This is a genomic window from Streptomyces sp. NPDC048664 (assembly GCF_040650555.1).
In the GTDB taxonomy this organism is placed as follows: domain Bacteria; phylum Actinomycetota; class Actinomycetes; order Streptomycetales; family Streptomycetaceae; genus Streptomyces.
In genome coordinates, this window is the sequence record NZ_JBEZHK010000044.1 from 1 (window position 1) to 55,171 (window position 55,171).

A 55,171-nucleotide genomic window follows, 5' to 3' on the forward strand; every position below is an offset into this window, starting at 1 on the left:
CGTCATCGACTGCACCGACACCGGCGCGTCCCCACCCACCGCCACCGACCCCACCTGGATCCGCCGGCTCCTACGGCGCTCGGCGAGCCTGGTCGCAGCGGACGGCATGCCGAGAGAGACGGCGGTCATCGCCTCACCGCTGCTTTCCGGTGGACATGGTCTCGCGGGCGGCCCGCAGGGACTCCTTCAGGGAGCCCATGGTGGCGAGGACGGCGGTGGGCTCGTAGCCGCAGTGGGCCATGCAGTTGGCGCAGCGCGGGTCCTTGCCCCGACCGTACTGGTCCCAGTCGGTGTCCTCCAGCAGCTCCCGGTAGGTGGCCACGTAGCCGTCGCTCATCAGATAGCAGGGGCGCTGCCAGCCGAAGAGCGAGTAGCTCGGGATCGCCCAGGCGGTGCAGGGGAAGTCGACCTTGCCCTCCAGGAAGTCCAGGAACAGCGGGCTCTGGTTGAGCCGCCAGCGCCTGCGGTTGCCGCCCGAGAACGCCTTCTTGAACAGTTCGCGGGTCTGCTGCACGCCGAGGAAGTGCTCCTGGTCGGGGGCCTTCTCGTAGGCGTAGGCGGGCGAGAGCATCATCTCGTCCACCTGGAGGTCGTCGTTGAGGTAGTTCAGCACCTCCACGATCGTCTGCGGGGTGTCGGTGTTGAAGAAGGTCGAGTTGGTGGTGACCCTGAAGCCGCGCCGCTTGGCCTCCCTGATGGCCTCCACCGCCTCGTCGAACGTGCCCTCCTTGGCCACGGAGGCGTCGTGCCGTTCGCGCAGCCCGTCGATGTGCACGGCCCACGCGAAGTACGGCGACGGTGTGAACCTGTCCATCTTCTTGCGCATCAGCAGCGCGTTGGTGCACAGGAACACGAACTTCTTCCGTGCGACCAGCTGCCGCACGATCTCGTCGATCTGCGGGTGCATGAGCGGCTCGCCACCCGCGATGGACACCATCGGCGCCCCGGACTCCAGGACCGCTCCCACCGCCTGCGCGACGGGCATGCGCTGCTTGAGCACGCCCGCCGGATGCTGGATCTTGCCGCAGCCCTCGCACTTGAGGTTGCAGGCGAAGAGGGGTTCCAGCTCGACCAGCAGCGCGAACTTGTCCCGCTTCCTGAGCTTCTGTTCAAACAGGTACGTAGCAACCTTGATGGACTGACGCAACGGCATGGCCATCTGGCTCACCTCCGAGGGAGCAGCAAGGAACGGTGCCATTCGAAGAAAGCTGGGAGGACGGCACGAAGGACGCGGAAAGCCGATATTCCACCGCGCAGGGTGCCGATCCGGACGAGTTCATGTTCTGGAGCGTCCACGACCACCCGTACGGCCGCAACCGGGCGGGGACCGACGCTCATGGCGCTGTGCAGTGTGGCGGCGGACTCCATGTCGACCGCGATGGCGCCCGTGGCCAGCAGCTGCGACCGCTCCTGGCCCCGCACGACGTGGTCCGAGCCGGTGATGGGCCCGGTGTGGACGGTGCGCCCGGGCAGGGCGCGTGTGAGCTCCTTGACCAGCAGCTCGGTCCCCACGCAGGGGGTGCTGCCGTGCGGGTCCCGGGCCTCCTCGGCGACCACCAGGTCCCCGGGGTGCATGCCGGGGGCCAGGCCCGCGCAGAAGCCGGTGGCGAGGACGGCCGCCCCGGCCAGGGCCGGGTCGGCGAGCGATCGGGTGACCGACCGTTCGGCCGCACGGGGGCCCATACCCGTACGGAGCAGGGTGACGGGCCCGTCGGCGCCGCCGCGGTCGCCGGTGCGCAGGGCGAGGTGCTCGATGCCGAGTGCGCAGGCGATCAGCAGCGGGGCCGCCGTGGGCCTGTCGTTCATCGACCCACCCCGGTCCCGGGACGCGGCTCGCCGTTGACGTAGCGGCCGAGCGCGGTGAGCGGGAAGACCTGGCGGTACAGGTGGTAGTTGATGGAGAAGTCCCAGGGGAAGCCGGTTCCGGTGAAGTACGGCTCGTCCCAGGAGCCGTCCTCGTTCTGGGTCCGGGCCAGGAAGTCCACGCCGCGTTCCGCGGCCTTGCCCTGCTGCTCGCCGGCGGCCAGCAGGGCGAGCAGCGCCCAGGCCGTCTGGGAGGCGGTGGAGGCGCCCCGGCCGCTCCATCCCTCGGGCTGCCGGTAGGAGCGCAGGTCCTCGCCCCAGCCGCCGTCGTCGTTCTGCACGCTCGCGAGCCAGGAGACGGCACGGCGGATCGCCGGGTGCGCGGCGGGCAGCCCGGCCGCGATCAGGGCGGGCACCACCGAGCCGGTGCCGTACACGTAGTTGACGCCCCAGCGCCCGAACCACGAGCCGTCCGGCTCCTGTTCGGCCAGCAGCCACGCGATGCCCCGCCGGGTGCGCGGGTCGTGGGCGAGGCCCTCGTAGGCGAGCATCTCCACCACGTGGGCGGTGACATCGGCGGAGGGCGGGTCGATCACCTCGCCGAAGTCGCAGAACGGCAGCCGGTTGGGGAACGCGCTGGTGTTGTCGACGTCGAAGGCACCCCAGGCGCCGTTCCTGGACTGCATGCCGAGGGTCCAGCGCACCCCGCGCCCGATCGCCTCCTCCATCCGCCGCGGGTCGTGGTGGCGGACGCGGCGCAGCGCGAGGACGACCTCGGCGGTGTCGTCGATGTCGGGGTAGTTGTCGTTGTGGAACTCGAACGCCCAGCCGCCCGGCTGGAGCCCGGGGCGTTTGACCGACCAGTCGCCGGGCCGGACGATCTGCTCGGCGAGCATCCAGTCGGCGGCCTTGACCAGCCCGGGGTGGTCGGCGGGCAGGCCCGCGTCGGCGAGCGCGATGACGGCGAGGCAGGTGTCCCACACCGGGGACTGGCAGGCCTCGATCATCCGGGACCCGTCCTCGCGCCACACGGCGAAGCGGTCCAGTGAGGCGATGCCCGCGCGCATCACGGGGTGCTCCAGGTCGTAGCCCAGCAGATGCAGGGCGATGACCGAGTACACGGCGGGCGGCTGGATGCCGCCCCAGCAGCCGTCGTTCTCCTGCCGCTCGATGATCCAGCGGGCGGCGCTGTTCAGGGCGGCCCGGCGCAGCCGGCGCGGGGCGACGGCGCGGAGCCGGTGCAGCACCTTGTCGAGCCGCTGGAAGACTCCGTCCCAGCTCGCCACCGGGGCGAGGTCCCGGGCCGGGGCGGGGTCCCGCGGGTCGGTGTGCAGTTCGTCCAGCGGGAAGGGCGCGGGCCGCACCGGGCGCTTCGCGGAGACGATCGTGAGCGGCACGATGGTCTGGCGGGCCCAGCAGCCGAAGTCGTAGATGTTCAGCGGCACCCAGGTGGGCAGGTAGATGATCTCCGGGGGGAGTTCGGGCAGGTCCTCCCACTTCCACCAGCCGAACAGGGCGAGCCAGATGCGGGTGAAGACCCGGGCACGTGCGATGCCGCCGCGCTCGCGGACCCATGCGGAGGCCCGGGCCATGTGGGGCGCGTCGGGGGCGTCGCCGGCCAGGCGCAGGGCCACGTACGCCTCGATGGTCGCGGAGAGTTCGCCGGGGCCGCCGTGGAAGGTGGCCCAGGTGCCGTCCTCGCGCTGCCGCGCCCGGATGGACAGGGCGGCGGCCTGGGTGGTGCGTTCGTCGCGGATGCCCAGGAACTGGCGCAGCAGCAGGTCCTCGGCGTCCATGGTGACGTTCGTCTCCAGGTCGCCCTTCCACCAGCCCTCGGGGTCCTGGCGCGCGAGGAGGAAGTCGGTGGCGCGTCGCATGGCGCGCGCGGCGGTGTCGTGCGGTCCGGCCGCGGCGGCCGTCCGCGGGAGCGGCGTGTCGGTTTCTTCGGTTTCGCTGGCCGAGGCGGCACGGGGCGGCAGGGCTCCGGTACTTCCGTCGGTCGTCGCTGTCATGGCTTCCCCTTCGTGCAGTCTTACGCGTCGTGCTGCTGTGGGTCCGCCGTCGGCCGGTGCTCGTGCGTGCTGGGTGCTCACGAGCACCGGCCGGCGACTACGCGAGGTGGGTTCGACCGATAGGGCTCATCTCTTCCGTACGACGACGAAGTCGGCGAGTGCGGTGAACTGCGCCCGTACCTTCTGGGGCATCGCGACCGACTGCAGTGCCTCGATGGCGATGGTGTGCTGGCGGCGCGCCTCCTGGGCGGTCCACTCGCGGCCGCCCGCCTCCTCGATGAGCGCGGCGCGCGCGGCGAACTCCTCCTCGGAGAAGTTCTCGAAGTCGCTGCTCTTGGCGTCCTCGGCGAGCAGTCGGCCCAGCCGCTCGGAGGCCGGTCCGCCGGCGGCCAGCGCGGCCACCACGGGCAGGGACTTCTTGCGCTGGCGCAGATCGCTCCAGGTCTGCTTCCCGGTGGCCTCCGGGTCGCCCCAGATGCCGAGCAGGTCGTCCACGGCCTGGAAGGCGAGGCCGAGGTGGTAGCCGTACTTCTCCAGGGTGTCGGCCGCCCGGTCGTCGGCGCCGCCGAGGACGGCTCCGATGGAGGAGGCGCAGGCGAGCAGGGCGCCCGTCTTGTTGCCCTCCATCTCCAGGCACTCGGCGACGCTGACGCGGTCGCGGTGCTCGTAGGAGATGTCCTGGGCCTGGCCGTCGATGAGGGCGCGGGTGGCGGTGGTCAGCCGGCGGGTGGCACGGCCGGCCTCCACAGTGCCCAGTTCCAGCAGGACCTCGCCGGCGAGGGCGAACAGGGCGTCGCCGACCAGGATGGCCTGGGCGGGTCCGTGCACCTTCCACACGGTGTCGCGGTGGCGGCGCTGCTCGTCGCCGTCCATCAGGTCGTCGTGCAGCAGGGAGAAGTTGTGCACCAGCTCCACCGCGACGGCGCCGGGCACGCCCACCTCGGGGTCGCGGCCCGCGGCCTGCGCGGAGAGCAGGGCGAGCGCCGGACGCACGGCCTTGCCGCCGTCGCCGTCGGCGGGGTTGCCCTCGGCGTCGATCCAGCCGAAGTGGTAGGCGGCGACGGTGTCCATGGGCGGCGCCAGACGGTCCACCGCCTCCCGCAGCACCGGGGTCGCGAGCGTCCGGCCGCGCTCCAGGAGCGCGGCCACGTCCACCGCGGTCTCTGAAGCGGCCGTCTCGGCCGGGGGCACAGTGGGCACTGTCTCTCCTCTTGTTGCGATGCCTGGGGTTCCGGGGACGCGGGGGTGCGCCGCGTGCGCGTCGACACTCATGCCGCCTCCTCGAAAAGGCCGGCCAGATGCGCGCCGGACCGGCCCAGGCCGCCGAGCGCGGCGCCCGCCGCCCCCACCCCGCTGCGGACCGCGCTCTCCATGGTCGCGGGCCACCCGGTGGCGGTCCACGCTCCGGCCAGGTAGAGGCCGGGAGCCCTGGTGCGGGCGCCGGGCCGCAGCCGTCCGACGCCGGGGGCGGGGGCGAAGGTGGCCGTGCGCTCCCGGGTCACGAAGAAGTCCTCGACCCGCGCGCCGCGGGCGGCGGGCAGCAGCCGCTCCAGCTCGGGAAGGTAGCGCTCGCGCAGGGCCTGGACCGGCTCGTCGATCTCGTCGTGGGCCGCGGACTGGGACAGTGCGAGGTACTGGCCCTCGCGCAGCCCCGAGGCCTCGGTGCGGTCGAAGACCCACTGCACCGGGGAGCCCAGCGCGGCGAAGAACGGCCGGCTGAGCACCGGGCGGTCGTAGACGACGTGCACGTTGAGGATCGGCGCGGTGTCGATGGCGAGCAGCCGCTCGGGGGCGTCGAGCGCGTCGGGCGGCAGCAGGTCGTGGGCCTCGCGCTGCGGTACGGCGAGGACGACCGCGTCGGTCTCGATGCGCTCGCCGGGGACCTGCACGCTCCAGCCCCCGTTCTCGTGCGCGGACAGGGAGGTGACGCGGGTACGGAGTTCGGTGCGCACGCCGGCGGAGTCGAGGGCCTTGCGGGCCATCCCGTCGTGCAGTTCGCCCAGCGGGACGCGGGCCCAGCCGATGTCGGCCGCTCCCGGGTCGGACAGCAGGCCGGTCTTGAACACCATCGCGGCCAGGGAGAGCGAGGCGTCCTGGGCCACCGCGTTGAGGGTGGCGATCCCGACGAGGTCCCACAGTGCCTCGACGGCGCGGGCCGACTGGCCGTGGGCGGTCAGCCAGCTGCCGAAGTCCTGCGTGTCGAGCGCGGGGTCCGCGAGGTCCAGGGCGCGCAGCGCGAGTGCGGCACGACCGACCCTGGCGCGCTCGGCGAGGGAGAGATGGGGGTAGGTGGCGAGGCTGCGCCCCAGGTGCAGGGGGACGGGCAGGGCGTCGCGGCGCAGTCTGCCGAGCCGCCGGCCGGGCGCGCCCTGCGCGTCGAGAACCGGCACGTCGAGACGGTCCTGCAGGGGCGCGAGCGCGGCGGCGTCGACCCGGTCGAGGAACCAGCGGTACGCGGTGCAGCAGCGCAGATACACATGCTGGCCGTTGTCGACGGTCAGCTCCCCGCGCCGGAAGGAGAAGGCGAGGCCGCCCAGGCGCGGGCGTCCCTCCAGCAGGGTGACCCGGACGCCGGCGTCGGCGAGTGCGAGGGCGGCGGTGATGCCCGCCAGTCCGCCGCCGACCACCACGGCGGACGTCCCCGGGGCGGACGGCGCGCCGGGGTGCCGCGCGGAGCCCGCGGCCGGGCTCGCGCGCCCGGTGCCGTCGCTCATCGTGCCGCCTCCCCTGCCGGTCCGTCGTCATGGTGCTTGAACGATGCACGTCGGATCGTCGCAGTCAGGGACGCCGCGCCGCACCGGAAAGTTGCCTGCCGCTGTTCGGCGGCCGGGTCGGCTCCGGCGGCGGGGCGGCCGTGGTGGGGGCGGTCCATCAGACACGCCCCCTGAGGGCCCGGCGGGACACGTTCCGCGCGTCGAGGCCCGACAGCCCGCGCACGGCGACATACGCCTTCTCGTGTCCGGGCAGCGAGACGCGGCCGCGCAGCACGGCCTCGGGCTCGCGCTCGATGCGGTCCAGGAGGCGGCGGTAGATCCCGGCCATGGCGGCGACGCAGGCACCGCTGCGCCGGTCGAGCAGGGGCAGCAGCTGGTAGCCCTCGGCGAACAGGGCGCGGGCCCGGCGCACCTCGAAGTGCACGAGTCCGGGGAAGTCGGAGCCCTCGGGCGCGGTGGGCCCCCGGAAGCCGGCGGAGCAGCCGAACTTGGCGAGGTCGTCGGCGGGCAGGTAGACGCGCCCGCCCTCGGCGTCCTCACGGACGTCGCGCAGGATGTTGGTCAGCTGCAGGGCGAGTCCGAGGGTGTCCGCGTACTCCGGCGCGCGCTCGGCGCCGCGCGCCCCGGGTTCGGTGCCGAACACGCCGAGCGAGAGCCGGCCGATGGCGCCGGCGACACAGCGGCAGTACGTTCTGAGGTCGTCCCAGGTCTCGTAGGTCTCGCCGCGCACGTCCATGAGGACGCCGTCGATGAGCTCGTCCAGGCCGCCCAGCGGGATGGGGAAGTGGCCGGCGGCGTGGGTGAGGGCGACCGCGACCGGGTCGGTGTCGTCCTCGGCCACCTCGCCGGCGCGGATCCTGCCGAGCAGTGCCCGGGTCTCCTGGAGCCGCTCGGCCTTGACCTCGAACGGCAGCGTGCCGTCGCCGATGTCGTCCACCCGCCGGGAGAACGCGTAGAGCGCGGACATCGCGCGGCGCTTGGACGTCGGCAGCAGCCTGATGCCGTACGCGAAGTTACGGGCCTGCTGCCCGGTGACGGCCTCGCAGTAGCTGTAGGCGGCGAGTACCGGTGGGGACACGTGCTGTTCGAGCTCCACGGTCCGGATCACCCCTCTCCTCGCAGGGTCGCGCCCACCTCGCGCAGCAACCGGAGCTTGCCGGGCTTGGGGGGGCCGGGAAGTACGTCGTATGCGGTGGCGGCGAGCGCGTCGATCGCCGTCCTCCCTCCCGCCACGAAGCCCGCGAGCAGCAGTCTGAGCCTGCCGTGGACGCTACCCACCAGGGGGGCGCCTTCATTCAGGAGGTCGCGGGCGCGTTCCGCTTCGTACGCGACCAGGGCGCGCACCGACGCGCCCGTCCGCGTCGCGGCGAGGTCCGCTTCCTGGACGTGGAAGCGTTTCATGTCCTCGGCGGGGAGGTAGATGCGGTCGCGGCCGAGGTCCTCGGCGACGTCCTGGAGGTGCTCGACGATCTGCAGGGCCGTGCAGATCGCGTCGGAGCGGCGGATGCGTGCCGGGGTGGCGGTGCCGGTGACGGCGAGGACCAGCCGGCCGACCGGGTTGGCGGACAGCTCGCAGTAGGCGAGGAGGTCGGCGTAGGTCTCGTAGCGGCTGACGACCTGGTCCTGGCGGTTGGCGGCGATCAGCGCGAGGAACGGCTCCGGGGTGAGGCCGGAGCGCCGCACGGTGGGCTGGAGCCGGCGCAGGAGGGGGTGGCGGGGCGTGGCGTCGAAGACCCGGCGCAGGTCGGCCTCGAAGGCGTCCAGGAGGGCGGTGCGGTCGTCGGCCTCCTGGGGCGACACGCCGAGGAAGCGGGCGTCGGCGCCGCCGGGGGCCAGGTCGCCGTCGCCGATGTCGTCCACGAGGCGGGCGAAGCCGTAGACCGCCATGAGGTCGGCGCGCCAGGCCCTGGGCAGGAAGAACGGGGCCACGGGGAAGTTCTCGGCCGCGGCCTTGTCGAGGGTGCCGCGCTCCGGATCCGCGGTGCGCGCCGTCGCGGCCTGGGTCACCGCTCGCCGCCCCGCGCGGAGACGGCACATGCCTCGCGGAGCTGGAGATCCACCGTAACCATTGCCGTCACATCTCCCGTTCTACACTGCCGACCCAAAACATCCCATTTCGGACACGCCGCCCAGCCGCCGGGGCAGCGCGGCAGGTGTGAGGGTGTAGGGCATTATGGCCCCAGCCGCCGCTGTTCAGTACCGGTACAGCTTACGTTGTACGACGCACCGAAGTGCCTCCGGGTGTCCCGCACACCGCGGCAACACGCCGGTCGGCGCCAAGATTCCCCAAGGCAGGGCGAGTTGCGGTCGGCCCCGCGGCGGCGAAGCCCTGCCGAAACGTTCCGGCAGGGCTTCGGCCACACGGGTTCACTTGCCGGTGAACTTCTCGTACTCCTTGAGGACCTCCTCGGTGGGGCCGTCCATGCGCAGCTCGCCGCGCTCCAGCCACAGCACCCGGTCGCAGGTGTCCCGGATCGACTTGTTGTTGTGGCTCACCAGGAACACCGTCCCCGCCTCCTTGCGCAGCTCGCGGATGCGCTCCTCGGAGCGCTTCTGGAACCTGCGGTCACCGGTGGCCAGGGCCTCGTCGATCATGAGGACGTCGTGGTCCTTGGCGGCCGCGATGGAGAAGCGCAGCCGGGCGGCCATCCCGGAGGAGTAGGTCCGCATGGGCAGCGTGATGAAGTCGCCCTTCTCGTTGATGCCGGAGAAGTCGACGATGTCCTGGTAGCGGGCCTTGATCTGCTCCCGGGACATGCCCATGGCGAGCCCGCCCAGGATGACGTTGCGCTCGCCGGTCAGGTCGTTCATCAGGGCCGCGTTCACCCCGAGGAGGGAGGGCTGGCCGTCGGTGTAGACCTTGCCGCGCTCGGCGGGCAGCAGGCCGGCGATGGCCCGCAGCAGGGTGGACTTGCCGGAGCCGTTCGAGCCGATCAGGCCGATCGCCTCGCCCCGGTAGGCGACGAACGACACACCGCGCACGGCGTGCACCTTGCGCACGCCCCGCTCCTCGCCGCGCTTGACGATCCGGCTCAGGGCGGAGGTCGCGCTGCCCTTGCCGGTCTTCGCGCCGTTGACGCGGTAGACGATGTGCAGCTCGTCCGCGATGACGGTGGGGATCCTCGCCCCGGAGTTCTGCTCAGCCACGGCCGTACCGCTCCTCCGCCTTCCAGAAGTACACGAACCCGCCGGCGAAGACGACGACGGCCCAGAACAGCGCGAGGGCCCAGACGTGCGGCGGCAGGTGGGCCGGTCCGTAGTCCTTGATCAGCGCGAAGCGCATCAGGTCCATGTAGACGGCGGCCGGGTTGACCTGGAGCGCGCGGACCACCCACTCGGGGCGCCCGGCGAGCATGGTGCTCAGGGAGAACATCACGCCGGACGCGTACATCCAGGTGCGCAGGATGAACGGCATCAGCTGGGCGAGGTCCGGGGTCTTGGCGCCCAGGCGCGCCACGATCAGCGCGAGACCGGTGTTGAAGAGGAACTGGAGCACCAGCACCGGGACGATCAGCAGCCAGGACAGGCGCGGGAAGCTCCCGAAGCCCATGGCCACCGCGAACAGCACGACCATGGAGAACAGCAGCTGCTGAAGCTGCTGGAGCGCGAAGGAGACGGGGAGCGAGGCCCGCGGGAAGTGCAGGGCCCGGACCAGTCCCAGGTTGCCGGAGATCGCGCGGACCCCCGCCATGATCGAGCTCTGGGTGAAGGTGAACACGAACACACCGGTCACGAGGAACGGGATGTAGGTGCCGTGCGGCATGCCGCGGTTGGCCTTCAGGATCAGCCCGAAGATCAGGTAGTACACCAGCGCGTTCAGCAGCGGCGTGGCCACCTGCCACAGCTGGCCCAGCTTGGCCTGACTGTACTGGGACGTCAGCTTCGCCTGCGAGAAGGCGACGATGAAGTGGCGCCGCCCCCACAGCTGGCGGACGTAGGAGGCCAGGCCGGGCCGGGCGCCGCTGACCGCGAGCCCGTACCTTGCGGCCAGCTCGCTCGGGGTCAGCCCGTCGTCGGGCGACGGTCGGTCACTCACCGCGACACCGCCGTCATGGGTTGTTTCACTCACTGGTTGGCAAACTCTCCGTGTTCGGTTCGCGCGGCGGGGCCGCGCACGAGGAGGAGCCGGGTCATGGGTCCTCCCCGCTTATCGAGCTTGTCAGATCACCGGGGGACGGCCCAGTCGGGTGAGCCGCCAGACGGTGCGCCACCGCATCGGCCGGCGGGTTCCGCACGAGGTCGTCCACCCCTCGCGGAAGCCTCCGAACCAGGCCCGCAGCGCGGCCCGCGAGGGGCGGCGCAGCAGCGTGAGCAGCATCCAGACGCCCAGGTAGACCGGGACGAGGACGGCGGGCAGGTTGCGGCGGGCCAGCCAGACCCGGTTGCGGGCCACCATCCGGTGGTAGACCGCGTGCCGTGAGGGCGCGGTCGTGGGGTGGTACAGCACCATGTCCGACCGGTAGTCGATCATCCAGCCGGCGTCCAGGGCGCGCCAGGCCAGGTCGGTCTCCTCATGGGCGTAGAAGAACGCGTCCGGCAGGCCGCCGACCTCGGCGAGGACCTTGGTGCGTACGGCGTTGGCGCCGCCGAGGAAGGTGGTGACCCGCGAGGAGCGCATCGGGTCGGACGCGCGCAGCCTCGGCACATGGCGGCGCTGGGTCTGCCCGGTCTCGGGGTCGGCGATGCGGAAGCTGACGATGCCGAGCCGGGGGTCCGCGGTGAACGCCTCGCGGCACAGCTCGGCGGTGTCGGTGCGGGCCAGCAGCCCGTCGTCGTCCAGGAAGAGCAGGACGTCCACGTCGGCGCCGCTCGGCCCGAAGGCCTCGATGCCGATGTTGCGGCCGCCGGGGATGCCGAGGTTCTCCGGCAGCTCGACGGTGCGGACGCCCTCGGGGACGTCCGGGACGGGCGAGCCGTTGCCGACCACGACCGCCTCGACCCGGTCGCCGTCCTGCCGCGCCACCGAGTCCAGGAGCGCGCGCAGCTCGGCGGGGCGGTTGCCCATCGTGATGACGACCGCCCCGACCCGCAGGGCGCCCTCGGCCCCCGCGGTGCCCCCGCCCCCTATGGCGCCGCTCACTTCAGCCTGCTGGAGGCGAGGACGGACACGAGGTGCAGCAGGGTCTGCAGCAGGGCGATCCCGGCCAGCACGGCGACACCGAGCCGGGAGAAGAACAGGTCGCCCCGGACGGTGTCCAGGATCGCCAGGAGCAGGATCAGCAGCGAGGCCTCGATCCCGAGGACGAGCCGGTGGAACTTCAGCGCGGCGGCCGCCCGGCGGGCGAGCGCGAGACCGGAGGAGCGCGGCTGCGCGGCCGACTCCTGCACCGGCGGCAGCCCGCCCTGGTGCCGGGCGACGCCCACGAGGTCGGTCTCGGCCTTGATCAGGACGGCGCCGAGCGCGGCGAGGGTGCCGAGGAACGCCCACAGCCAGTCGATGCGCCCCGAACCCCACAGGTCGGCCGCGCGCAGGCCGAACCCGACCAGGACCGCGGCGTCGCACAGATAGGCGCCCACCCGGTCCAGGTACACACCGCTGAGCGAGAACTGCTGCTTCCAGCGAGCGATCTCGCCGTCGACGCAGTCGAGCAGCAGGTAGAGCTGCACCATCAGCACACCGAGCACGGCGCCCGCCACACCCGGCACCAGCAGGGCCGGGGCGGCGAGGACGCCGAAGACGGTCATCAGGTAGGTCAGCTGGTTGGGCGTGACCCTGGTGTTCACCAGGTAGCGGTCGATCCGCAGCGAGATCTCCCGCATGTACAGGCGTCCCGCCCAGTGCTCACCGCTGCGCCGGTCCTTCACCCCGGCGGGGTGCACGACCGGGCGGAGTTCAGCTACCGATGGCCTTGACATAGTCGGCGTACGCGTCCTTGATCTGTTCAGGGTTCAGGTCGAGGTGTTCGAGGATCGTGTAGCGGCCCGGACGGGTCTCGGGGGCGAACTCGACGGCCCGGACGAACTCGTCCACCGTGAAGCCGATCTCCTCCGCCAGCACCGGCAGTCCGTGCCGGCGCAGCACCTGGGCCATGTACCGCGACTCCTCGCGCGCCCCGCGCAGATGCATCGCGAAGGCCGCGCCGAGGCCGCACTGCTCGCCGTGGGAGGCCGCGCGCTTGGGGAACAGCAGGTCGAAGGCGTGGTTGATCTCGTGGCAGGCGCCCGAGGACGGGCGGGAGTCGCCCGACACGGACATGGCGATACCGCTGAGGACCAGCGCCTCGGCCAGCACCTGGAGGAAGTCGTTGTCGCCGATGCCGCCGGGGTGGCGCAGCACCGCCTCACCGGCCTGCCGGGCCATGGCCGCGGCGAGGCCGTCGATCTTCTCGCCGTTGACGCGGTTGGACAGCTCCCAGTCCGCGATGGCGGAGACGTTGGAGATGGCGTCGCCGATGCCCGAGCGCACGAACCGTACGGGCGCCTCGCGGATGACGTCGAGGTCGATGACGACCGCGATCGGGTTCGGCACACCGTAGGAGCCGCGCCCGGCGTCGTTGTCCAGCGTGGCCACCGGCGAGCACAGGCCGTCGTGCGCGAGGTTGGTCGGCACGGCGACCAGCGGCAGGCCGACCCGCGCCGCGGCGAACTTGGCGCAGTCGATGATCTTGCCGCCGCCCAGGCCCACGAGGGCGTCGTAGCGTCCGGACTTCATCTCGGCGGCAAGCCGGACCGCGTCGTCCAGGGTGCCGCCGCCGACCTCGTACCAGTCGGCGCCGGGCAGGCTCGGACTCAGCCGCTCGCGCAGCCGGGCGCCCGAGCCGTCGCTCACCGCGACGGCCAGGCGGCCCGAGTGCGAGATGCGCTCGTCCGCGAGCACGCCCGCGAGGTCCTCCAGCGCCCCGGCCCGGATGTCGACGACGACCGGCGAGGGGATGAGCCTCGTCAGTAGCGGCATGCGATCTCCCGGCCCTTGGCGAGGTCGTCGTGGTTGTCGATCTCGACCCACGGGACGTCGCCGATCGGCGCCACGTCGATGGTGAAGCCGCGGTTGACGAGCTCCTGGTAGCCGTCCTCGTAGTACAGCTGCGGGTCCCGCTCGAAGGTCGCCCTGAGCGCGTCGGCCAGCTCCTCGGCGGCGTCGCCCTCGATGAGGGTCACGCCGATGTACTCGCCGGTCGCCTCGGCCGGGTCCATCAGCTTGGTGATCCTGCGGACGCCCTCGGCGGGGTCCACGACGACCTTCATCTCCTCGTCGGCGAGGTTCTTCACCGTGTCCAGGGCGAGGATGATCTTCTTGCCGTCGCCGCGGGCGGCCAGCAGCGTCCGCTCGACGGAGACCGGGTGGACCGTGTCGCCGTTGGCGAGGATCACACCGTCCTTGAGCGCGTCACGCCCGCACCACAGGGAGTAGGCGTTGTTCCACTCCTCGGCCTTGTCGTTGTCGATGAGCGTCAGCTTGAGGCCGTACTTCGCCTCCAGGGCGGCCTTGCGCTCGTACACGGCCTCCTTGCGGTAGCCGACGATGATCGCGGCCTCGGTCAGGCCGACCTCGGCGAAGTTGGCCAGGGTCAGGTCCAGGACGGTGGGTCCGTCCGGCTCACCCGCGGGCCCCACCGGCACCAGAGCCTTGGGCAGGGTGTCGGTGTAGGGGCGCAGGCGCCGTCCGGCGCCGGCCGCCAGCACGAGGCCGATCATGCGGGTTCTCCTTCATCGTGTACGGCGGGTGCGCCGCTCTTGTGAGCGGTCACCCAGAAACGGATGCTCTCGACGAGCACCACCAGGGCCACGTACCCGGCGAGGGCCGTGAGCGCGACCTTGAACTGTGTCGCGGCGAGCAGCGCGGCCAGGACGGTGACCAGCAGCGTCCGGCCTTCGTGCCCCGCGATCGCGCGCACCAGCCAGGACGGCGGCGCGCCGGCGTCACCGCGGATGCGGTACACCGTGTCGTAGTGATGGTAGGCGACGGCCGCCACCAGTCCGAAAGCCGCCGGAAGCACCCCGTTCACCCGGGATTCGGCGGCCAGCACCAGGACGGTGCCGTATTCGGCGGCCCGGAACACGGGCGGGACCAGCCAGTCGAGGGCGCCCTTGAGGGGGCGCGCGACCGCTATGACGGATGTCACCGTGTACAGGAGCGCGCACAGGACGGTCTGCCATCCGGCGCCCCACAGCAGGGCCGAGCCCACGACGAGGACGCCGCCCGCGAGGGCGGTGACGGCGGCCGGGGCGCGCAGGGGGCCGCGGACGGCCCGCAGCACCGCTTCGGTCAGGGGGCCGCTGTCGGCGAGGTCGGCCAGGGCCTTGGCCGCGCGATCGGTGCGCCGGGCCTTGCGGGTGAGGGAGCGCAGGACGCGCCCGGCGGTGGTGTAGGTCGCCGCGAAGGCGCAGCCGACGAGCAGGGCGTAGAAGGTGATGCGCGGCGTGGTGGCCGCCGTCAGGACCGCGATCATGGCCCAGCGCTCGCCGATCGGCAGGACGATCATGCGGCGCACCCACACCGTCCAGCCGACGCTGTCGAGTCGGTCGGAGAGGGCGGCGGTGGGGCTGGTGTTGGCGGTCGCGTCGTGGTTGGCCTCGTTGAAGGCGAAGTCCACCACGTGCCGGCAGGTCTGCAGGACCATGGCGCCGAGCGCGAGCGCCCACACGTCGTCGCCGCCGCGGGCCGCGCCGAGCGCGAGCCCCGCGTAGTAGGCGTACTCCTTGGCGCGGTCGAAGGTGGCGTCCAGCCAAGCCCCGAGCGTCGAGTACTGCAGCGAGTAGCGGGCCAGCTGCCCGTCGGTGCAGTCGAGGACGAAGGAGACGATCAGCAGGACGCCCGCCGCGACGTAGCCGGGGCGTGTGCCGGTCGCCGCGCAGCCGGCCGCGATCAGCGCGGTGACCAGCGACGCGGTGGTGACCTGGTTGGGGGTCAGGCCGCGGCGGGCGCACCAGCGGGCGATGTACCGCGAGTACGGGCTGATGAAGTGGGTGGTGAAGAAGCCGTCGCGGGCCTTGACCGCGCTCCGCAGCCGCACGGCCTCGTCGTCCACGGCCGCGACCGCCTGGCGGGCCTCGTTGCGGGCCTGCGGGTCGGCGGGGACGGTGGCGACCAGCGTGCCGAGGTCGGGGCGGTGCACCGGGACGTCGTCGGTGTCGAGCGCCTCGGCCAGGGTGCCGGCGAGCGGGGCGGCCTCCGCGCCGCCGGGGGCGGCGGAGTGCTCGCGGGCCAGGGCCCGGGTCAGTGCCTGCCGGGCGTCCGACCGCACGGCGACGGCGCCGGGTACGGCGGCGGCCGGGAAGCGGGGGTCGGTCAGAGCGAGCCGCAGCGCGTGCTGGTGCCCCACGAAGCCGGCGTCCACGATCGCGACCCGCTGGTCGGCCGGCACGGCGGCGAGGAGCGTCTCGGCGTCACCGGCGCCGGCGGCGACCCGCACGTCGAAGCCGAGGGCCCGCAGATCGCTTTCGAGCGACGATCCGGGGACCGGCTGACCGGTGAGGATGGCGGTCGACAGACGAACTCACTCCCTGTGGCCCGACGCGTACGGACGCCGGTCATGTGTGCGGTGGGACACCCGGGGCGGGGCCGGGCCGGGCGGCATGTCGCAGGAGGGTATCCGATGACCGGAAGCCGGTGTTCACCGGCCGTTCACGGGCCGATCAACCCGTCCGAAGTGCTGCCGCCGCGATCATCATGGGAGATCGGACGGGCCCGCCACAAACCGTGGAGCCGAGGTCACCACATTCACGACATCCCGGCCACGCGCACCGCGACGGACCGCGACGGACCGCACATCCGCGGGAACCTTCCGTGTCCGGACCCGCCGCGGCGGGCGGCAGGCCCACCGGGCCGGAATAGGCTGAGGGGTCTCGCCGTGGCCGGTGGCGGGCGGGTCGCCGAGGCGGGCGGGGGGCCGACACGCCGGAGGTCGCGGGCGGTCGCGGCAGGACATGCGAGAAGTGACGAAGTGCCGGGAGTGCCGGATTCGTGCGGCAGACTTGGGGCTGGACAACCGATGCGAAGGATGGGCATGCCGATCACACCTGCCACCGCGAAGAGCCGTTCCCAGAACGGCAGCGGCGAGGTCATCTTGCTGGAGCTCGTCGACGAGAACGGGACCACGATCGGCACCGCGGAGAAGCTCGCCGCCCATCAGCCGCCGGGGCGGCTGCACCGGGCGTTCTCGGTGTTCCTCTTCGACGAGCGCGGGCGGCTGCTGCTCCAGCAGCGGGCGCTCGGCAAGTACCACTCCCCCGGTGTCTGGTCGAACACCTGCTGCGGGCACCCGTACCCGGGCGAGGCCCCGTTCGCGGCGGCGGCCCGGCGGACGTACGAGGAGCTGGGGATCTCCCCGTCGCTGCTGGCCGAGGCGGGCACGGTCCGCTACAACCACCCCGATCCGGCCTCGGGCCTGGTGGAGCAGGAGTACAACCACCTGTTCGTGGGGCTGGTGCAGGCCCCCCTGCGGCCGGACCCGCAGGAGGTCGGGGCCACGGCCTTCGTGACCGTCGAGGAGCTGACGGAGCGGCACGCGAAGGACACGTTCTCGTCGTGGTTCATGACGGTGCTGGACGCGGCGCGCCCGGCCGCCCGGGAGCTGACCGGCGCCTCCGCGGGCTGGTGACCCGAAGGCCACCGCGCCTCACCCCCCGGACCGCCGCGCGGCACCCCGGCTCACACGAGGCCGGGGTGCTTCAGCGGCAGGGCGGCCCAGACCACCTTGCCGCCGCTGGCCGTGTGCTCGACGTCGCACACCCCGCCCGCCTCCCGGGTGACCTCCCGGACCAGGAGCAGGCCGCGGCCGCCGGTGCGCCCGTGGTCCGCCTCCAACGCGCTGGGGCGGTAGGGGTGCTCGTCCTCCACCGCCAGCCGCACCCACTCCGGGCCGACGGCGACCTCCACGGCGAGCGTCGGCGACAGCAGCGCCGCGTGCCGCACGGCGTTGGTGGCCAGTTCCGACACGATCAGCAGCAGTGCCTGCACGGTGTCGTCCGAGACGGGCACGCCCTGCCGGGCGAGCAGGTCCCGGACGGCGTGCCGCGCCTGCGGCACCGAGGCATCCACGGCGGCGGCGGTGAACCGCCACACGCCCTCGTACGGCAGCGGTTGCGGGGTTCTGAGGCCCTCCGGCCCGGTCCCGCCGCTCTCAGGGCGCGGGCCGGACCCCCGCCCTCGGTCGTCCATCGTCCGGTCGCCACCCTCGCGCTCGATTGTCACCACACGTCGAGTGTTGGTAACGCGCTGGTCCGTACCGCATGACTGAACAGAAGTCAGCCGGTATCGACGGCTTCGGACCGCTCACGCGGAACAACGGACGGATGGTCGACCGGTTCTGACCGACCTCGCGGCGACTTCGGAACTCTTCGGGTTGTACGGGTTCGGCGTCCACCGCCCGGCCGCGCCCCTCCTCCGCCCCCTCCCCCGGTGCCGGGCCCTCCTTGATCGCAGGTCCGCGGGGTGCCGATAGCATCCGGCGCATGGAGCCCCAGCTGCTGCACCGCGTCGAGGACGGGGTCGCCACCGTCGTCATCCACCACCCCGAGAAGCGGAACGCCATGACCGCCGCCATGTGGGAGGCGCTGCCGCCGCTGCTGGACAAGCTGGCGGCCGACCCGTCGGTCCGGGTGCTGGTGCTCAGGGGCGAGGGCGGGACCTTCTGCGCGGGCGCCGACATCTCCTCCCTCGTCGAGTCGCCCGAGGCGGCGCAGCATCTGGCCGTGCTGGCCGAGGAGGCGCTCGCCTCGTTCCCCAAGCCGACCCTCGCGGCGGTCCACGGGCACTGCGTGGGCGGCGGGGTGCAGCTCGCGGCGGCGTGCGATCTGCGGTTCGCCGAGGAGGGCGCGCTGTTCGGGGTGACGCCCGCGAGGCTGGGGATCGTCTATCCGGCCGTCTCCACCCGCCGGCTGGCCTCCCTGGTGGGTCCCGGAGCCACCAAGTACCTGCTGTTCTCGGCCGAGTTGATCGGTGCCGAGCGGGCCCTGCGGACCGGGCTGCTGGAGGAGGTGCTGCCCGCGGGCGAACTCGACCGGCGGGTGGCGGAGTTCACGCGCGTCCTCGCCTCCCGCTCGCGACTCACCCAGGCCGCCGCCAAGGACTTCGCGAACGGCCGCGTCGACCGTGACGCCTACTGGGTCGCGCGCGCACGCGGCAGCCGCGACACCGCGGAGGGCGTCAGCGCCTTCCTGGAGCGCAGGAAGCCGCACTTCACCTGGCCCGAGGCCTGAGATCCCCTTCTCGGCGCGGGCGGGCCCGCACCCTGGTTCCTTGACGTACCAACCAGTCGGTAGCCTGCGGGCATGACCACTCCTCTGCCGGAGCGCGCCGGGCGGCGCTGCCACAACATGATCAACCCGCTGCACTCGACGCACTACTTCTCACCGGATCTGGTACGCGAACTGACGGCCGTGGGGATCGCAGACCAGCGGGCCGCCTACTTCGCGGTGCGGTCCGCCGCGCTGGGGCCGGTGGGCGCGGGGGCGGTGACGGCCACGTTCTACAACTTCTCACCCGAGCTGGTGGCACGCCATGTGCCCGCCGTGTGGGAGGCGGCCACCCCCGACACGGTGCTCGCGGCTCGCCTGCGCGCCGTGGACACGACGCTCAGGCGGCTGCTCGGCGAGGAGACCCTCGCATCCAAGGAGATGGCCGAGGCGGCGGAGCTCGCGCTGCGCGCGTGCGAGGCCTGCACTCCGTACGCGCGCCCCCTGTACGCCGCGCACGCCGCTCTGCCCGTACCCGAGGAGCCGCATCTCGCCTACTGGCACGCGGCGACCCTGCTGCGCGAGCACCGCGGCGACGGCCACCTGGCGGTCCTGCTCGGCGCGGAACTCGACCCGGTGGAGGCCTTGGTGAGCCACAGCGCCACGGGCAAGGGCATGGCCCCCACCTGGGCGCTCTCCACCCGCGGCTGGAGCAGGCAGGACTGGGACGCGGCCACCGGGCGACTGCGTGAGCGCGGACTGGTCGACGCCGAGGGCGAACTGACCGAGACGGGCACCGCGCTGCGCCGGACGATGGAGACCGAGACCGACCGGCTCGACCGCGCCCCGTACGAACACCTGGGCGCCGCGGGCGTCGAGCGGCTCACCGAACTGGCGGGCGGGCTGCTGGCCAAGGCGTTCGCGGCCGGCGCCTTCCCGGAGGGCATGATCGGCAAGGGCTGAGGCGGCGGGACCCCGCCCTGCCCCGGCGGCGGGGACCTCCCCGCCCCGCCCGACACGCCGTCAGGGTGACATGCGCCGCTCCGAGCGGCACGTACGGTGCGCATGCCCCCGCCCTGATCCCCTCCCGCCGGTGCGACCTGCCACAATTGCCGCGCAACCTCAGTGGAGAAGGCGGTACGGGATCGTGACGACACCCCTCGTAGGGTCCATCGAAGGCAGGATCGCCGAGGAGCTCGGCGTACGGGAGCGGCAGGTGAAGGCCGCGGTCGAGCTGCTGGACGGCGGCTCCACGGTGCCCTTCATCGCCCGCTACCGCAAGGAAGCGACCGAGATGCTCGACGACGCGCAGCTGCGCACGCTCGAGGAGCGGCTTCGCTATCTGCGGGAGCTGGAGGAACGCCGCACGGCGATCCTGGAGTCGGTGCGCGAGCAGGGCAAGCTCACCGAGGAGCTCGAGGCCCGGATCCGGGGCGCGGAGACCAAGGCGCGCCTGGAGGACATCTACCTTCCGTTCAAGCCGAAGCGGCGCACGAAGGCGCAGATCGCCCGCGAGGCGGGCCTGGAGCCGCTGGCCGAGGGGCTGCTCGGCGACCCGTCCGTGGAGCCGCTCGCCGCGGCGGCCGCGTTCGTGGACGCGGACAAGGGGGTGGCCGACCCGCAGGCGGCGCTGGACGGCGCGCGGGCGATCCTGGCCGAGCGGTTCTCGGAGGACGCCGACCTGATCGGTGAGCTGCGCGAGCGGATGTGGGGGCGCGGGCGCCTGGCCGCCAAGGTCCGCGAGGGCAAGGAGGAGGCGGGCGCCAAGTTCGCCGACTACTTCGACTTCGCCGAGCCGTTCACCGCGCTGCCCTCCCACCGGGTCCTCGCCATGCTGCGCGGGGAGAAGGAGGAGGTGCTCGACCTCGTCCTGGAGCCGGAGGAGGCGACGGACGGCCCGTCCTCGTACGAGGGGATCGTGGCGCACCGCTTCCGGATCGCGGATCGCGGGCGCCCGGGCGACAAGTGGCTGGCCGACACGGTCCGCTGGGCCTGGCGCACCCGCATCCTGGTGCACCTCGGCATCGACGTGCGGCTGCGGCTGCGGACGGCCGCGGAGGACGAGGCGGTGTCCGTCTTCGCGGCGAACCTGCGCGACCTGCTGCTCGCCGCGCCGGCCGGTACCCGCGCGACGCTGGGCCTGGACCCCGGGTTCCGCACCGGTGTGAAGGTCGCCGTGGTGGACGCGACCGGCAAGGTGGTGGCGACGGACGTCATCCACCCCCATGTACCGGCCAACAAGTGGGACGAGGCCATCGCGAAGCTGGCGCGGCTGGCCGAGGAGCACGCCGTCGAACTGGTCGCGATCGGCAACGGCACGGCGTCCCGGGAGACCGACAAGCTCGCCGGTGAACTGATCACCAGGCATCCGGAGCTGAAGCTCACCAAGGTGATGGTGTCGGAGGCGGGCGCCTCGGTGTACTCGGCCTCCGCCTTCGCCTCGCAGGAGCTGCCGGACATGGACGTGTCGCTGCGCGGCGCGGTCTCCATCGCCCGCCGCCTGCAGGACCCGCTGGCCGAACTGGTGAAGATCGACCCGAAGTCCATCGGTGTCGGCCAGTACCAGCACGACCTGTCCGAGGTGAAGCTGTCGCGGTCGCTGGACGCGGTCGTGGAGGACTGTGTGAACGGCGTGGGCGTGGACGTCAACACCGCGTCGGCCCCGCTGCTCTCCCGGGTCTCCGGCATCTCCTCGGGCCTCGCGGAGAACATCGTGTCGCACCGCGACGCCAACGGCCCGTTCCTGTCGCGCTCGCAGCTGAAGAACGTGGCGCGGCTGGGTCCCAAGGCGTACGAGCAGTGCGCGGGCTTCCTGCGGATCCGGGGCGGCGACGATCCGCTGGACGCCTCCAGCGTGCACCCGGAGGCGTACCCGGTCGTGCGGCGCATGGTGAAGACGGTGGGTCAGGAGGTGGCCTCGCTGATCGGGAACACGTCGGTGCTGCGCTCGCTGAGGCCGACCGACTTCGTGGACGACACGTTCGGTCTGCCGACGGTGAGCGACATCCTCAAGGAGCTGGAGAAGCCGGGGCGCGACCCGCGTCCGGCGTTCAAGACGGCCACGTTCAAGGAGGGCGTCGAGAAGATCACCGACCTGTCCCGGGGGATGGTCCTCGAAGGGGTCGTGACGAACGTCGCCGCGTTCGGGGCGTTCGTGGACATCGGCGTCCACCAGGACGGCCTGGTGCATGTCTCCGCGATGTCGAAGACGTTCGTCAAGGACCCGCGTGACGTGGTCAAGCCGGGTGACATCGTCAAGGTGAAGGTGCTGGACGTCGACATCCCGCGCAAGCGGATCTCGCTGACGCTGCGGCTGGAGGACGAGGCCGCTGAGCAGCAGGGTGGCGACGGACGCCGGCAGCGCGGGGGCGGCGGGCGTCCTCCGCAGCAGCGCCAGGCCCGGCAGGGCGGCGCCTCCCGTCAGGCGCCGCCCCCGGCGAACAGCGCGATGGCCGACGCCCTGCGCCGCGCGGGCCTCCTGAACACGGACAAGGGCCGCAACTGACCCTTCCCGCGCCCCGAAAGGGGCGCGGGGAACCGCGCAGAACCACGACGCACGGGCCACTCGTCAACACGCCGGTCGCGCCATGGACCAGGGGCGCGGGGAACTGCGCAAAAAACACCCACCCACCCGCACCCGACAACGCACCGCAAGCACCCATAAAGGGGCGCGGGGAACTGCGCGAGATCACCCACCCACCCGCACCCAGCCACGCACCCCAGGCACCACAAACAGGGGCGCGGGGAACCGCGCAGAACCACCCCGCCCCCACGGAGCGCCTAGCGTTCGAGCACCTTGCCCGCCGCGACCTCGATCCGCCGCGTCACATGGACCGCGTCCAGCATCCGGCGGTCGTGCGTGACCAGCAGCAGCGTGCCCTCGTAGCTGTCCAGCGCCCCTTCCAACTGCTCGATGGCCGGAAGGTCGAGATGGTTGGTCGGCTCGTCCAGCACCAGCAGGTTGACGCCCCGCCCCTGCAGCAGCGCGAGCGCGGCCCGGGTCCGCTCCCCCGGCGACAGTGTGGCCGCCGGCCTCAGGACATGCTCGGACTTCAGCCCGAACTTGGCCAGCAGGGTGCGGACGTCGACCGGTTCCACGTCCGGCACGGCCGCGCGGAACGCGTCGAGCAGCGACGCCTCGCCGTGGAAGACCGCGCGTGCCTGGTCGACCTCGCCGACCAGCACCCCCGAGCCGAGGACGGCCTGCCCCGCGTCCAGGGGCACCCGGCCCAGCAGCGCGCCGAGCAGGGTCGACTTGCCCGCCCCGTTGGCGCCCGTGACGGCCACCCGGTCCGCCCAGTCCAGTTGCAGGGAGACCGGACCGAAGTGGAAGTCGCCGCGGCGCACCTCGGCGTCGCGGAGGGTGGCGACGACCGCGCCGGACCGCGGCGCCGCCGCGATCTCCATGCGCAGTTCCCACTCCTTGCGGGGCTCCTCCACGACCTCCAGGCGCTCGATCATGCGCTGGGTCTGGCGGGCCTTGGCGGCCTGCTTCTCGCTGGAGTCGCTGCGGAACTTGCGGCCGATCTTGTCGTTGTCGTCGCCCGCCTTGCGCCGCGCGTTCTTCACGCCCTTGTCCATCCAGGAGCGCTGCATCCGGGCCCGGTCGTGGAGCGCGGACCTCTTGTCGGCGTACTCCTCGTAGTCCTCGCGGGCGTGCCGGCGGGCGGTGTCCCGTTCCTCCAGGTAGGCGTCGTACCCACCGCCGTACAGGTTGATCTGCCGTTGTGCCAGGTCGAGTTCGAGGACCTTGGTGACGGTGCGGGTGAGGAACTCCCGGTCATGGCTGACGACCACGGTGCCGGCGCGCAGGCCGCCGACGAAGTGTTCCAGTCGTTCCAGGCCGTCCAGGTCGAGGTCGTTGGTCGGCTCGTCCAGCAGGAAGACGTCGTAGCGGGACAGCAGCAGCGAGGCGAGGCCCGCGCGGGCCGCCTGCCCACCGGAGAGCGAGGTCATGGGCTGGTCCAGGCCGACACCGAGGCCGAGCGACCCGGCGACCTCCTCGGCGCGCTCGTCCAGGTCGGCGCCGCCGAGCCCGAGCCAGCGCTCCAGACTGATCGCGTACGCGTCATCGGCGCCCGGCGCGCCGTCGACGAGCCCCTGGGTCGCCTCGTCCATCAGGCGCTGGGCCTCGGCGACCCCCGTGCGGCGGGCCAGGAACTCCCGTACCGACTCGCCCGGCCGGCGGTCCGGCTCCTGGGGCAGATGGCCGACGGTCGCGGTGGGCGGGGACAGCCGCAGCTCGCCCTGCTCCGGGGGGAGCAGTCCGGCGAGCAACCGGAGCAGGGTGGACTTGCCCGCGCCGTTGGCTCCGACGAGTCCGATCACGTCCCCGGGGGCGACCACGAGGTCGAGCCCGGCGAAGAGCGAGCGGTCGCCGTGGGCGGCGGCGAGGTTCTTGGCGACGAGGGTGGCAGTCATGAGACCGCCGATTTTAGTGCCGCGGCGGGCGGCGTTCGCGCCGCCGGTGCGGTGGACGCCCGGGCCCTCGTCCATGACGGCCGGATGGCGATCGTGTGACAGCAGGCGCCATGGACACATCCAGTGGCATGAGGTCTGAATAGGGTCCGCACAGACCGACCGAACCGAACCGACCGAACAGACCTGACGGACCTAGGACTTGGAGCTTCAGTGCACCGCAGACTCATCGTCCCGGGCACCCTGGCGGCGGCCCTGCTGCTGGCGGTCCCGGCGTCGGCCACCGACTTCCAGCCCGGCGCTCCCGGTATCGGCGACTCCTACTACCCGGACTACGGCAACGGCGGCTACGACGTCTCGCACTACGACCTCAGGCTCACCTACCAGCCTCGCACCGACGAGCTCCAGGGCACGGCCACCGTGCTGGCCGCCGCCACCCAGAACCTGTCCCGCTTCGACCTGGACTTCCTGCTCGACGTGAGCGAGGTCCGGGTGAACGGCGCGCCGGCCTCGTTCACCACGTCGGGTGTGCACGAACTGCAGATCACGCCCGCCACGCCGCTGCCGAAGGGGACGCCGCTGACCGTCGTGGTCCGCTACCGCGGGGTGCCGTCCTCGAAGAGCGCGTACGGCTTCACCACCTGGCACCGCACCCCGGACGGCGCGGTGGCGGCGGACGAGCCCGAGTCGGCCTGGTGGTGGTTCCCCAGTAATGACCACCCGCTGGACAAGGCGACGTACGACGTGTCGGTGGCCGTTCCCGACGGCACTCAGGCGATCTCCAACGGCACCCTGCAGTCGACGACCTCGGCGCTCGGCTGGACCCGCTACAACTGGCGGTCCACCAAGCCCCAGGCGACCTATCTGGCCACGCTGGCGATCGGGAAGTTCGACATCACCACCCAGAGGACCGCGGCCGGGGTGCCCGTGATCAACGCCTACAGCAGGGACCTGGGCGTGAACGACGGCGCCGCGCGGGCGAGCGTGGAGCGGACCGGGGAGCTGGTCGACTGGCTGACCGGCTACTTCGGGCCGTACCCCTTCGACTCGGTGGGCGGATACGTCCCGAACACGACCACCGGGTACGCGCTGGAGACCCAGACCCGCGTCTACTACAGCCCCAGGCAGTTCGCGAACGGCGCCAACACCTCGGTCGTCGTCCACGAGCTGGCGCACCAGTGGTACGGCGACGACGTGTCGCTGAAGGGCTGGAAGGACATCTGGATCAACGAGGGCTTCGCCCGGTACGCGCAGTGGCTGTGGTCCGAGCACGAGGGCGAGGGCACGACGCGGGAGCTCGCGGACTGGGTGTACGCCTCGCACCCGGCCGACGACGCCTTCTGGACGGTGGCGCCCGGCGATCCCGGTGCCGAGGGCCAGTTCGACGCCGCCGTCTACGACCGGGGCGCGCTCGCCATCCAGGCGCTGCGCGACACGGTCGGCGACGACGCGTTCTTCGCCATCCTCAAGGGCTGGCCGAGCACGCACGCCTACGGCAACGCGTCGGTGGCTGACTTCCGGACGTACGCGGAGAAGGTGTCGGGCAAGCCGCTGGCCTCCCTCTTCGACACCTGGCTGTTCCAGCCGTCCAAGCCCGCGACGGCGGCGGCGCGCGGCGCGGCCCTCGTCCCGGGGGCGAAGGCCGCCGTGCCACCGAAGTCGTGGGCGCGCATCGAGGCGACGAACGACGTCCACGCGGACTGACGTCCGCCCGGCCCGACCGGCGCGGGCGGCGAACGACGGAGTCCGGACCGGGTCGCACCCGGTCCGGACTCCGCGCGGGCGGCGGGCACCGCCCGCCGACGCGCTGGGGCGCTACTTCGTGGGCTCGGACGACTGCCCGGCGGCCTCGGCGATCCTGCCGCGCAGCGCGAACCAGCCGCCGACGAGCAGCGCGCCGACCACCGGCACGAGCATCAGCGTCTTGCGGCCGACCTCGGGGTCGTTCCACATCAGGCCGAGCACCGCGATCAGGAAGACGATGGTGGCGATCTCCGTGACGGGGCTGCCCCACAGCTTGAAGGACGGCCGGGTCAGCAGGCCCTCCTTGGAGCGACGCACGAAGACCAGGTGGCAGATCATGATGATCACCCAGGTGCTGATGATGCCGAGGGACGCGACGTTCAGCACGATCTCGAAGGCCTGGCTCGGCACCAGGTAGTTCAGCACGACACCGGCCACGCACACGCCGCAGGTCAGCAGGATGCCGCCGTAGGGCACCTGGCTGCGGTTCATGCGCGCCGTGAACCTGGGCGCGGAGCCCGCGACGGCCATGGAGCGCAGGATGCGGCCGGTGGAGTAGAGGCCGGAGTTCAGCGAGGACATCGCGGCGGTCAGGACGACCAGGTTCATCACGTCGCCGGCGCCCTGGACACCGATCTTCGACAGCACGGTGACGAAGGGGCTCTGACCCTCGGCGTACACCGAGCTCGGCAGCAGCAGGGCCAGCAGCACCACGGAGCCGACGTAGAACAGACCCACGCGCCACATGATCGAGTTCACCGCGCGCGGGACGACCTTCTCCGGCTCGGCCGTCTCGCCGGCGGCGACACCGACCAGCTCCAGGGCGGCGTAGGCGAAGATCACGCCCTGCATCACCAGGACGACGGGGAGCACACCGTGCGGCAGGATCCCGCCGTGGTCGGTGATCATGTGGAGGCCGGGCGTGCTGCCGCCCACCTTGTGCTGGGTGGCCAGCAGGAAGATGCCGACGAGCATGAAGGCCACCAGGGTGGCGACCTTGATGATCGCGAACCAGAACTCCATCTCGCCGAAGATCTTCACCGAGATCAGGTTCACGGCGAGGACGACCGCGAGGGCCACGAGGGCCAGCACCCACTGCGGGATGGAGGTGAAGAAGCTCCAGTAGTGCGTGTACAGCGCGATCGCCGTGATGTCGGCGATGCCGGTGGTCGACCAGTTCAGGAAGTACATCCAGCCGGCGACGTACGCGCCCTTCTCGCCCAGGAACTCGCGGGCGTAGGACACGAAGGACCCGGAGGACGGCCGGTACAGGACCAGCTCGCCCAGCGCGCGGACGACGAAGAAGGCGAAGATGCCGCAGATCAGGTAGGCGACCGCCAAGGCGGGACCGGCGTTGTGCAGCCGTCCGCCCGCGCCGAGGAAGAGACCGGTGCCGATGGCTCCACCGATCGCGATCATGTTGACATGGCGGGGCTTGAGGGCCTTGCTGTACCCGGCGTCGCCCGCGTCCGCGGGCGTCGCGGCGGCATCGTCGCGCGATGCGACCGCGACCGTGTTCACGGCGTCCTTGCTCAAGAGTGGATCTACTTCCCTGGTGCGCCCGTGCGCGGGGGTGTCGCACGGCCTGACGGACAGGTATCGGTCCTGTCCACGCGCTGACGCGGTACAGACCAAGGAGCCACCTTCCCTGAGAGATCACACCTACGCGGTGGCGCACGTCACAGAGCGGCTCTTCTCACATGATCGACGCCCGGAAATCCGCGACTCGCCGCACCGCCTTCACCCGTTCTCCACCTGGCCGTGCTGGGCCCCGGGCGGGTCGGCGGCGCTGGGCACAGCGGTGGTGTGACAGCGATACTGCTCCACATGACGACCGAGACCGAGGAGCCGACGCTCACCGTCGACGAACTGGCCGCGCGCGCCGGTGTCACGGTGCGCACCGTGCGGTTCTACACCGCCAAGGGGCTGCTTCCGCCGCCCGCGATCGGACCCCGGCGGGTCGGGCGGTACGGCCCCGGGCATCTCGCCCGGCTGGAGCTGATCGAGGAGCTGCAGCACCAGGGCATGACACTGGCCGGGATCGAACGGTATCTGCACCAGCTGCCGGCCGGCCTGAGCGCCCGCGATCTCGCGATCCACCGTGCCGTCGTGGCGTCCTGGGCGCCGGACGCGGTGGAGACGATGACGCCGGCGGAGCTGGAGCGGCGTGCGGGGCGGCCCCTGGGTGCCCCGGAGCTGGAGCGGCTCGCGGCGATGAGCGTGGCCGTGGCGGACGGGGCCGGGGCCTACCGCGTGGACCCGGGGCTGCTGCGCCTGGGGGTCCGGCTGCTCGACGTTCCGCTGGAACTGGAGACGATCCTCGCCGCGCGCGGCGTCCTCGTGGAGCACTCGCGCGCGGTGGCGCAGGAGCTGTCCCGGATGTTCCGCGACGAGGTGGCGGAGAGGGACTCCACGGATGTGAAGTCCCTCTCCGCGCACATGCACCCGCTGGTGGTCCAGGCGCTGCTCACCGCGTTCCAGCGCTCCCTGAAGGAGGAGCTGCGCACCTGGCTGCCGGACACGGGACCCGCGCGGGGCTGACCCCCGGCGGGTCCCGCACCGGACTCAGCGGGCGTCGGCGAACCGCTCGCCCTTCTCCGCCTTCTCCACCAGCAGCGCCGGCGGCGTGAAACGCTCGCCGTAGCGCTCGGCGAGTTCGCGGGAGCGGGCCACGAAGCCGGGCAGGCCGCCCTCGTAGCCGTTGATGTACTGCAGGATGCCGCCGGTCCACCCGGGGAAGCCGATACCGAGGATCGAGCCGATGTTGGCGTCGGCGACGGAGGTCAGCACGCCTTCCTCCAGGAGCCGGACGGTGTCCAGTGCCTCGGAGAACAGCATGCGCTCCTTCATGTCCTCGAACGGGATCTCCTGTCCCGCCTTGGTGAAGTGCTCGCGCAGCCCCGGCCAGATCCTGCCGCGCTTCCCGTCCTCGCCGTACTCGTAGAAGCCCGCTCCGCCGCTGCGGCCGGGGCGGCCGAACTCGTCCACCATCGCGTCGATGACGGCCTCGGCCGGGTGCGGCGTGTAGGTGCCGCCCGCCTCCTCGACGGCCCGCCTCGACTCGTTGCGGATCTTGCGCGGCAGGGTGAGGGTCAGCTCGTCCATCAGGGACAGCACCTTGGCCGGGTAGCCGGCCTGGGCGGCGGCCTGCTCGATGGAGGCGGGCTCGATGCCCTCGCCGACCATCGCGACGCCCTCGTTGATGAAGTGGCCGATGACACGGGAGGTGAAGAAGCCGCGCGAGTCGTTGACGACGATCGGGGTCTTGTTGATCTGCCGCACCAGGTCGAAGGCGCGCGCCAGCGCCTCGTCCCCGGTCCGCTCGCCCCTGATGATCTCCACCAGCGGCATCTTGTCGACGGGCGAGAAGAAGTGCAGCCCGATGAAGTCCGACCGGCGCTCCACGCCCTCGGCGAGCGCGGTGATCGGCAGCGTCGAGGTGTTCGAGCACAGCAGCGCGTCGGGGGCGACGACGTGCTCGATCTCCTGGAACACCTTGTGCTTGAGCGTGGTGTCCTCGAACACGGCCTCGATGACGGCGTCGCAGCCCGCGAGGTCGGCGGCGTCACCGGTGGGCGTGATCAGGGCGAGGAGGGCGTCCGCCTTCTCCTGGGTCGTACGGCCCTTCGCCACCGCCTTGGCGCACAGCTTCTCGGAGTAGCTCTTCCCCTTGGCGGCGGCCTGCGCCGAGACGTCCTTGAGGACGACCTCGATGCCCGCGCGGGCGCACGAGTAGGCGATGCCCGCGCCCATCATGCCCGCGCCGAGCACGGCGACCTTGGTGACCTTGCGGGGCTCGACCCCCTGCGGGCGGTTGGCTCCGGAGTTGACCGCCTGGAGGTCGAAGAAGAACGCCTGGATCATGTTCTTCGAGGTCTGGCCGGCCGCCAGCTCCACGAAGTAGCGGGCCTCGATGACCTGGGCGGTCTCGAAGTCCACCTGGGAGCCCTCGACGGCCGCCGCGAGGATGTTGCGCGGGGCCGGGTAGGGGGCGCCGTTCAGCTGCTTCTTGAGGCTGGCGGGGAACGCGGGCAGGTTGGCCGCGAACTTCGGGTTGGACGGCGTGCCGCCCGGGATCCGGTAGCCCGGCTTGTCCCAGGGCTGCTGGGACTCGGGGTTGGCGTCGATGAAGGCGCGGGCCTTGGCGAGCAGTTCCTCGGGGGTGGCGGCGACGTCGTGGACCAGGCCGTTCTCCTGGGCGCGCCGCGCGTTGTACTGGGTGCCCTGGAGGAGGACCTTCAGCAGGGCGTCGGCGATGCCCAGCAGGCGGACGGTGCGGACCACTCCGCCGCCGCCGGGGAGCAGACCGAGGGTGACCTCGGGGCAGCCGATCTTGGTGCCGGAGGTGTCGAGGGCGACGCGGTGGTGGCAGGCGAGCGCGAGTTCGAAGCCGCCGCCGAGGGCGGCGCCGTTGATGGCCGCGACGACCGGCTTGCCGAGGGTCTCGATGCGGCGCAGGTCGCGCTTGATCGCGAGGCCGCCGTCGAGCAGCTCCTGGGCGGTGTCCGGGGTGACCCGGATGAGGTCGCGCAGGTCGCCGCCCGCGAAGAAGGTCTTCTTGGCGGAGGTGAGGATGACGCCGCGGATCGCGTCCTTCTCGGCCTCGAGCCGGTCGGCGGTGGCGGCGAGGGAGGCGCGGAACGCCGCGTTCATGGTGTTCGCGGACTGGTTCGGGTCGTCCAGGACGAGGGTGACGATCCCGGTGTCGTCCTGCTCCCAGCGGATGGTGGTGGACTCAGTGCTCATCAGGGGTGCTCCGTATGATCCGTGCGATCCGTCGGGGGAGGTCAGACGCGTTCGATGACGGTGGCGATACCCATGCCGCCGCCCACGCACAGCGTGGCCAGCCCGTACCGCTTGTCCTGCCGCTCCAGCTCGTCGACGAGCGTGCCCAGGATCATCGCCCCGGTCGCGCCGAGCGGGTGTCCCAGGGCGATGGCGCCGCCGTTGACGTTGACCTTGTCCAGCGAGAGGCCCATGTCCTTGACGAAGCGGAGCACGACGGCGGCGAACGCCTCGTTGATCTCCACCAGGTCGATGTCGTCGATGGTCAGGCCCGCCTTGGCGAGCGCCTTGCGGGTGGCGGGGGCGGGGCCGGTCAGCATGATGGTGGGCTCCGAACCGGACACGGCGGCCGAGACGATCCGGGCCCTCGGCCGCAGTCCGTAGCGCTCGCCGACCTCGCGGGAACCGATGGCGACGAGCGACGCGCCGTCCACGATGCCGGAGGAGTTGCCGGCGTGGTGGACGTGGTCGATCTGCTCGACCCAGTGGTACTTCTGCAGGGCCACCGCGTCGAAGCCGCCGAGCTCGCCGATGTCGGCGAACGACGGCTTCAGCCGGGCGAGCGAGTCGGCGGTGGTGCCCGGCCGGATGAACTCGTCGTGGTCCAGGACGACGAGCCCGCTGCGGTCCGTGACCGGGACCACGGACCCCTCGAAGCGGCCGTCCTTCACGGCGGCGGCGGCACGCTCCTGCGACAGCGCCGCGTACTCGTCCACGTCCCGGCGGGAGAAGCCCTCGATGGTGGCGATCAGGTCGGCGCCGATGCCCTGCGGCACGAAGTTCGTGTCCATGTTGGTCATCGGGTCGGCGAACCAGGCACCGCCGTCCGAGGCCATCGGCACCCGGGACATCGACTCCACGCCGCCCGCGAGGACCAGGTCCTCCCAACCGGAACGGACCTTCGCGGCGGCCATGTTGACGGCCTCCAGACCGGACGCACAGAACCGGTTCTCCTGGACGCCGGCGACGGTGTCGGGCAGGCCGGCGGCGATGGCGGCGATCCGGGCGATGTCGGAGCCCTGGTCGCCCACCGGGCCCACGACGCCGAGCACGATGTCGTCGATCGCGGCCGGGTCGAGGTCGGGGAACCGGCGCCGGACCTCGTGGATGAGTCCGACCACCAGGTCGATGGGCTTGGTGCCGTGGAGGGAGCCACTGGCCTTGCCGCGACCTCGCGGGGTGCGGATCGCGTCGTACACGTACGCTTCGGTGCTCACGGTTCAGCCTTTCGGGGAGGGTCAGCCGAGCAGGGAACGACCGATGATCTCCTTCATGATCTCGGTGGTCCCGCCGTAGATGGTCTGGATGCGGCCGTCGGTGAAGGCCCTGGCGACACGGTGCTCGGTCATGTATCCGTAGCCACCGTGCAGTTGCAGGCAGCGGTCCGCCACCCGCTTCTGCAGTTCGGTCGCCCACCACTTGGCCATGGAGGCGTGGACGGCGTCGAGCGCGCCGTCCGCGTGGTCGGCGATGCAGCGGTCGAGGAAGGCGCGGGTGACGGCGCACTCGGTGGCCATCTCCGCGATCTCGAAGCGTATGTGCTGGAGCCGGGCGAGCGGGCGCCCGAAGGCCTCCCGCTCCTTGACATACTCGGTGGTGATCTCCAGCAGGTGTTCGGCCGCGGTGATCCCGGCGACCGCGATGTTGAGCCGCTCCTGCGCGAGGTTGGTCATCAGGTGCCCGAAGGCGCCGTTCAGCTCGCCGAGCAGGTTCTCCTTCGGCACGCGGACGTCGTCGAAGAACAGCTCGGCCGTGTCCTGCGCCTTCTGGCCGATCTTGTCGAGGTTCTCGCCGCGCGCGAAGCCGGGCATGCCGCGCTCCACGACGAGCAGCGAGAGGCCGTGCGCCCCGCCCTCGGGGGTGGTGCGGGCCACCACGATCACGAGGTCGGCCAGGATGCCGTTGGAGATGAAGGTCTTGGATCCGTTGAGCAGCCAGTGGTCGCCCTGGTCCTCGGCGCGGGTCCTGATGCCCTGGAGGTCGGATCCGGCGCCGGGTTCGGTCATCGCGATGGCGGTGATCAGCGAGCCGTCGCAGAAGCCGGGCAGCCAGCGCCGCTTCTGCTCCTCGGTGGCGAGCGACGTCAGATACGGCCCGATGATGTCGTTGTGCAGCCCGATCGCGAGGCCGGACGCCCCGGCCCGGGTGAACTCCTCCACGAGGACGGCGCTGTAGCGGAAGTCCGCCGTGCCGCCACCGCCGTGCTCCTCGGGGACGGCGAGCCCGAGCAGCCCCTGCCGGCCCGCGGCCTGCCAGGCGGCACGGGAGACGATGCCGTCCTTCTCCCACTGCTCGTAGTGGGGCAGCACCTCCTTGGCCAGGAAGGCGCGTACCGTCTCGCGGAACGCCTCGTGCCCGTCGGTGTAGATCTGCCGTTTCATGCGGCCCGTCCCCTCATGTGCTCCCTCACGGGCCCTCCCCGGGCACGGCTCTGTCCTCGGCGTCCGTCGCGGCGGTCGTACCCGCTGCGGTGCCTGCGCCCGGGTCCGCTCCGGTGTCCCGGTGCGGCCGCAGGAGCGGTACCTCCCAGTCGAGCGCCACGTCCTCGGTGTCGGCGCCGGGCCGTGCCGGTCCGCGGCGCACCGCCACCGGGGTGGCCGAGAAGCGGGGCGCGGGTGCCGGCTGGGTGACGCCGCCGTGATCGGTGAAGGTGCCCCGGGCGGCCAGATGGGGGTGGGCGGGGGCCTCGCGCAGCGACAGGACGGGCGCGACGCAGGCGTCGGAGTCCTCGAACACGGCGGTCCACTCGTCGCGCGTCCGGGTCTTGAAGCGGACCGCGATCGCCTCGCGCAGCTCGTCCCAGCGGGCGAGGTCCGCGCGGGCCGGGATCTCGTCCGCGACGCCGAGCAGGGCCGTGAACTCGTCGTAGAACCGCTCCTCCAGCGCTCCCACGGCCATGTACCGTCCGTCGGCCGTCTCGTAGACGCCGTAGAAGGGGGAGCCGCCGTCGAGGAGGTTGGCGCCGCGGCGGTCCTGCCACCTGCCGGCCGCGAGCATGCCGTGGACCATCGAGGCCAGATGGGCGGTGCCGTCGACGATGGCCGCGTCCACGACCTGGCCCGCGCCCGTCGCGCGCGCGTGGTGCAGCGCGGCCAGGACGCCGACGACCAGGTAGAGCGAGCCTCCCGCGTAGTCGCCCAGGAGGTTGGCGGGGATCGCGGGCGGGGCGTCCGGGGCGCCGATCATGCCGAGCGCGCCGGTGACCGCGATGTAGGCGATGTCGTGTCCGGCGCGCGGGGCGAGCGGGCCGTCCTGGCCCCAGCCGGTCATCCGTCCGTAGACGAGCCGCGGATTGCGGGCGTGGCAGGCCTCGGGGCCGACGCCGAGGCGTTCGGCCACGCCGGGCCGGTAACCCTCGATCAGGATGTCGGCGCGTTCGGCCAGGTCCAGGACGCGGGCGCGGCCGTCCTCGGACTTCAGGTCGAGGACGACCGAGCGCTTGTTGCGGTTGGTGACGTCCAGGGCCGGGTCGATGCCCAGCGCCGCACCGCCGGGGCGGTCCACGCGCACGACGTCGGCCCCGAGGTCGGCCAGGAGCATGGCGGCGAACGGGCCGGGCCCGATGCCCGCGAGTTCGACCACGCGCACGCCGGTGAGGGGTCCGTGCCCCGGCGTCGTCCCTGCCACTGCCATGCGGCCCCCAGCCTCAGCTTCGTGACACAACCGATGTGACACTGATGATGTTAAGAACGCGTTGCGGCCTGAGCAAGGGGTGAACGAGCAAGCGCTTAGTCGAGTTCCCGGCCTGCCGGCCCACCGTCCCGTCAATGGCCCCGCCGTCACTCCGTGCAGGGCTCACGCTAGCCTCGGCCACCGACAACGGCGCGGGCTGACGGGGCCCTGGCGATCGTGCGGCTGAGAGGTGTCATGAGCAGGCTTGAAACAGATCGCGCGTACGACATCGTGTTGTTCGGAGCCACCGGCTTCGTGGGAGAGCTGACCACCGCGTACCTCGAAGCACACGCGCCCGCCGGGCTGCGGTGGGCGATCGCGGGCCGCTCCACCGACCGGCTGAAGAGGCTGCGGGACCGCCTGACCGGCGGGAACGGGCCCGCGGTGCTGCGGGCGGACGTGTCGGACCCGGACTCGCTGCGCGAGCTGGCCCGGGGCACGCGTGTGCTGGCGACCACGGTCGGGCCCTACCTGGAGTACGGCGAGGCGCTCGTGGCGGCCTGCGCCGACGCGGGCACCGACTATCTCGACCTGTCCGGCGAGGCCGAGTTCGTGGACCTCATGTACGTACGGCACGACGCGCGGGCGCGGGAGACGGGAGCGCGCCTCGTCCACTCCGCCGCCTTCGACTCCGTCCCGCACGACCTGGGCGCGTACTACACGGTGCGCCAGCTCCCCGACGGGGTGCCGCTGACGGTCGACGGATTCGTCCGCACCGAGGCCCGCGTCTCGGGCGGCACCCTCGCCTCCGCGCTCGGCCAGGCCGCCCGCGGTCCGCAGATGCTGGCCGCGGCCCGGGACCGCGCGCGCCACGAGCCCCGTCTTCCGGGGCGGCGGGTGCGGGCTCCGCTCGGCGCTCCGCGGTTCGCGCCGGAGGTCGGGGCCTGGGCGCTGCCGCTGCCCACCATCGACGCGCAGGTGGTACGGCGCTCCGCGCGGGCCCTGGAGCGCTACGGGCCCGACTTCCGCTACCGGCACTACGCGGCCGTCGAGACCCTGCCCTTCGCCGTCGGCGGTGTCGCGGCCGTGACGGCCCTGGTCGCGGCGGCCCAGGTGCCGCCCGCGCGCCGCTGGCTGTCGGACCGGTACCGGCCCGGCCAGGGCCCGAGTCCCGAGCGGCGGGCCAGGAGCTGGTTCACGGTGCGGTTCGTGGGCGAGGGCGGCGGGCACCGCGTGTACACGGAGGTCGCGGGCGGTGATCCCGGGTACGACGAGACGGCGAAGATGTTCGCCGAGGCGTCGCTGTGTCTCGCGCTCGACGACCTGCCGCACACCTCCGGTCAGGTGACGACCGCCCAGGCCATGGGCGACGCCCTCATCGACCGGCTGAGCGCGGCGGGCATCACGTTCCGCACGGCGGCACGGCGGTAGCGGTCGGGGGCCGGCGCCCTCACGCGGCGGTGCGCCGGGGGCGACGGCGCACCCCGCGTCCGGGGACGGCGGCGGGCCCGGGACACGGCCTGCGGTGGCCCGGCGCCCGCCGCGAGCACCGGCGTGGGCCTCAGACGACCGCTTCCCTGAGCGCCCGACGGCACAGGGCGTCCGCGCGGCGGGTCGTCTCGGGGAGGCGGTACTCCGGGGTGAGCGCGAGCGTGTGGGCGCAGGCGGTCTCGAGGCTCGCCCGGTGTCCCACCGACACGAACACCGGTTTGACGCCGGTGCGGGTGCGCAGGGCGCGCCCGACGTCGTCGGCACCCGCCAGCAAGGGGGTCGCCGCGCCGCGCTCGGCGGCCGGCTCCTCGTAGGTGAAGGTGAACGGGTTCTTGGCCACCCCGATCGTGGGCAGTCCGGTGAGGACGCCGAGGTGGCTCGCCAGCCCGAAGCGGCGCGGGTGGGCGAGACCGTAGCCGTCGCAGACGACCAGTCCCGGGTCCTCACCCAGCGCTTCGAGAGCGGCCAGCACCGTGGGGATCTCACGGAACGCGAGCAGGCCGGGGACGTAGGGGAAGGACACCTCCCCCACGGCGGTGGCCTCGGCGACCACCGCGAGCGTGGCCGCGTCCAGGGCGACGGCCGCCGCCGCGACCACCCCGCGCTCGTCGTCGTAGGCGACATCGACGCCCGTCACCCGGCCGGTGCCGGGCCTCGGCCCGGGCTCGTCGAGGATCACCCGGCCGCGCAACTCGTCCTGCGCGGCGCGGGCTTCGTCTTCGGTCGCGGGCCAACCCGCGGACATGCGTACGGTCGTCATGGTGGTACCGAGCCTAGCGCCGCGCGGGGCGGGGTTCGGCTGTCGAGAGGCGATGCCCGGTGCGTGCTCCCGACGTGCCGACCCGAACCCCTCGCACGGGGCGTACCCCGGGAGCGGTGGTCGGTGTGCGTGCCGGCGCCGTGCGGCGGCGGACCGCCCGGTCGGGTGTCAGGGTTCCAGGCGGGCCACCCGGCCCTTCTCCCCGGCGGCCCAGCAGCCCCCGTCCGGTGCGCAGTCGACGGTGTCGTAGGAGCCCGTGTCGATGGTCCGCCAGGTGCGGCCGGCGTCCAGGGTCAGGTCGGTGCCGGTCGGCCCCACGGCAAGGGCCGCCCGGCGGCTGTGCGGGATCCAGGCGGCGCCCGAGCGGTAGGCGGGCGGCGCCTGCCCCGCGGCCCTCCAGGTGCGGCCGCCGTCCGTGGACACGGCCGCGGCCCGCGGCGAACCCTGGTCGGGGCGGTAGTCGCCGCCGACGGCGATGCCGTGCGCGCGGTCGCGGAAGGCGAGCGCGAAGACGCCGCGCGCCGGGTCGCCCGCCGGGACGGGGGTGTCCGCGGCCTTCCAGTGCCGTCCGCGGTCGCCGGAGTGCAGCACGCGCGCGTGCGCGCCACCGCCCGTGGCCAGCCAGACGTCGCGCGGCCCCGAGGTCACCAGGCACTGGCCGCTCGCCGCGAACCCGGCCTCCCCGGCCTGCGCCGCGGGCATCCCGGTGTTCGGCAGGACCGTCCAGGACCGGCCGCCGTCGCTGGTGGACAGGATGCGGAACCTTCCGTCGACCGGGTCGCTCACCGCCAGCCCGTGGCGCCGGTCGAAGAAGGCGAGGCAGTCGTAGAACGCGGCGGTGTCGGTGTTGCGGAAGGACTCGGTCCAGGTCGCGCCCCCGTCGTCGGTGCGCAGCACCCGGGACGCCTCCCCCTCGCCGATGGCCAGGACCACGGCGTGCCGCGCGTCGAACGCCCGTACGTCACGGAACTCCAGGTCCGAGGCGCCCGGCGGGGACACGTCCGCCCAGTGCGCGCCGCCGTCGGTGGTGCGCAGCACTGTGCCCTTGGTTCCGGCCAGCCACGCGGTACGCCCCCTGACCGCGGACAGACCGCGAAAGCGCGCGTCCGTGCCGCTGTCCGTCGGCCGCCAGTGCGGTGCCGCGGCCGGTCGCGGAGCGTCGCGCGCCCACGCGGGTGCCACCGGCGACACGGCGAGGGCCGCCGTGCACAGGCCCACGGCCAGCGTCCGGACCGTACGTCTCGTGTTCCCCATGCCCGTCATGGCGCCGGAAGCTAGTGCACCGGCCCGGCGCCGTCCAGATGGCCTCCGAGGGAACCGTGCGCCGTCGCCGGGTGTCTTCTCCGATGTCCGCCGTTCCGCTGTCCGTCCAGCGCCGCCGCACCCCTGGTAAACCCGTCCCCCGCTCGTCCGCTCCCTCGGATCCGGTGACCGAGGTCACTCACGATCCATGTGCACGCATCGGCCCGTTCCAACGTCTCTTGTCATGCCGAGCCTCAACCGTCCGCCGTTCCGTCCGCGTCCAGTCAGCCGTCACAAGGGAGCAAGGCGTTGTCCACCCTCATCGAGCAGCCCGTCCAGGCCCGTCTCGTCGCCGCCGCGCCGCGGATGCAGAGCATCCCGGCCACGCTCCACTACGACCGGCGCGACCCGTTCGCGGTCCGTATGACCTTCCCCGCGCCGGCCACCCTCGAGGGCGTCGACGTCTGCTGGACCTTCGCCCGCGACCTCCTCGCGGCGGGACTGGCGGGCCCTGAGGGCCACGGGGACGTCCGGGTGCGCCCCTACGGCTACGACCGCACCGTGGTGGAGTTCCACGCCCCCGAGGGCACCGCCGTGGTGCACATCCACTCCCGGGACGTACGGCAGTTCCTGCGGCGCAGCACCGCGCTGGTGCCGGTGGGCCTGGAGCACCTCCAGCTGAACCTGGACGAGGATCTCGCGGAGCTGATGCGCGACGCGCGCTGACCCCTGGCGCGCGGGACGCGGCCGGCACCCCCTCCTCTCCTTCCCCTCCTTCCCTCCGAAATTCCGTTGACCGCCCTCGAACCGGTCCCTACGGTGTTCCACGGTCCTGTTGCCGTCGATTGGAGAAGGACGTTGCTCGTCTGAGGTCTTCGAGACACCGGCACACGACGCTGTCCGCGTCCGTGTGTGTCGTGTGCGACCTCGGCGTACGAGCCGTCCACCCACCGGCACGGGCTGACCGCCCCTGCTCGCGGACCCTCGCCCTCGCGGTGTCTCCCTCATCTCGCCCCGACCGCTTCGAGCGAACCGAGACCCGCATGTCACAGAACCCTTCCGTCACCGTCGCGTCCCTGTCCTTCTCCTGGCCCGACGGCACCCGCGTCTTCGACGGCCTCCACGTCGCCTTCGGCCCCGGCCGCACCGGGCTCGTCGGCGTCAACGGATCCGGGAAGTCCACCCTGCTCAAGCTGATCAGCGCCGAGCTCACCCCGTCCGGCGGCTCCGTGCGGGTCACCGGTCAGGTCGGGCTGCTCCCGCAGAACGTCACCCTCGACACCTCCCTGAAGGTGGACGAGGTGCTCGGCATCGCCGCGACCCGTGCCGCGCTGCACGCCATCGAGGCGGGCGACGCGCGCGAGGAGCACTTCGCGGCCGTCGGCGACGACTGGGACGTGGAGGAGCGCGCCGAGGCGCTGCTCGGCGAACTCGGCCTCGGCCATGTCGCCCTGGACCGCACCCTGGGCGAGGTGTCCGGCGGCGAGTCCGTCCTGCTGCGGCTGGCCGCGCTGCTGCTGCGCCGTCCCGACGTGCTGCTGCTGGACGAGCCCACCAACAACCTGGACCTGCACGCGCGCCGCCGCCTGTACGCGGCGCTCGAACGGTGGCCCGGCGTCCTGGTCGTGGTCAGCCATGACCGGGAACTGCTCGACCTGGTGGACCGGATCGCGGATCTGCGCTCCGGGGAGGTCACCTGGTACGGCGGCAACCTGTCCTCGTACGAGCAGGCGCTGGCCGCGGAGCAGGAGGCCGCGGAGCGCACGGTGCGGGCCGCGGAGGCCGACGTCCGCAAGCAGAAGCGCGAACTGACCGACGCACGGGTCAAGTTGGCCCGCCGCAGGCGCTACGGCCAGAAGATGTGGGACAGCAAGCGCGAACCGAAGATCGTCATGGGGGCCCGCAAGCGCGCCGCACAGGAGTCCGCGGGCAAGCACCGCATCCTGCACGAGGAGCGCCTCGCCGAGGCCCGGGAGCGGCTGGACGAGGCGGTGGACGCGGTACGGGACGAGGACGAGATCCGCGTCGACCTGCCCGCCACGGCGGTGCCGCCGGGGCGCTCGGTCCTCACGCTGCGGGATCTCCAGCCCGTGCACGGCACGCGCGTCCAAGGCGCGTTCGAGGTGCGCGGTCCCGAGCGGATCGCCCTGCTGGGGCGCAACGGCGCGGGCAAGACCACGCTGCTGCGCACCGTCGCGGGTGAACTGGCACCGGTCGAGGGCGAGGCGACGGTCCACGTGCCGCTGCGTTTCCTGCCGCAACGACTGGACGTGCTGGACGACGCGCTGACGGTCGCGCAGAACGCGGCCCGGTTCGCACCCGACGCCGACGCCAACCGGATCCGGGCGCGCCTGGCCCGCTTCCTCTTCCGTGGCGCACGGGCCGACCAGCCGGCCGGCACCCTGTCCGGCGGGGAGCGCTTCCGGGCGGCGCTGGCCGCGCTGATGCTCGCCGAGCCCGCGCCGCAACTGCTGTTGCTGGACGAGCCGACCAACAACCTGGACATGGCGAGCGTACGCCAGTTGAGCACGGCCCTGGACTCCTACGAGGGCGCGCTGATCGTGGCCGGTCACGACCTGCCGTTCCTGCGGTCCATCGGCATCACCCGCTGGTTCCTGCTCGACGGCGCGCTCACCGAGACCTCGCCGGAGGAGCTGGAGGGCCTCCTGTGAGCCGCGCCCCCACGGCGGGGGGCTTTGCCGCCGGGATCGTGGACTGCATCATGGCGGGCGACACCGGAAGCCGAGACGGAGATGGCACGTGGCAAGCAAGAAGGCACTCATCCGCCGACCCAGCCCCCGCCTCGCCGAGGGGCTGGTGACGCACATCGAGCGGGAGACGGTGGACGTCGAGCTGGCACTGGAGCAGTGGGGGGCGTACGGGGAGGCGCTGCGCACCCACGGCTGGGAGACGGTGGAGGTGGACCCGGCGGACGACTGCCCGGACTCGGTGTTCGTCGAGGACGCGGTGGTGATGTACCGGAACGTCGCCCTGATCTCCCGTCCGGGCGCCGCCTCGCGGCGCCCGGAGACGGACGGGGTGGAGGAGGCCGTGGCCCGGCTGGGCTGTTCGGTGAACTGGATCTGGGAGCCCGGCACCCTGGACGGCGGTGACGTCCTGAAGGCCGGCGACACGATCTACGTGGGCCGCAGCGCGCGCACCAACGCCGCCGGCGTCCAGCAGCTGCGCGCCGCCTTCGAGCCGCTGGGTGCCCGGGTGGTCGCGGTGCCGGTCACACGGGTGCTGCACCTGAAGTCGGCGGTCACCGCGCTGCCCGACGGCACGGTCCTCGGCCATGTGCCGCTCGTGGACAAGCCGGCGCTCTTCCCGCGGTTCCTTCCCGTCCCCGAGGAGTCGGGCGCGCATGTGGTGCTGCTCGGCGGAGGCAAGCTGCTCATGGCCGCGAGCGCGCCGAGGACGGCGGAACTCCTCGCCGACCTCGGGCACGAACCGGTCGTCGTGGACATCAGCGAGTTCGAGAAGCTGGAGGGCTGTGTGACATGCCTCTCGGTGCGCGTGAGGGACCTGTACGCGTAGCGGGGCATTCCGGCTTTACAGCGCGCTTAGCCTACGGCTTCGTAACCTACAGGCTCGTAACCTACGGCTCCGTAGCCTACGATCCCGTAAGTTCCGGCGCCGCCCGCCGGTCTGCTCAGCGTCCCCCTGGAGTTCCCCGTGACGATCACTTCCCCTCAGGCCGGCACCGACGCCGTCTGGACCGACGCCCGGCTGCTGTACGCGCTGGAGGAAGTGGTCGAGACCGAGCTGAACCGGCACCTGAAGGTCGCCAAGGACTGGATGCCGCACGAGTACGTGCCCTGGACCCAGGCCCGCAACTTCCCCGGCCACTTCGACGACGGCGTGGCCTGGGAGAAGGAGCAGTCCCAGGTCTCGGAGGTCGGTCGCATCGCCCTGGTGGTGAACCTCCTGACGGAGGACAACCTCCCGAGCTACCACCACGAGATCGCCACGCTCTTCGGGCGGGACGGCGCCTGGGGCACCTGGGTGCACCGCTGGACCGCCGAGGAGGGCCGGCACGGCATCGTGATGCGGGACTACCTGCTCGCGTCCCGCGCGGTGGACCCCGACAAGCTCGAGCAGTTCCGCATGGCGCACATGAGCGAGGGCTTCGAGTCCGACAACCGGCACTCGATGCTGCACTCCGTCGCCTACGTGGCCTTCCAGGAGCTGGCCACCCGCATCTCGCACCGCAACACCGGCCACCACTCCGGTGATCCGGTCTGCGACCGGATGCTCTCCCGCATCGCGACCGACGAGAACCTGCACATGGTCTTCTACCGGAACCTGCTGAAGGCCGCGTTCGAGCTCGCACCCGACCTGACGATGCTGGCGGTGCGGGACGTCGTGGTGGACTTCCGCATGCCCGGCCACGGCATCCCCGGATTCGAACGCGCCGCCGCGCAGATGGCGATCGGCGAGGTCTACAACCTGCGCATCCACCACGACGACGTGATCCAGCCGGTGCTGCGCTTCCTGAAGGTGATGGAGATCGACGGCCTGGGCCCGGAGGGGCGCCGTGCCCAGGAGGAACTGGGCCTGTTCATGGGCGGCCTGGACACCGAGGCCGCGCGGTTCGACGAGAAGCTCGCGGCCCGCAAGGCCCGCATGGCGGCCCGGCGCGCATAGGGCGCGCGGCCCGGGCGCGTCACCCCTGCGCTCGCGCCGACGGCAAACGCCAGGGCGCGCCACCCTGTTCGCGGGGCGCGACATCGACCAGCATGAATATGCCGGGGAGGTGTTCCGTGGACATGCGCTCACGCCCGGCGTCCCTGTCGGTTGCCGGTCGCCAGATGGTGGCGGCCCTGGAGCGGGTCATGGTGAATGCGATGTGGCGGCGAGGCGCGCAGGGGTCGGCCGCCGGTGTGCCGGTCTCTCGGCCGTGGTGCGGGCCGCGGTGGGTGGACGGCGACGGCACGGTGCTGCTGGAGGCCGGGGTGCACTGGGACATGGTGAGCGTCCCCCGCGGGCTCGGCCTGCTCGTCCTGGACATCCTGTGGTACGACCCGCTGTGCACCCCCGGGCCGACGATGGTGGACTCGGCGGCGGACCGGGTCGGCTTCTTCGTGCCGCCGCGGGCGGCGGCACGCTGGGACGGCGACGGGATCCGCCACGTGACCCGGGGGGCGTGGGTCGCCGTGCCCTCGCCGTACCTGCGGGGTCAGCGGGTGGAGTGGATCGTCCCGCCCGACGGCAGCGGGGCCCTGCATCCGCCGCTCGTGCTGGAGCCGGCGCTGCGGCGGGCCCGCCGCACGCTCGCCGTGCTGGCCACGGCGGGCGCGGACTGACCGCGACACGCGGCACCGGCGCGGCGGACGACCGGCACGCCCCGGCGCGCCGGGGCGGCTAGACGGCCTCGTAGTGGTGCGCGTCCGCGCCGCGCCACTTCACCCACGACGGATCGTCGAGCAGGTCCTCGGCGTCCGGCAGCCCCGCGCGGCCGAGGAACTCGATCACGTCCTCGTCCGAGAACGCCGTCCCGAGGCTCTCCCCGCGCGTGGTGACCCGGCGACCGCCGGTACCCGACGGCGGATGAACGATGACAGGAGCCCGTCCGGACATGTCTCCAGCATCGTCCCGCCCCCCGCGGCGCGCATCCTGACGGGCCCCGCGCCCCGGTCAGGCCAGGTCGTCGACGCGCCGCAGGTGCAGCCGCTCCTTCTCCGAGAGGCCGCCCCAGACACCGAACCGCTCGTCGTTGGCCAGGGCGTAGGCGAGACAGGCGGAGCGGCTCTCGCACAAACCGCAGATCCGTTTCGCCTCCCGCACCGAACTGCCGGGCTCGGGAAAGAAGAATTCGGCACCCGTCTGCGCACACATCGCCTGCTCCTGCCAGGCGGTGTCCGACTCAGTGATCGCTTCGATGTGCATGAGGAGATCGTGTCCGGTGGCGAAAAACGTTCGATCAACGCCGGATCAACGGCCCGTCCTGCGGGCTCACACGCCCTTCGATCATGCCCCGGCCGCCCCGGCGGCACACGGCGGCGCGCGGAGGGACGGGCGTGTCGCGTCTGTTCGGGGGCCACTGTCGGTGGGCGGTGCGAGACTCGGAACGCACAGGCAACGGGACCCCTCGAAGGAGGGCATTCATGCTCACCACCCGCTTCGTCAACGGCGCCCCGAACTGGCTGGATGTCGGCACTCCCGACATCGACGGGGCCATCTCCTTCTACCGCTCCGTCTTCGGCTGGGACTTCCGGTCGGCGGGCCCCGACTCCGGGGGCTACGGCTTCTTCCAGCTCTCCGGCAGGACCGCCGCGGGCGGTATGCAGACCACGTCCGAGCAGGGGCCACCGTCGTGGACGGTCTACTTCCAGAGCGCCGACGCCCAGTCGACCGCGAAGTCGGCCGAGCAGGCCGGCGGCACCGTGCTCGTCCCGCCCATGGACGTGATGGGCGAGGGCCACATGGCCGTCCTCGCGGACACGGCCGGGGTGCCTTTCGGCATCTGGCAGCCGGGGCGGACGAAGGGCATCGGCGTCGCCGGTGAGCCGGGCTCGCTGTGCTGGCTGGAGCTGTACACGCCCGACGTCGCGCGGGCCGCCGCGTTCTACCACCGGGTGCTGGGCTGGGAGACCGAGGGCGTCTCCTTCCCCGGCGGAACCTACACCTGCGTCAACCCCGAGGTGGGGGGTGTGGACGCCATGTTCGGCGGGGTGGTCCCGACCGCGGGTGATCCCGTCGGGGACGCGGGGGCCCACTGGCTGCCGTACTTCGAGGTGACGGACGTCGACGCCACGGTGAGCAGGGTCGTGGAGCTCGGCGGCCTGATCCAGGTGCCGGGGACGGACCTGGAGGGCGTGGGCCGTGTCGCCAGGCTGTCCGACCCGTACGGAGCGAGGTTCGCGATCATCAGGAGCGCGCCGCGCGCGTCCGCGGACCAGGGCTGAGACCGCCGACCGGGTCGGCGCCGAACCGGGGCCCGGTTCGGCGCCGGCCCGGCGAAGGGCTCAGCCGCCGTGATGGCGGTGGTGGCGGCTGCGCTGGTTGTCGCCGCTGTCCTGGTGGTTGTGCGGCATGTACTTGGGGATCCTGCCGTTCGCCTCCTTGACGATGAACAGCCCGGCCATCCCGCGGTCGGCGTGGTGCTGGACATGGCAGTGGTACATCCAGGCGCCCGGGCCCACGCCCTCGCCCGCGAGCACCTGGAAGCCGAAGGAGTCCCCCGGGCCGACGATCCTGTTGTCGATGACCGGACTGGGGTCGCCCGGTCCGCTGATGAGCCCGGTGCGGTTGTGCGCCCAGCGGTGTCCGTGCAGATGGAACGTGTGGTAGAGATCGCCGTGCGTGATCATCACGAACTCGACGCGTTCCCCGACGATCGCCTCGAAGTCGGGCCCGCCGTTCTTCATCTGATTGATCATCGTCTCGTTGAAGACGACGGTGTAGGTCTTGTCCGGCAGGACGTCGCCCGGCCGGCGGACGATCAGCGGCCCGTACAGGCCCTTGCGGATGCCGCCCGTGCCGTGTTCCGTGCCCACGACATGGTCGTGGTAGTGCCAGTACCCCGCGCTGCCCTCGCGGTACGTGCCGTCCGGGCGCAGGCCCGGTGCGTGCGTGCGCCAGACGTAGGTGCGCTTCTCGCCCGGGTTCACGAAGCTCATGGTGGTTCTGGTGCCGTCGTCGGTGATGGCGTAGTCCAGGCCGTGCACGTGCAGACTCGCCGCGGTGTCGCAGGTGTTCTGGAACTCGATGTGCAGTTCGTCGCCCTCGACCAGTTCGATGAGCGGTCCCGGAGTCGTCGCCTTCCCCTTGGCGAAGCCGTAGCCCATGCCCCCGCCGCGGGTTCGCTCCGCGAACATCTTGATCTTCTTGATCTGGCCGCCCGTGCGCGCGGTCCGCACCGCCTTCGCGGGCTCCGCCAACCCGTGTCCGGACCCGCCCTCGACGGGCGCGACCGGCCCGGGCTCGCGGGCGCCGACCGCCTCCGGGCCCACGGCCACGGAGGTCGCCACGGCGGCACCTCCCAGCAGCATCCGCCGATTGAAGACGCGTCTGTCCATGCCGGATTCCCCATCCTGTACGGAACTCACGGAGGCGAGCCGCCAGGTGGAACGACCGAGGCACGGTAGCGGCACCCATGGATGGTATGCGGATGAACCTCTTTTAAGCGGCATTTCACCCGGTATTTCGGTCGTATTCCCTGCACGCCGCTCCCCCGTCCGGGCTACTCGCCGTCGGAAGCCTCCGGTTTCCCCACCCACCCCGGACGACTCTCCCGTCGGGCCCGGCTGGGCTGCACGCGCTTGGGCTCGCCCGGCATCTTCGGATACTCGGGCGGATAGGGCAGATCACCGAGACCGTGGTCGTGCTCGTCCCGTCGGGCCAGGTCGAGGAGCGCGTCGAGCGAGAAGGCGTGGTCGTCCATGTCCGCGTGGACATCGCCGAGTTCGGCGAAGCGGCCGGGCATGGTCGCCAGGTCGAAGTCCCGGGGCGCCACGTCGTCCAGCTCCTCCCAGCGCAGCGGCGCGGACACCGGCGCATGGGGGTGCGGGCGCACGGAGTACGCCGAGGCGATCGTTCGGTCCCGGGCGGTCTGATTGTAGTCGGCGAAGATCTTCTCGCCCCGTTCCTCCTTCCACCAGGCGATCGTCACCTGATCGGGCATGCGGCGTTCCAGTTCGCGTCCGACGGCGATGGCCGCGCGGCGCACCTCGGTGAAGGTCCAGCGCGGCTCGATGGGGACGAAGACGTGCAGCCCCCTGCCGCCGGACGTCTTGGGCCAGCCCCGCAGCCCGCCGAACTCCTGAAGGACCGCGCGCAGTTCGTGCGCCACCCGGACCGCGTCGGTGAAGTCGGTGCCGGGCTGGGGATCGAGATCGATGCGGAACTCGTCGGGACGGTCGACGTCCGCGCGGCGCACCGGCCACGGGTGGAAGGTGAGGGTCCCGTACTGTGCGGCCCACACGACGGCGGCCTCCTCGGTGGGGCACATCTCGTCGGCGCTGCGGCCGCTGGGGAAGGTGATGTGCGCGGTCGGGATCCAGTCGGGCAGGTTCCTGGGGGCCCGCTTCTGGAAGAAGGACTCGCCGCCGACGCCGTCCGGGTAGCGCTCCAGGGTGGTGGGCCGATCGCGCAGGGCGCGCAGGATGCCGGGGCCGACCGCGAGGTAGTAGCGGGCGAGGTCCAGCTTGGTGAAGCCGCGCTCCGGGAAGAAGACCTTGTCGGGACTGGACAGCCGTACCGTCCTGCCGCCCGCTTCCAACTCCACCGCGTCGCCCATGCGGGCCACGGTAGGCGCGGGAGCCGGCCAATGCACGCATACCGGGCGAAACGTCTGTCATGGAGCAGAATCAAGGGCATGGATCTCCCCGTGATGCCGCCCGTGAAACCGATGCTCGCCAAGTCGGTGGCCGCCATCCCGCCCGACATGCAGTACGAGGCGAAGTGGGACGGGTTCCGGGCGATCGTCTTCCGCGACGGACCCGAGGTCGAACTGGGCAGCCGTACCGGAAAGCCCCTGACGCGGTACTTCCCCGAGCTGGTCGAGGCACTGCGGGACCGTCTGCCGCGACGCTGCGTGCTGGACGGCGAGATCGTGATCGCACGCGAGGGGCACCTGGACTTCGACGCGCTGACGGAGCGGATCCACCCGGCGGCCTCCCGGGTGCGGACGCTGTCGGAGCGGACCCCGGCGTCGTTCGTGGCCTTCGATCTGCTCTCACTCGGCGAGACGTCGCTGCTCGGCGCACCGCTCAGCGAGCGGCGTCCCGCGTTGGAGGGGGCGCTGTCGGGTGTGACGCCGCCCGTGCACCTGGCCCCGGCGACGACGGACCGGGCGGTGGCGCAGCGGTGGTTCGAACAGTACGAGGGGGCGGGGCTGGACGGGGTGATCGCCAAGCCGCTCTCCCTGCCGTACCGGCCGGACGAGCGGGTGATGTTCAAGGTCAAGCACGAGCGCACGGCGGACGTCGTGGTCGCGGGCTACCGCTTCCACAAGAGCGGCCCGGTGGTGGGCTCGCTCCTGCTCGGCCTCTACGACGACCGGGGTGCGCTCCAGCATGTCGGGGTGGCCGCGGCGTTCACGCTGAAGCGGCGCGCGGAGCTGGTGGAGGAGCTGGAGCCGCTGCGTATGGACGAGGTCGCGGGGCATCCCTGGGCGGCCTGGTCGGACGAGGCCGCGCACGAGAGCGCCCGGCTTCCGGGCGCGCCCAGCCGCTGGTCGGGGAAGAAGGACCTGTCGTGGGTGCCGCTGCGCCCCGAGCGGGTGGCGGAGGTGGCGTACGACCACATGGAGAACGGGGTGCGCTTCCGGCACACCGCGCGCTTTCGCCGCTGGCGCCCCGACCGCACTCCCGCCGGCTGCACCTACGCGCAGCTGGAGGAGCCGGTGCGCTACGACCTGGCGGAGATCCTCGGCACGTCGACCTGACTCCCGCCACGGCCGTCCTTGCCAGACACCCACCAGTGTCACGGTCGTCGGCAGGCTCGGGCCGTTGGGGCCGGTTCGGCTTGGTCGGGGTCCGCTACGGGGCCGGCGTCGGGACGGTCCCGTGCCGGTCGGCTTGCCGAGGCAGTGACCGGACGCGGCGTCAGCGCAGGCCCCTCCCCCGGTCCAGGACGGCCTGGGCGCGGGCCACGAGGCCGTCGGCACCGCAGGAGCGGGCGAGTGTCAGGCCCCGCTCGATCTCGGCCACCGATCGCGCCGCGATGCCGTAGTCGACCCGTGCCGCGGCGTGCTCCACGGCGCAGGGCGAGGCCTCCAGATAGGTCACGGCCTGCGCGTAGAGCGTGACCGCGCGCTGCCCCGTCTCCAGGGCGGCGGCCACGCGCAGGGCCTCGCCGATCGCCGTGTCGGTACCGAACAGTTCGGCCTGGCGGCGGGCGGTGGCGGCCAGCTCGGCGGCACGGCGCGGATCGACACCGGCCAGCGCGCGGGCGAGGTGGCCCGCCCACGGCGCCTGCACGGTGTTGTGGCCGCGTCCGGCGCACGCCTTCTCGGCCGCCTCCAGTTCGCCCACGCCCTCCTCGGTCCTGCCGACCGCGAGCAGCAGCCGGCCCCGCACGGAACGGATGTCGGGCAGCACGATCGTGGACGGGTAGGGCGGCTCGAAGCCGTAGCGCTCGGCGAGGGCCCAGGCCTCCTCGTCGTGCCCGCGGGCGAGCAGGGTGTCGATGAGACCGCAGGTCGCGGACCAGTACAGGGGCAGTCCGCGGCCGACCCGCTCGGCCAGGCGCAACGACTCGCGCAGCACGGTCTCCGCCTCCCGCAGACGGCCCCGCCTGCGGTGCGCGAGTCCGAGGTAGGCGTTGGCCAGCGCGAGGTGGCCGCCCCTCCAGCCGGCGGACTCGTAGGTGCGCAACGCCTCGGTGAACAGGTTCTCGGCCCGATCGAGCCGATCCGTGTACGCGTAGGCACTGCCCAGCATCAGCAGCAGTTCGATGCCCCACTCGCCGTCGGTCCACCCGAGACCCGGGGCGAGACGGCCGTTGACGAGGGCCCGGTCGCACAGTTCCACGACCTCCTCGGCGTTCTCACCGTGGGTCATCGCGTCGAAGCCGCGCAGGATCAGCAGCGCCCGCTCGGAGTTGTCCCGCCCGGTGCAGGTGGCGGCCAGTTCGGCGAGCTCGCGCGAGCGGGCCGGGGAGTCGCCCTCGGCCGCGTGGATGCCCTCCCACATGTAGTGCACGGCCTGCAGACGCATCCGCGAGGGGCCGGGGTCGAGCCGGGCGGCCTCCTCGTCGATGGTGCGGACGGCCTCGTCCAACTGGTCGTTGTGCACCAGTGCCTGGGACAGCCGGTACACGGCGCTGACCCGGTCGCCGCCCTCCAGGCCGGGCATCGCGAGCGCCGCCTGAAGGTAGTCGATGGTGGTGACGGGCGAGGTCAGCAGGGTGGCGCAGCCCAGTTCGTAGAGCACGTGCGGGTGGATCTCGGGCAGCGGGGGCTCCAGCAGGGCCCGTTCGAGGCAGCGGCGCGCGGCCTCGGGAGCACCGACGGCGAGGTGTTCCCGGGCTGCCTCGCGCATCTGCTCGACCAGCGTCTCGTCGTCGTCCGGGTGCACCTCCAGCAGATGGCGGGAGGCGGCGGCCGCACCACGACCGGAGTCGCTGACGACCTGTGCGGCGATGCCGTGCATCGCGGTGCGCAGCCCGTCCGGGATCGAGCGGTAGACGGCGGTGGCGATCAGCGGGTGCACGAACTCCAGCTCACCGCCCTCGGTCGGGCCGCAGGCCGCGTCGACCGGCGTGAGGATGCGGGCGGCGCACAGCAGTTCGGCACAGCGCAGCGCCTCGTCCTCGCTCATGGTGGCCAGCCGTGCCACCAGCTGCACGGTGGCGCCGGTGCCGAGGATGGCCGTCGCCCAGGCGAACCGGGTGGCCTCGACGCCGAGGCCCTCCAGCCGGGCGACCAGGCCGTGGCCGCGGGCCGACTTGTTCAGCGGGCGCAGTTCACCGGCGGAGTCCTCGACGGGAGCGAGCCGGCTGTCCAGCACCTTGGCGAGGAGTTCGACGGTGTCGTAGGGGTTGCCGTTGGTCACGGCCCACACCTCGCGGCAGAACGCGGCGTCCGCGTGTGCGCCGACGACGGCCCGGGTGAGTCCCTCCACGGCGCCGGGTGTGAGGTTGCGCAGGGAGTTGACCGGGCCCCGGGCGGAGGCGGTGATCGCCTCCAGATGGCGCGCGCTCCCGCCGGTCGCCTCGCCGGGCCGCAGGGCGACCGCCACGAGCACATGCAGGTCGTCGAGCCGTTCGCAGAAGGCCGACAGCCAGTGCAGGGTCTCCTGGTCGGCCCACTGCGCGTCGTCGATGACCAGGAGCAGCGGCCACTCCCGCTTCGCGAGCCGGGAGACGGCCGCGACCAGCCCGTCGCACACGCCCTGCGGGTCGGCCTGCCGGTCACCGGGGTCGGCTATGCCGAGGGCGGGGCCCGCGACCTCGTACCAGTCGCCCAGGTACTCGCGCGCCTCCTCCGGCATCAGCTGGAGCAGCGCGGGCTGGAGCAACTGCCGTACGACGTTGAAGGGGACGGATGTGACGGTCTCGCCGCCGCGTGCCGCCCACACCGTGCAATGGCGCTCCTCCGCGACGCGGCGCAACTCGGTGAGGAGCGCGGTCTTGCCGATCCCGGCCTCCCCGTCGAACACCAGCAGACTCCCCGACTGCGTCCGCGAGGTGTCGGCGCACAGGGCGTCGACGGCCTCGGTGATGACGGCGAGTTCCGCGTCGCGTTCCCACAGGGAATCCGAGGGGGCCGCGGGCCCTTCCTCCGTCATCCCGGTACCTCCCCAGGTTCGCCCAAATGACGTACAGAGAGGGAGCGTAGCGGCACCGGCGCCATGGTGGAGGCCCCTCCGGGCACCTGTTGCCGTGATGGGTGAAGCGGGTGGTGACAAGGCGACGCGCCAGGCCGGTGACCGCCCCTCTCATCCGACTTTCACCCATGGCTCCTACGGTGGTTCCATGACGCAGGTGACTCCCCCCGGCTGGTACCCCGACCCCGGGCAGACAAGTGACGCTCCCGCCTCCGAGCGCTGGTGGGACGGCGGGGCGTGGACGGACCGGACCCGGCCCGCCGATCCGGCCGCCGCCTGGGGTCCGCCGACGCCCTCGCCGGCCTTCGACGACCCCGCGTACCGGGGGGCGTACGGCGGCGCGCCGTACCCCGGCGCCCCTCCCGTGCCGGCGCGGCGCGGGGCCCGGGTCGCGGCGGCCGTCGCCGTGGGCGTCCTGGTCCTCGCCGGGATCGGCGGCGGGGTCTACGCGCTCACCGGTCATGACGGCCGCGCCGCGAGCTCCGAGGGCGCCCGGAAGCCGGGCGGGCCGGACGGGTTCGGCGGGTCGGGGGGCCGGGGTGGTCAGGACGGCCAGGGCGGCCAGGGCGATCCCTTCGGCGGCCAGGACGGTCAGGGCGGCTCGGGGGGTTCCGGCGGCTCGGACTCCGGGCCCGGGCAGCCGCGTCAGGAGGACGGCTTCGCCGGCGACCCGTTCAACGGCATCAGCATCCCGGTGCCCGACGGCTGGAGCGGCGGCACGATCCAGGGCGGCGCGCAGGTCACGTCCCAGGGGTCCTACAAGTGCCCCGGTGACACCTCGAAGACCTGCAGCCCCGGCGGGGCCTACTCGGCGAGCGCGAAGGACCAGGGGCTGACGGCCACCACGTCCCGGGCGGCGGCCGAGCAGGACATCGCCAAGAACGCGCAGGAGTCGTACGGCGGCAGCTCCTACGGCGGCATCACCTCGCACCAGGTCCTGGCGTCCAAGGCGGTGACCGTGGCCGGTGAGCAGGGCTACATGGTCCGCTGGAAGGCGGTCACCAGCAAGGGTGCGGACGGGTACGTCGAGTCGCTGGTCTTCCCGTCGCCCGTCGCCTCGGGACGGCTGGTCGTGGTCCGCTTCGGCGTGGACGCGGACACGAAGGGTCCCGGCCTGTCGGTCCTGGACCGGATCACCCAGGGCATCAAGGCGTCCTCGGCGGGCGGCCCCGGACAGACCGTCTGACCCCACCGCCGGGATCGCTCCCGGCCCCGGACGTACTGCGGCCGGGTGGGCGCTCCCTCCGCTCAAGGAGAGCACCCACCCGGCCGGGGGTGCGCCGCCCCCGTCCCCACGGTGCGGCGCCGACAGGCCGGTGTCCGGTCATCCCACGGATCCCGGCCTGAGTCTCATGTCGGCTCGGGCCTCATGTCAGCCCGAGCCTCGGGATGATCACGGCGTCGACGAAGCGGGTGAGGTACTCCTCGTCCGCGTCCCGCCCCTCCAGTACCGGCCGCAGCCGCAGCAGGCCCAGCAGCTGCGCGGGGATGTACTCCAGCGCCGGATGCCCCGCGGGCACCTCCCCGCGCTCCACGCCCCGCTGGATGATCTCCTGGAGCGCCTTGACCTCGGGCTCGATGAGCGCTTCCCGCAGGGCCTGGGCGAGTTCCCGGTCCTGCATCACCGCGGGGACGAGGGCCTGGAACAGCGTGGTGTCACGCCCGGACCACTCGGCCGCCGCGCGGGCGACGGCGCGCAGGTCCCCGGCGAGCGAGCCCGAGTCGATGCCCGCGAACCGTACGCAGCGGGCCGATCTGAGGGCGGCGGCCACGAACTGGGGCTTGGTCTTCCACTGCCGGTACAGCGTCGACTTGCTGCACCGGGTGGAGGCGGCGACCCCCTCCATGGTGACGGCCTCGTAACCGCACTCGCGGATCTGGTCGAGCACGGCGTCGAAGAACTCCCGCTCACGCTCGGCGGTGAGCTTGGAGCGGCGCGAGGCGGCACCCGTGTCCGGTGCGTCCGCTGCCTGCGACGTCATGAACTTCGCTCCTCGGTCGGGGGCCCGGCGGGCGTGGGCCTCTTCACAACACTATATCGATACGCCAGTGTACCGGTACGCCAGCGTATCGGTACACTGGCGTATCGGTACACTGGCGTATCGATGAGCCTTGGACAGGACCCACTCCGGTGTCGCACGACATCCGCCGGACGGACCGTCGAGTGGACCTTGTCCTGGGCTCACCACGCACCGCCTCAAGCACACACCGTCAGCAAAGGGGCCGGGGGATGAATTCCCTAACCGAGCCTGAAGGGCGAGGGGTGGCCACCGCCTCGCGCCGGCCACCCCTCCTCCGTGAGCTCCTCCTGGTCGCGGGGCTCTTCCTCGTCTACAAGTTCGGGCGCCGGCTCGCGAACGGCCACACCGGCGAGGCGTACCGCGACGCGCACCGCCTGTGGGGCTGGGAGCGCGCGCTGCACCTGCCGGACGAGGGCACCCTGCAGTCCGTGGTGCTGCACGGCACCGCCCTGGTCCGCGGGGCCAACCTCTACTACGTGGCCGTCCACTTCACGGCCACCGCGGCCTTCCTGGTGTGGCTCTACCTGCGGCGCCCCGACCACTACCTGTGGGCCCGCAGGGTCCTCGCCCTGCTCACCGGCGCCGCGCTGGTCCTGCATCTCACCTTCCCGCTCGCCCCGCCGCGGATGCTCGACGTCGCGCACCTCGTGGACACCGGACGGGTGTACGGGCCGACGGTGTACGCGGCGAAGCCCGCCACCGACACGATGGCCAACCAGTTCGCCGCCATGCCCTCCCTGCACTTCGGCTGGGCGCTGATGATCGCGATCGGCCTGGTCGCCGCCACCCGGTCGCGGCTGCGCTGGCTGTGGCTGCTGCATCCGCTGGTGACCCTGTTCGTGATCGTCAGCACCGCGAACCACTACTGGCTGGACGCGATCACGGCGGGCCTGCTGCTCGCTGCCGCGCTGGCCGTGGTCCCCGCACCGTCCTCGGCGCGGCGCGGCACGAGCGGCACGCTGCCGCGCTCGACGCCGCCGGTCAGGCGCGCGCGTCCCGCGGCCGACCACTCCGGCCTGGTCGGAGCCGGGCGATGAGCGCCACGGTCCTGGCCATCGTCCTGTCGCTGTTCTCCGCCGTCGCCTACGCGGCGGCGGCGGTGGCCCAGCAGCGGCTCGCGGCGCGGAACGCGGGCAGCGGGCTGCTGCGGCTGCTCGGGCACGGCGCCTGGTGGTGGTCGGTGCTCCTCAACGCCTCTGCGGCGCTGCTGCACGTGGCCGCGCTCAAGTACGGTCCGCTGACCCTGGTCCAGCCGCTGGGCGCGCTCACCCTGGTGGCCGCGGTGCCGCTCGGGGCGCGGGCGGCCGGGCGCCGGGTGAGTTCCCTGGAGTGGCGGGGTACGGCCCTGACCCTGGCGGGTCTGGCCGCGCTGCTGGTGACGGCGTCCGGGCCGGAGCCCGACAGGGTGCTGAGCCTGCCGCAGGCACTGGCGGTGGCGGGGGCGACCGCCGCCGCGATCGGCGTCCTGGCCCGGCGGGGCGCCCGGCCGGGGCTGCGGCACGCTACCGCGTCCGGGGTCGCCTCCGGGGTCGCCTCCGCGCTCACGCAGACGGTCACGGTGGCGGCCACGGACCGCTCCGGCCCCCTGCTGAGCGTCCAGGTCGTCGTGGTCGCGCTGCTGGTGGCGGCGTTCGCGACGAGCGGCCTGCTGCTGTCCCAGACCGCGTACCGCGACGGCCTCGGGGCGCCCCTGGCGCTGGTCACGCTGGCCAACCCGGTCGCCGCCGGGGTGATCGGCCTGTGCCTGCTGGGCGAGCGCCTCCAGGGCGGTATGGCCGGCCTGTCGCTCGCGGCGGCGGGTGCGGGTCTGGCGTCCTGGGGCGTGGTGACCCTGTCCCGGAGCGCGCCGGAGCCGGTCGCGTCGGGCGGCGGTCCGCGCCCGGTCATGGCGGCCGGCGACCGGGCGACGGCCCTGGTCGGCGACGATCACCCGGTCGCCGCCGTGCTCGCGCTGGGGGCCCTGGAGGGCGGCCCGGTCGGCCGCGGCGCGCTCTCGGTGCCGCGGCAGCTCGGGCCCGTACCCACGAGGCCCGCGCCGTCGAAGCCCGTACCGCCCGAGCATCTGACCCCGCTGTGACGGGAGGCCGGGTCCGGAGCGGACGGCCCCGGGACGAAGAACGGCGGCCGGGGCGGGGGGGGCAGGCGGGGCCGCGGGGCGGAGCCGGAAGTGGCAGGCGGC

At 72.6% G+C, this 55,171-nt stretch carries 47 protein-coding genes and 1 pseudogene; 17 read left to right on the plus strand and 31 right to left on the minus strand.

The window, feature by feature from the left end; all coding sequences use genetic code 11:
- From AB0C59_RS32330 to AB0C59_RS32405, 16 genes and pseudogenes are all read right to left on the minus strand, one after another.
- A pseudogene (locus tag AB0C59_RS32330) lies at positions 1–129 on the minus strand (4-hydroxy-3-methylbut-2-en-1-yl diphosphate synthase); the annotation flags it as partial.
- A 4-nt stretch (positions 130–133) separates the two neighbouring features.
- Positions 134–1,159 carry an adenosyl-hopene transferase HpnH gene (gene hpnH / locus AB0C59_RS32335; protein ID WP_363010963.1) on the minus strand — a complete coding sequence of 342 codons (1,026 nt, stop codon included), beginning with the start codon at positions 1,157–1,159 and terminating at the stop codon, positions 134–136.
- A gap of 5 nt (positions 1,160–1,164) precedes the next feature.
- Entirely contained in the window at positions 1,165–1,806 is a 642-nt protein-coding gene (locus AB0C59_RS32340; RefSeq protein WP_363010965.1) for a 1-hydroxy-2-methyl-2-butenyl 4-diphosphate reductase, read from the minus strand.
- Positions 1,803–3,815 (minus strand): squalene--hopene cyclase, encoded by a 2,013-nt coding sequence (gene shc / locus AB0C59_RS32345; RefSeq protein WP_363010967.1) that lies wholly within the window; start codon positions 3,813–3,815, stop codon positions 1,803–1,805. The genes AB0C59_RS32340 and shc overlap by 4 nt, the downstream gene beginning before the upstream one ends.
- A 126-nt stretch (positions 3,816–3,941) precedes the next feature.
- Complete coding sequence (locus AB0C59_RS32350; RefSeq protein WP_363010969.1) at positions 3,942–5,015, minus strand: polyprenyl synthetase family protein; 1,074 nt, start codon at positions 5,013–5,015, stop codon at positions 3,942–3,944.
- 68 nt (positions 5,016–5,083) lie between these two features.
- Complete coding sequence (gene hpnE / locus AB0C59_RS32355) at positions 5,084–6,529, minus strand: hydroxysqualene dehydroxylase HpnE (protein ID WP_363010971.1); 1,446 nt, start codon at positions 6,527–6,529, stop codon at positions 5,084–5,086.
- A complete protein-coding gene (locus AB0C59_RS32360; protein WP_363010973.1) occupies positions 6,526–6,687 on the minus strand; it encodes a DUF6380 family protein in 162 nt (53 codons plus the stop codon). Before AB0C59_RS32360 ends, hpnE begins: the two co-directional genes overlap by 4 nt.
- Entirely contained in the window at positions 6,687–7,637 is a 951-nt protein-coding gene (gene hpnD / locus AB0C59_RS32365; RefSeq protein WP_363010975.1) for a presqualene diphosphate synthase HpnD, read from the minus strand. Before hpnD ends, AB0C59_RS32360 begins: the two co-directional genes overlap by 1 nt.
- Positions 7,634–8,536 (minus strand): squalene synthase HpnC, encoded by a 903-nt coding sequence (gene hpnC, locus AB0C59_RS32370; protein ID WP_363010977.1) that lies wholly within the window; start codon positions 8,534–8,536, stop codon positions 7,634–7,636. The genes hpnD and hpnC overlap by 4 nt, the downstream gene beginning before the upstream one ends.
- Before the next feature lie 360 nt (positions 8,537–8,896).
- A complete protein-coding gene (locus AB0C59_RS32375; RefSeq protein WP_363010979.1) occupies positions 8,897–9,676 on the minus strand; it encodes an ABC transporter ATP-binding protein in 780 nt (259 codons plus the stop codon).
- Positions 9,669–10,598, minus strand: coding sequence for an ABC transporter permease (locus AB0C59_RS32380; protein ID WP_363010981.1), 930 nt, complete (start codon positions 10,596–10,598; stop codon positions 9,669–9,671). The genes AB0C59_RS32375 and AB0C59_RS32380 overlap by 8 nt, the downstream gene beginning before the upstream one ends.
- Before the next feature lie 90 nt (positions 10,599–10,688).
- Positions 10,689–11,561 carry a glycosyltransferase gene (locus AB0C59_RS32385; RefSeq protein ID WP_363011051.1) on the minus strand — a complete coding sequence of 291 codons (873 nt, stop codon included), beginning with the start codon at positions 11,559–11,561 and terminating at the stop codon, positions 10,689–10,691.
- Between the two features lie 44 nt (positions 11,562–11,605).
- Positions 11,606–12,385, minus strand: coding sequence for a CDP-alcohol phosphatidyltransferase family protein (locus AB0C59_RS32390; protein ID WP_363010983.1), 780 nt, complete (start codon positions 12,383–12,385; stop codon positions 11,606–11,608).
- Positions 12,363–13,424: an iron-containing alcohol dehydrogenase family protein gene (locus AB0C59_RS32395; protein WP_363010985.1), complete on the minus strand. Its 1,062-nt coding sequence runs from the start codon at positions 13,422–13,424 to the stop codon at positions 12,363–12,365. The genes AB0C59_RS32390 and AB0C59_RS32395 overlap by 23 nt, the downstream gene beginning before the upstream one ends.
- Positions 13,412–14,164 carry a phosphocholine cytidylyltransferase family protein gene (locus AB0C59_RS32400; RefSeq protein ID WP_363010987.1) on the minus strand — a complete coding sequence of 251 codons (753 nt, stop codon included), beginning with the start codon at positions 14,162–14,164 and terminating at the stop codon, positions 13,412–13,414. The genes AB0C59_RS32395 and AB0C59_RS32400 overlap by 13 nt, the downstream gene beginning before the upstream one ends.
- Positions 14,161–15,960 carry a DUF5941 domain-containing protein gene (locus tag AB0C59_RS32405; protein ID WP_363011053.1) on the minus strand — a complete coding sequence of 600 codons (1,800 nt, stop codon included), beginning with the start codon at positions 15,958–15,960 and terminating at the stop codon, positions 14,161–14,163. Before AB0C59_RS32405 ends, AB0C59_RS32400 begins: the two co-directional genes overlap by 4 nt.
- A gap of 516 nt (positions 15,961–16,476) precedes the next feature.
- On the opposite strand from AB0C59_RS32405, the gene idi reads away from it, so the two are divergent.
- Positions 16,477–17,070, plus strand: a complete 594-nt coding sequence (gene idi, locus AB0C59_RS32410) for an isopentenyl-diphosphate Delta-isomerase (protein WP_363010989.1) — start codon at positions 16,477–16,479, stop codon at positions 17,068–17,070.
- 50 nt (positions 17,071–17,120) lie between these two features.
- Here idi and AB0C59_RS32415 read toward each other — a convergent pair whose 3' ends face one another.
- Positions 17,121–17,630 carry an ATP-binding protein gene (locus AB0C59_RS32415; protein WP_363011055.1) on the minus strand — a complete coding sequence of 170 codons (510 nt, stop codon included), beginning with the start codon at positions 17,628–17,630 and terminating at the stop codon, positions 17,121–17,123.
- Between the two features lie 293 nt (positions 17,631–17,923).
- Between AB0C59_RS32415 and AB0C59_RS32420 the strand changes: the two genes are divergently transcribed.
- The 3 genes from AB0C59_RS32420 (at position 17,924) to AB0C59_RS32430 (ending at position 22,151) form a co-directional block, all read left to right on the plus strand.
- Positions 17,924–18,670 (plus strand): enoyl-CoA hydratase/isomerase family protein, encoded by a 747-nt coding sequence (locus AB0C59_RS32420; protein ID WP_363010991.1) that lies wholly within the window; start codon positions 17,924–17,926, stop codon positions 18,668–18,670.
- Positions 18,671–18,742: 72 nt separating this feature from the next.
- Positions 18,743–19,609 carry a hypothetical protein gene (locus AB0C59_RS32425; RefSeq protein ID WP_363010993.1) on the plus strand — a complete coding sequence of 289 codons (867 nt, stop codon included), beginning with the start codon at positions 18,743–18,745 and terminating at the stop codon, positions 19,607–19,609.
- Positions 19,610–19,793: 184 nt separating this feature from the next.
- Positions 19,794–22,151, plus strand: a complete 2,358-nt coding sequence (locus AB0C59_RS32430) for a Tex family protein (protein WP_363010995.1) — start codon at positions 19,794–19,796, stop codon at positions 22,149–22,151.
- Between the two features lie 275 nt (positions 22,152–22,426).
- Here AB0C59_RS32430 and AB0C59_RS32435 read toward each other — a convergent pair whose 3' ends face one another.
- Entirely contained in the window at positions 22,427–24,067 is a 1,641-nt protein-coding gene (locus tag AB0C59_RS32435) for an ABC-F family ATP-binding cassette domain-containing protein (protein ID WP_363010997.1), read from the minus strand.
- Positions 24,068–24,277: 210 nt separating this feature from the next.
- On the opposite strand from AB0C59_RS32435, the gene AB0C59_RS32440 reads away from it, so the two are divergent.
- Positions 24,278–25,768 carry a M1 family metallopeptidase gene (locus AB0C59_RS32440; protein WP_363010999.1) on the plus strand — a complete coding sequence of 497 codons (1,491 nt, stop codon included), beginning with the start codon at positions 24,278–24,280 and terminating at the stop codon, positions 25,766–25,768.
- Positions 25,769–25,879: 111 nt separating this feature from the next.
- On the opposite strand, the gene AB0C59_RS32445 is transcribed toward AB0C59_RS32440, so the two are convergent.
- Complete coding sequence (locus AB0C59_RS32445) at positions 25,880–27,343, minus strand: amino acid permease (RefSeq protein WP_363011001.1); 1,464 nt, start codon at positions 27,341–27,343, stop codon at positions 25,880–25,882.
- A 291-nt stretch (positions 27,344–27,634) separates the two neighbouring features.
- Here AB0C59_RS32445 and AB0C59_RS32450 point away from each other — a divergent pair, with 291 nt between their 5' ends.
- Positions 27,635–28,348 carry a MerR family transcriptional regulator gene (locus AB0C59_RS32450; RefSeq protein ID WP_363011003.1) on the plus strand — a complete coding sequence of 238 codons (714 nt, stop codon included), beginning with the start codon at positions 27,635–27,637 and terminating at the stop codon, positions 28,346–28,348.
- A gap of 24 nt (positions 28,349–28,372) precedes the next feature.
- On the opposite strand, the gene AB0C59_RS32455 is transcribed toward AB0C59_RS32450, so the two are convergent.
- From AB0C59_RS32455 to AB0C59_RS32470, 4 genes are read right to left on the minus strand one after another with little or no spacing between them, the layout of a single operon-like run.
- A complete protein-coding gene (locus tag AB0C59_RS32455; protein WP_363011005.1) occupies positions 28,373–30,553 on the minus strand; it encodes a 3-hydroxyacyl-CoA dehydrogenase NAD-binding domain-containing protein in 2,181 nt (726 codons plus the stop codon).
- A 41-nt stretch (positions 30,554–30,594) separates the two neighbouring features.
- Positions 30,595–31,809 carry an acetyl-CoA C-acetyltransferase gene (locus AB0C59_RS32460; protein ID WP_363011007.1) on the minus strand — a complete coding sequence of 405 codons (1,215 nt, stop codon included), beginning with the start codon at positions 31,807–31,809 and terminating at the stop codon, positions 30,595–30,597.
- Positions 31,810–31,830: 21 nt separating this feature from the next.
- Positions 31,831–32,973, minus strand: coding sequence for an acyl-CoA dehydrogenase family protein (locus AB0C59_RS32465; protein WP_363011009.1), 1,143 nt, complete (start codon positions 32,971–32,973; stop codon positions 31,831–31,833).
- A 25-nt stretch (positions 32,974–32,998) separates the two neighbouring features.
- The gene (locus AB0C59_RS32470) at positions 32,999–34,225 is read right to left on the minus strand and encodes a CaiB/BaiF CoA-transferase family protein (protein ID WP_363011011.1); all 1,227 of its coding nucleotides are present in this window, start codon (positions 34,223–34,225) and stop codon (positions 32,999–33,001) included.
- Positions 34,226–34,459: 234 nt separating this feature from the next.
- Here AB0C59_RS32470 and AB0C59_RS32475 point away from each other — a divergent pair, with 234 nt between their 5' ends.
- Complete coding sequence (locus tag AB0C59_RS32475; protein ID WP_363011013.1) at positions 34,460–35,635, plus strand: saccharopine dehydrogenase NADP-binding domain-containing protein; 1,176 nt, start codon at positions 34,460–34,462, stop codon at positions 35,633–35,635.
- A 130-nt stretch (positions 35,636–35,765) separates the two neighbouring features.
- Here the strand turns inward: AB0C59_RS32475 and AB0C59_RS32480 are convergent, their stop codons facing one another.
- Together AB0C59_RS32480 and AB0C59_RS32485 are read right to left on the minus strand one after the other, a co-directional pair.
- Positions 35,766–36,455: an endonuclease V gene (locus AB0C59_RS32480; protein ID WP_363011015.1), complete on the minus strand. Its 690-nt coding sequence runs from the start codon at positions 36,453–36,455 to the stop codon at positions 35,766–35,768.
- A 168-nt stretch (positions 36,456–36,623) separates the two neighbouring features.
- Complete coding sequence (locus AB0C59_RS32485) at positions 36,624–37,718, minus strand: oxidoreductase (RefSeq protein ID WP_363011017.1); 1,095 nt, start codon at positions 37,716–37,718, stop codon at positions 36,624–36,626.
- Positions 37,719–38,006: 288 nt separating this feature from the next.
- Here AB0C59_RS32485 and AB0C59_RS32490 point away from each other — a divergent pair, with 288 nt between their 5' ends.
- The 5 genes from AB0C59_RS32490 to AB0C59_RS32510 all read left to right on the plus strand — a co-directional run bounded on the left by AB0C59_RS32490 (position 38,007) and on the right by AB0C59_RS32510 (position 43,003).
- Positions 38,007–38,423: an SsgA family sporulation/cell division regulator gene (locus AB0C59_RS32490; protein WP_363011019.1), complete on the plus strand. Its 417-nt coding sequence runs from the start codon at positions 38,007–38,009 to the stop codon at positions 38,421–38,423.
- 317 nt (positions 38,424–38,740) lie between these two features.
- A complete protein-coding gene (locus AB0C59_RS32495; RefSeq protein WP_363011021.1) occupies positions 38,741–40,369 on the plus strand; it encodes an ATP-binding cassette domain-containing protein in 1,629 nt (542 codons plus the stop codon).
- Between the two features lie 88 nt (positions 40,370–40,457).
- The gene (gene ddaH / locus AB0C59_RS32500) at positions 40,458–41,234 is read left to right on the plus strand and encodes a dimethylargininase (protein ID WP_363011023.1); all 777 of its coding nucleotides are present in this window, start codon (positions 40,458–40,460) and stop codon (positions 41,232–41,234) included.
- Positions 41,235–41,372: 138 nt separating this feature from the next.
- Positions 41,373–42,344, plus strand: a complete 972-nt coding sequence (locus AB0C59_RS32505; protein WP_363011025.1) for an acyl-ACP desaturase — start codon at positions 41,373–41,375, stop codon at positions 42,342–42,344.
- A gap of 122 nt (positions 42,345–42,466) precedes the next feature.
- The gene (locus AB0C59_RS32510) at positions 42,467–43,003 is read left to right on the plus strand and encodes a hypothetical protein (protein ID WP_363011027.1); all 537 of its coding nucleotides are present in this window, start codon (positions 42,467–42,469) and stop codon (positions 43,001–43,003) included.
- A 58-nt stretch (positions 43,004–43,061) separates the two neighbouring features.
- On the opposite strand, the gene AB0C59_RS32515 is transcribed toward AB0C59_RS32510, so the two are convergent.
- Together AB0C59_RS32515 and AB0C59_RS32520 are read right to left on the minus strand one after the other, a co-directional pair.
- Positions 43,062–43,277 (minus strand): hypothetical protein, encoded by a 216-nt coding sequence (locus AB0C59_RS32515; RefSeq protein WP_363011029.1) that lies wholly within the window; start codon positions 43,275–43,277, stop codon positions 43,062–43,064.
- A gap of 57 nt (positions 43,278–43,334) precedes the next feature.
- Positions 43,335–43,586: a WhiB family transcriptional regulator gene (locus AB0C59_RS32520; RefSeq protein ID WP_363011031.1), complete on the minus strand. Its 252-nt coding sequence runs from the start codon at positions 43,584–43,586 to the stop codon at positions 43,335–43,337.
- Between the two features lie 218 nt (positions 43,587–43,804).
- On the opposite strand from AB0C59_RS32520, the gene AB0C59_RS32525 reads away from it, so the two are divergent.
- Positions 43,805–44,605 carry a VOC family protein gene (locus AB0C59_RS32525; protein ID WP_363011033.1) on the plus strand — a complete coding sequence of 267 codons (801 nt, stop codon included), beginning with the start codon at positions 43,805–43,807 and terminating at the stop codon, positions 44,603–44,605.
- Between the two features lie 60 nt (positions 44,606–44,665).
- On the opposite strand, the gene AB0C59_RS32530 is transcribed toward AB0C59_RS32525, so the two are convergent.
- Complete coding sequence (locus tag AB0C59_RS32530) at positions 44,666–45,718, minus strand: multicopper oxidase domain-containing protein (protein ID WP_363011035.1); 1,053 nt, start codon at positions 45,716–45,718, stop codon at positions 44,666–44,668.
- A gap of 164 nt (positions 45,719–45,882) precedes the next feature.
- Positions 45,883–46,938 carry a non-homologous end-joining DNA ligase gene (ligD, locus tag AB0C59_RS32535; RefSeq protein WP_363011037.1) on the minus strand — a complete coding sequence of 352 codons (1,056 nt, stop codon included), beginning with the start codon at positions 46,936–46,938 and terminating at the stop codon, positions 45,883–45,885.
- A gap of 78 nt (positions 46,939–47,016) precedes the next feature.
- Between ligD and AB0C59_RS32540 the strand changes: the two genes are divergently transcribed.
- Positions 47,017–48,087, plus strand: coding sequence for an ATP-dependent DNA ligase (locus tag AB0C59_RS32540; RefSeq protein ID WP_363011039.1), 1,071 nt, complete (start codon positions 47,017–47,019; stop codon positions 48,085–48,087).
- Between the two features lie 160 nt (positions 48,088–48,247).
- Here AB0C59_RS32540 and AB0C59_RS32545 read toward each other — a convergent pair whose 3' ends face one another.
- On the minus strand, positions 48,248–50,932 hold the full coding sequence (locus AB0C59_RS32545) for an AAA family ATPase (RefSeq protein WP_363011041.1): 2,685 nt from the start codon (positions 50,930–50,932) through the stop codon (positions 48,248–48,250).
- A 187-nt stretch (positions 50,933–51,119) separates the two neighbouring features.
- Here AB0C59_RS32545 and AB0C59_RS32550 point away from each other — a divergent pair, with 187 nt between their 5' ends.
- Entirely contained in the window at positions 51,120–52,157 is a 1,038-nt protein-coding gene (locus AB0C59_RS32550) for a DUF2510 domain-containing protein (RefSeq protein WP_363011043.1), read from the plus strand.
- Between the two features lie 181 nt (positions 52,158–52,338).
- On the opposite strand, the gene AB0C59_RS32555 is transcribed toward AB0C59_RS32550, so the two are convergent.
- A complete protein-coding gene (locus AB0C59_RS32555; protein WP_363011045.1) occupies positions 52,339–52,953 on the minus strand; it encodes a TetR/AcrR family transcriptional regulator C-terminal ligand-binding domain-containing protein in 615 nt (204 codons plus the stop codon).
- 248 nt (positions 52,954–53,201) lie between these two features.
- Here AB0C59_RS32555 and AB0C59_RS32560 point away from each other — a divergent pair, with 248 nt between their 5' ends.
- Together AB0C59_RS32560 and AB0C59_RS32565 are read left to right on the plus strand one after the other, a co-directional pair.
- Entirely contained in the window at positions 53,202–54,029 is an 828-nt protein-coding gene (locus AB0C59_RS32560; RefSeq protein WP_363011047.1) for a phosphatase PAP2 family protein, read from the plus strand.
- On the plus strand, positions 54,026–55,069 hold the full coding sequence (locus AB0C59_RS32565) for a DMT family transporter (protein ID WP_363011049.1): 1,044 nt from the start codon (positions 54,026–54,028) through the stop codon (positions 55,067–55,069). Before AB0C59_RS32560 ends, AB0C59_RS32565 begins: the two co-directional genes overlap by 4 nt.
- Positions 55,070–55,171: the final 102 nt, after the last annotated feature.

Excerpts from the sequence above, each read along its gene's own strand:
- hpnH (WP_363010963.1), bottom strand. The coding sequence starts at position 1,159 with ATGGCCATGCCGTTGCGTCAGTCCATCAAGGTTGCTACGTACCTGTTT.
- AB0C59_RS32340 (WP_363010965.1), bottom strand. The coding sequence starts at position 1,806 with ATGAACGACAGGCCCACGGCGGCCCCGCTGCTGATCGCCTGCGCACTC.
- shc (WP_363010967.1), bottom strand. The coding sequence starts at position 3,815 with ATGACAGCGACGACCGACGGAAGTACCGGAGCCCTGCCGCCCCGTGCC.
- hpnE (WP_363010971.1), bottom strand. The coding sequence starts at position 6,529 with ATGAGCGACGGCACCGGGCGCGCGAGCCCGGCCGCGGGCTCCGCGCGG.
- AB0C59_RS32360 (WP_363010973.1), bottom strand. The coding sequence starts at position 6,687 with ATGGACCGCCCCCACCACGGCCGCCCCGCCGCCGGAGCCGACCCGGCC.
- AB0C59_RS32390 (WP_363010983.1), bottom strand. The coding sequence starts at position 12,385 with ATGTCAAGGCCATCGGTAGCTGAACTCCGCCCGGTCGTGCACCCCGCC.
- AB0C59_RS32395 (WP_363010985.1), bottom strand. The coding sequence starts at position 13,424 with ATGCCGCTACTGACGAGGCTCATCCCCTCGCCGGTCGTCGTCGACATC.
- AB0C59_RS32400 (WP_363010987.1), bottom strand. The coding sequence starts at position 14,164 with ATGATCGGCCTCGTGCTGGCGGCCGGCGCCGGACGGCGCCTGCGCCCC.
- idi (WP_363010989.1), top strand. The coding sequence starts at position 16,477 with ATGCCGATCACACCTGCCACCGCGAAGAGCCGTTCCCAGAACGGCAGC.
- AB0C59_RS32415 (WP_363011055.1), bottom strand. The coding sequence starts at position 17,630 with ATGGACGACCGAGGGCGGGGGTCCGGCCCGCGCCCTGAGAGCGGCGGG.
- AB0C59_RS32420 (WP_363010991.1), top strand. The coding sequence starts at position 17,924 with ATGGAGCCCCAGCTGCTGCACCGCGTCGAGGACGGGGTCGCCACCGTC.
- AB0C59_RS32425 (WP_363010993.1), top strand. The coding sequence starts at position 18,743 with ATGACCACTCCTCTGCCGGAGCGCGCCGGGCGGCGCTGCCACAACATG.
- AB0C59_RS32435 (WP_363010997.1), bottom strand. The coding sequence starts at position 24,067 with ATGACTGCCACCCTCGTCGCCAAGAACCTCGCCGCCGCCCACGGCGAC.
- AB0C59_RS32450 (WP_363011003.1), top strand. The coding sequence starts at position 27,635 with ATGACGACCGAGACCGAGGAGCCGACGCTCACCGTCGACGAACTGGCC.
- AB0C59_RS32455 (WP_363011005.1), bottom strand. The coding sequence starts at position 30,553 with ATGAGCACTGAGTCCACCACCATCCGCTGGGAGCAGGACGACACCGGG.
- AB0C59_RS32465 (WP_363011009.1), bottom strand. The coding sequence starts at position 32,973 with ATGAAACGGCAGATCTACACCGACGGGCACGAGGCGTTCCGCGAGACG.
- AB0C59_RS32470 (WP_363011011.1), bottom strand. The coding sequence starts at position 34,225 with ATGGCAGTGGCAGGGACGACGCCGGGGCACGGACCCCTCACCGGCGTG.
- AB0C59_RS32475 (WP_363011013.1), top strand. The coding sequence starts at position 34,460 with ATGAGCAGGCTTGAAACAGATCGCGCGTACGACATCGTGTTGTTCGGA.
- AB0C59_RS32480 (WP_363011015.1), bottom strand. The coding sequence starts at position 36,455 with ATGACGACCGTACGCATGTCCGCGGGTTGGCCCGCGACCGAAGACGAA.
- AB0C59_RS32485 (WP_363011017.1), bottom strand. The coding sequence starts at position 37,718 with ATGACGGGCATGGGGAACACGAGACGTACGGTCCGGACGCTGGCCGTG.
- AB0C59_RS32495 (WP_363011021.1), top strand. The coding sequence starts at position 38,741 with ATGTCACAGAACCCTTCCGTCACCGTCGCGTCCCTGTCCTTCTCCTGG.
- AB0C59_RS32510 (WP_363011027.1), top strand. The coding sequence starts at position 42,467 with ATGCGCTCACGCCCGGCGTCCCTGTCGGTTGCCGGTCGCCAGATGGTG.
- AB0C59_RS32515 (WP_363011029.1), bottom strand. The coding sequence starts at position 43,277 with ATGTCCGGACGGGCTCCTGTCATCGTTCATCCGCCGTCGGGTACCGGC.
- AB0C59_RS32520 (WP_363011031.1), bottom strand. The coding sequence starts at position 43,586 with ATGCACATCGAAGCGATCACTGAGTCGGACACCGCCTGGCAGGAGCAG.
- AB0C59_RS32525 (WP_363011033.1), top strand. The coding sequence starts at position 43,805 with ATGCTCACCACCCGCTTCGTCAACGGCGCCCCGAACTGGCTGGATGTC.
- AB0C59_RS32530 (WP_363011035.1), bottom strand. The coding sequence starts at position 45,718 with ATGGACAGACGCGTCTTCAATCGGCGGATGCTGCTGGGAGGTGCCGCC.
- ligD (WP_363011037.1), bottom strand. The coding sequence starts at position 46,938 with ATGGGCGACGCGGTGGAGTTGGAAGCGGGCGGCAGGACGGTACGGCTG.
- AB0C59_RS32540 (WP_363011039.1), top strand. The coding sequence starts at position 47,017 with ATGGATCTCCCCGTGATGCCGCCCGTGAAACCGATGCTCGCCAAGTCG.
- AB0C59_RS32545 (WP_363011041.1), bottom strand. The coding sequence starts at position 50,932 with ATGACGGAGGAAGGGCCCGCGGCCCCCTCGGATTCCCTGTGGGAACGC.
- AB0C59_RS32550 (WP_363011043.1), top strand. The coding sequence starts at position 51,120 with ATGACGCAGGTGACTCCCCCCGGCTGGTACCCCGACCCCGGGCAGACA.
- AB0C59_RS32555 (WP_363011045.1), bottom strand. The coding sequence starts at position 52,953 with ATGACGTCGCAGGCAGCGGACGCACCGGACACGGGTGCCGCCTCGCGC.
- AB0C59_RS32560 (WP_363011047.1), top strand. The coding sequence starts at position 53,202 with ATGAATTCCCTAACCGAGCCTGAAGGGCGAGGGGTGGCCACCGCCTCG.
- AB0C59_RS32565 (WP_363011049.1), top strand. The coding sequence starts at position 54,026 with ATGAGCGCCACGGTCCTGGCCATCGTCCTGTCGCTGTTCTCCGCCGTC.